The sequence below is a fragment of the Enterococcus sp. LJL98 genome (assembly GCF_054871745.1).
Window position 1 is genome coordinate 519,043 of the sequence record NZ_JBTXLU010000001.1, and the last position, 57,671, is coordinate 576,713.

53 protein-coding genes and 1 tRNA gene (2 of these 54 only partly in view) are annotated in these 57,671 nt (G+C 37.1%); 4 read left to right on the forward strand and 50 right to left on the reverse strand.

Annotation, left to right across the window (positions count from 1 at the left end):
- The 6 genes from ACYSNO_RS02385 to ACYSNO_RS02410 all read right to left on the reverse strand — a co-directional run.
- Positions 1 to 1,250, reverse strand: the 5' portion of a protein-coding gene (locus ACYSNO_RS02385; RefSeq protein WP_461729457.1) for a S41 family peptidase. 178 nt of this gene lie to the left of the window's left edge; only the first 1,250 of its 1,428 coding nucleotides appear in the window; the start codon lies at positions 1,248 to 1,250; the stop codon falls past the left edge of the window.
- A 16-nt stretch (positions 1,251 to 1,266) separates the two neighbouring features.
- Positions 1,267 to 1,488 carry a YozE family protein gene (locus tag ACYSNO_RS02390; RefSeq protein WP_461729458.1) on the reverse strand — a complete coding sequence of 74 codons (222 nt, stop codon included), beginning with the start codon at positions 1,486 to 1,488 and terminating at the stop codon, positions 1,267 to 1,269.
- Positions 1,489 to 1,490: 2 nt separating this feature from the next.
- Complete coding sequence (msrA, locus tag ACYSNO_RS02395; RefSeq protein ID WP_461729459.1) at positions 1,491 to 1,997, reverse strand: peptide-methionine (S)-S-oxide reductase MsrA; 507 nt, start codon at positions 1,995 to 1,997, stop codon at positions 1,491 to 1,493.
- A 6-nt stretch (positions 1,998 to 2,003) separates the two neighbouring features.
- Positions 2,004 to 2,642 (reverse strand): YpmS family protein, encoded by a 639-nt coding sequence (locus ACYSNO_RS02400; protein ID WP_461729460.1) that lies wholly within the window; start codon positions 2,640 to 2,642, stop codon positions 2,004 to 2,006.
- Between the two features lie 3 nt (positions 2,643 to 2,645).
- A complete protein-coding gene (locus ACYSNO_RS02405) occupies positions 2,646 to 3,515 on the reverse strand; it encodes an SGNH/GDSL hydrolase family protein (protein WP_461729712.1) in 870 nt (289 codons plus the stop codon).
- Between the two features lie 137 nt (positions 3,516 to 3,652).
- Complete coding sequence (locus ACYSNO_RS02410; protein ID WP_461729461.1) at positions 3,653 to 4,495, reverse strand: DegV family protein; 843 nt, start codon at positions 4,493 to 4,495, stop codon at positions 3,653 to 3,655.
- 125 nt (positions 4,496 to 4,620) lie between these two features.
- Here ACYSNO_RS02410 and trhA point away from each other — a divergent pair, with 125 nt between their 5' ends.
- Positions 4,621 to 5,274, forward strand: coding sequence for a PAQR family membrane homeostasis protein TrhA (gene trhA / locus ACYSNO_RS02415; protein ID WP_461729462.1), 654 nt, complete (start codon positions 4,621 to 4,623; stop codon positions 5,272 to 5,274).
- 25 nt (positions 5,275 to 5,299) lie between these two features.
- Here the strand turns inward: trhA and ACYSNO_RS02420 are convergent, their stop codons facing one another.
- The 10 genes from ACYSNO_RS02420 to ACYSNO_RS02465 all read right to left on the reverse strand — a co-directional run bounded on the left by ACYSNO_RS02420 (position 5,300) and on the right by ACYSNO_RS02465 (position 16,040).
- The gene (locus ACYSNO_RS02420; RefSeq protein WP_461729463.1) at positions 5,300 to 5,815 is read right to left on the reverse strand and encodes a GtrA family protein; all 516 of its coding nucleotides are present in this window, start codon (positions 5,813 to 5,815) and stop codon (positions 5,300 to 5,302) included.
- 3 nt (positions 5,816 to 5,818) lie between these two features.
- Complete coding sequence (locus ACYSNO_RS02425; RefSeq protein WP_461729464.1) at positions 5,819 to 6,313, reverse strand: dihydrofolate reductase; 495 nt, start codon at positions 6,311 to 6,313, stop codon at positions 5,819 to 5,821.
- Between the two features lie 16 nt (positions 6,314 to 6,329).
- Positions 6,330 to 7,277 (reverse strand): thymidylate synthase, encoded by a 948-nt coding sequence (locus ACYSNO_RS02430; protein ID WP_461729465.1) that lies wholly within the window; start codon positions 7,275 to 7,277, stop codon positions 6,330 to 6,332.
- A gap of 18 nt (positions 7,278 to 7,295) precedes the next feature.
- Positions 7,296 to 9,185, reverse strand: coding sequence for an ABC-F family ATP-binding cassette domain-containing protein (locus ACYSNO_RS02435; protein WP_461729466.1), 1,890 nt, complete (start codon positions 9,183 to 9,185; stop codon positions 7,296 to 7,298).
- A 42-nt stretch (positions 9,186 to 9,227) separates the two neighbouring features.
- Positions 9,228 to 11,345: a peptidoglycan D,D-transpeptidase FtsI family protein gene (locus ACYSNO_RS02440; protein WP_461729467.1), complete on the reverse strand. Its 2,118-nt coding sequence runs from the start codon at positions 11,343 to 11,345 to the stop codon at positions 9,228 to 9,230.
- Between the two features lie 280 nt (positions 11,346 to 11,625).
- Positions 11,626 to 12,678: an LCP family glycopolymer transferase gene (locus ACYSNO_RS02445; protein WP_461729468.1), complete on the reverse strand. Its 1,053-nt coding sequence runs from the start codon at positions 12,676 to 12,678 to the stop codon at positions 11,626 to 11,628.
- 162 nt (positions 12,679 to 12,840) lie between these two features.
- A complete protein-coding gene (locus tag ACYSNO_RS02450; protein WP_461729469.1) occupies positions 12,841 to 13,650 on the reverse strand; it encodes an ABC transporter permease in 810 nt (269 codons plus the stop codon).
- A gap of 36 nt (positions 13,651 to 13,686) precedes the next feature.
- The gene (locus ACYSNO_RS02455; protein WP_461729470.1) at positions 13,687 to 14,739 is read right to left on the reverse strand and encodes an ABC transporter ATP-binding protein; all 1,053 of its coding nucleotides are present in this window, start codon (positions 14,737 to 14,739) and stop codon (positions 13,687 to 13,689) included.
- Between the two features lie 119 nt (positions 14,740 to 14,858).
- Positions 14,859 to 15,269, reverse strand: a complete 411-nt coding sequence (gene tagD / locus ACYSNO_RS02460; RefSeq protein WP_461729471.1) for a glycerol-3-phosphate cytidylyltransferase — start codon at positions 15,267 to 15,269, stop codon at positions 14,859 to 14,861.
- 162 nt (positions 15,270 to 15,431) lie between these two features.
- Entirely contained in the window at positions 15,432 to 16,040 is a 609-nt protein-coding gene (locus ACYSNO_RS02465) for a superoxide dismutase (RefSeq protein ID WP_461729472.1), read from the reverse strand.
- A 255-nt stretch (positions 16,041 to 16,295) separates the two neighbouring features.
- On the opposite strand from ACYSNO_RS02465, the gene ACYSNO_RS02470 reads away from it, so the two are divergent.
- Positions 16,296 to 16,943: a DUF1189 family protein gene (locus ACYSNO_RS02470; RefSeq protein ID WP_461729473.1), complete on the forward strand. Its 648-nt coding sequence runs from the start codon at positions 16,296 to 16,298 to the stop codon at positions 16,941 to 16,943.
- 211 nt (positions 16,944 to 17,154) lie between these two features.
- Here ACYSNO_RS02470 and ACYSNO_RS02475 read toward each other — a convergent pair whose 3' ends face one another.
- From ACYSNO_RS02475 to ACYSNO_RS02640, 34 genes are all read right to left on the reverse strand, one after another.
- Positions 17,155 to 17,448 (reverse strand): HesB/YadR/YfhF family protein, encoded by a 294-nt coding sequence (locus ACYSNO_RS02475; protein ID WP_461729474.1) that lies wholly within the window; start codon positions 17,446 to 17,448, stop codon positions 17,155 to 17,157.
- 12 nt (positions 17,449 to 17,460) lie between these two features.
- Entirely contained in the window at positions 17,461 to 18,126 is a 666-nt protein-coding gene (locus ACYSNO_RS02480; protein WP_461729475.1) for a potassium channel family protein, read from the reverse strand.
- A 14-nt stretch (positions 18,127 to 18,140) separates the two neighbouring features.
- Positions 18,141 to 18,770: a response regulator gene (locus tag ACYSNO_RS02485; RefSeq protein ID WP_461729476.1), complete on the reverse strand. Its 630-nt coding sequence runs from the start codon at positions 18,768 to 18,770 to the stop codon at positions 18,141 to 18,143.
- Positions 18,767 to 19,846 (reverse strand): sensor histidine kinase, encoded by a 1,080-nt coding sequence (locus ACYSNO_RS02490; protein WP_461729477.1) that lies wholly within the window; start codon positions 19,844 to 19,846, stop codon positions 18,767 to 18,769. The genes ACYSNO_RS02485 and ACYSNO_RS02490 overlap by 4 nt, the downstream gene beginning before the upstream one ends.
- Positions 19,843 to 20,574 (reverse strand): cell wall-active antibiotics response protein LiaF, encoded by a 732-nt coding sequence (liaF, locus tag ACYSNO_RS02495; protein ID WP_461729478.1) that lies wholly within the window; start codon positions 20,572 to 20,574, stop codon positions 19,843 to 19,845. Before liaF ends, ACYSNO_RS02490 begins: the two co-directional genes overlap by 4 nt.
- A 128-nt stretch (positions 20,575 to 20,702) precedes the next feature.
- Positions 20,703 to 21,176, reverse strand: a complete 474-nt coding sequence (gene greA / locus ACYSNO_RS02500; RefSeq protein WP_461729479.1) for a transcription elongation factor GreA — start codon at positions 21,174 to 21,176, stop codon at positions 20,703 to 20,705.
- A gap of 163 nt (positions 21,177 to 21,339) precedes the next feature.
- On the reverse strand, positions 21,340 to 22,617 hold the full coding sequence (gene mltG / locus ACYSNO_RS02505; protein WP_461729480.1) for an endolytic transglycosylase MltG: 1,278 nt from the start codon (positions 22,615 to 22,617) through the stop codon (positions 21,340 to 21,342).
- A gap of 83 nt (positions 22,618 to 22,700) precedes the next feature.
- Positions 22,701 to 25,007 (reverse strand): CDP-glycerol glycerophosphotransferase family protein, encoded by a 2,307-nt coding sequence (locus ACYSNO_RS02510; protein WP_461729481.1) that lies wholly within the window; start codon positions 25,005 to 25,007, stop codon positions 22,701 to 22,703.
- A gap of 15 nt (positions 25,008 to 25,022) precedes the next feature.
- Positions 25,023 to 27,572, reverse strand: a complete 2,550-nt coding sequence (locus ACYSNO_RS02515) for a CDP-glycerol glycerophosphotransferase family protein (RefSeq protein WP_461729482.1) — start codon at positions 27,570 to 27,572, stop codon at positions 25,023 to 25,025.
- A gap of 4 nt (positions 27,573 to 27,576) precedes the next feature.
- Complete coding sequence (locus ACYSNO_RS02520; protein ID WP_461729483.1) at positions 27,577 to 28,314, reverse strand: WecB/TagA/CpsF family glycosyltransferase; 738 nt, start codon at positions 28,312 to 28,314, stop codon at positions 27,577 to 27,579.
- Positions 28,307 to 29,395, reverse strand: a complete 1,089-nt coding sequence (locus ACYSNO_RS02525) for a CDP-glycerol glycerophosphotransferase family protein (RefSeq protein ID WP_461729484.1) — start codon at positions 29,393 to 29,395, stop codon at positions 28,307 to 28,309. The genes ACYSNO_RS02520 and ACYSNO_RS02525 overlap by 8 nt, the downstream gene beginning before the upstream one ends.
- A gap of 456 nt (positions 29,396 to 29,851) precedes the next feature.
- On the reverse strand, positions 29,852 to 30,349 hold the full coding sequence (locus ACYSNO_RS02530; RefSeq protein ID WP_461729485.1) for a hypothetical protein: 498 nt from the start codon (positions 30,347 to 30,349) through the stop codon (positions 29,852 to 29,854).
- Positions 30,350 to 30,364: 15 nt separating this feature from the next.
- A complete protein-coding gene (locus tag ACYSNO_RS02535) occupies positions 30,365 to 31,156 on the reverse strand; it encodes a DUF6270 domain-containing protein (RefSeq protein WP_461729486.1) in 792 nt (263 codons plus the stop codon).
- A 34-nt stretch (positions 31,157 to 31,190) separates the two neighbouring features.
- Positions 31,191 to 33,050: a GW domain-containing glycosaminoglycan-binding protein gene (locus tag ACYSNO_RS02540; protein WP_461729487.1), complete on the reverse strand. Its 1,860-nt coding sequence runs from the start codon at positions 33,048 to 33,050 to the stop codon at positions 31,191 to 31,193.
- Complete coding sequence (locus ACYSNO_RS02545) at positions 33,037 to 36,549, reverse strand: bifunctional glycosyltransferase/CDP-glycerol:glycerophosphate glycerophosphotransferase (protein ID WP_461729488.1); 3,513 nt, start codon at positions 36,547 to 36,549, stop codon at positions 33,037 to 33,039. Before ACYSNO_RS02545 ends, ACYSNO_RS02540 begins: the two co-directional genes overlap by 14 nt.
- 528 nt (positions 36,550 to 37,077) lie before the next feature.
- Positions 37,078 to 38,376, reverse strand: a complete 1,299-nt coding sequence (gene asnS, locus ACYSNO_RS02550; RefSeq protein WP_461729489.1) for an asparagine--tRNA ligase — start codon at positions 38,374 to 38,376, stop codon at positions 37,078 to 37,080.
- Between the two features lie 44 nt (positions 38,377 to 38,420).
- A complete protein-coding gene (locus ACYSNO_RS02555; RefSeq protein WP_461729490.1) occupies positions 38,421 to 39,611 on the reverse strand; it encodes a pyridoxal phosphate-dependent aminotransferase in 1,191 nt (396 codons plus the stop codon).
- Between the two features lie 29 nt (positions 39,612 to 39,640).
- A complete protein-coding gene (locus ACYSNO_RS02560; protein WP_461729491.1) occupies positions 39,641 to 40,144 on the reverse strand; it encodes a cell wall elongation regulator TseB-like domain-containing protein in 504 nt (167 codons plus the stop codon).
- The gene (locus tag ACYSNO_RS02565; protein WP_461729492.1) at positions 40,137 to 42,965 is read right to left on the reverse strand and encodes a helicase C-terminal domain-containing protein; all 2,829 of its coding nucleotides are present in this window, start codon (positions 42,963 to 42,965) and stop codon (positions 40,137 to 40,139) included. Before ACYSNO_RS02565 ends, ACYSNO_RS02560 begins: the two co-directional genes overlap by 8 nt.
- Positions 42,966 to 43,099: 134 nt before the next feature.
- Positions 43,100 to 43,300 carry a cold-shock protein gene (locus ACYSNO_RS02570; protein WP_461729493.1) on the reverse strand — a complete coding sequence of 67 codons (201 nt, stop codon included), beginning with the start codon at positions 43,298 to 43,300 and terminating at the stop codon, positions 43,100 to 43,102.
- Between the two features lie 178 nt (positions 43,301 to 43,478).
- The gene (locus tag ACYSNO_RS02575; protein WP_461729494.1) at positions 43,479 to 44,588 is read right to left on the reverse strand and encodes a baeRF6 domain-containing protein; all 1,110 of its coding nucleotides are present in this window, start codon (positions 44,586 to 44,588) and stop codon (positions 43,479 to 43,481) included.
- 81 nt (positions 44,589 to 44,669) lie between these two features.
- The gene (locus ACYSNO_RS02580) at positions 44,670 to 45,218 is read right to left on the reverse strand and encodes a ClbS/DfsB family four-helix bundle protein (protein ID WP_461729495.1); all 549 of its coding nucleotides are present in this window, start codon (positions 45,216 to 45,218) and stop codon (positions 44,670 to 44,672) included.
- Between the two features lie 73 nt (positions 45,219 to 45,291).
- Positions 45,292 to 45,363 (reverse strand) — tRNA-Arg (locus ACYSNO_RS02585).
- Positions 45,364 to 45,416: 53 nt separating this feature from the next.
- On the reverse strand, positions 45,417 to 46,595 hold the full coding sequence (locus tag ACYSNO_RS02590; RefSeq protein ID WP_461729496.1) for a GNAT family N-acetyltransferase: 1,179 nt from the start codon (positions 46,593 to 46,595) through the stop codon (positions 45,417 to 45,419).
- Positions 46,596 to 46,664: 69 nt separating this feature from the next.
- Entirely contained in the window at positions 46,665 to 47,915 is a 1,251-nt protein-coding gene (locus ACYSNO_RS02595; protein WP_461729497.1) for a PTS sugar transporter subunit IIC, read from the reverse strand.
- A gap of 67 nt (positions 47,916 to 47,982) precedes the next feature.
- Entirely contained in the window at positions 47,983 to 48,300 is a 318-nt protein-coding gene (locus ACYSNO_RS02600; RefSeq protein WP_461729498.1) for a PTS lactose/cellobiose transporter subunit IIA, read from the reverse strand.
- Positions 48,301 to 48,321: 21 nt separating this feature from the next.
- On the reverse strand, positions 48,322 to 48,639 hold the full coding sequence (locus tag ACYSNO_RS02605) for a PTS sugar transporter subunit IIB (protein WP_461729499.1): 318 nt from the start codon (positions 48,637 to 48,639) through the stop codon (positions 48,322 to 48,324).
- Between the two features lie 167 nt (positions 48,640 to 48,806).
- The gene (locus ACYSNO_RS02610) at positions 48,807 to 49,223 is read right to left on the reverse strand and encodes a DUF3284 domain-containing protein (RefSeq protein WP_461729500.1); all 417 of its coding nucleotides are present in this window, start codon (positions 49,221 to 49,223) and stop codon (positions 48,807 to 48,809) included.
- Positions 49,210 to 49,404, reverse strand: a complete 195-nt coding sequence (locus ACYSNO_RS02615) for a hypothetical protein (RefSeq protein WP_461729501.1) — start codon at positions 49,402 to 49,404, stop codon at positions 49,210 to 49,212. Before ACYSNO_RS02615 ends, ACYSNO_RS02610 begins: the two co-directional genes overlap by 14 nt.
- A gap of 17 nt (positions 49,405 to 49,421) precedes the next feature.
- Positions 49,422 to 49,634 carry a hypothetical protein gene (locus ACYSNO_RS02620; RefSeq protein WP_461729502.1) on the reverse strand — a complete coding sequence of 71 codons (213 nt, stop codon included), beginning with the start codon at positions 49,632 to 49,634 and terminating at the stop codon, positions 49,422 to 49,424.
- Between the two features lie 63 nt (positions 49,635 to 49,697).
- Positions 49,698 to 51,077, reverse strand: coding sequence for a PTS sugar transporter subunit IIC (locus ACYSNO_RS02625; RefSeq protein WP_461729503.1), 1,380 nt, complete (start codon positions 51,075 to 51,077; stop codon positions 49,698 to 49,700).
- Between the two features lie 479 nt (positions 51,078 to 51,556).
- Complete coding sequence (locus ACYSNO_RS02630) at positions 51,557 to 54,277, reverse strand: sigma 54-interacting transcriptional regulator (protein WP_461729504.1); 2,721 nt, start codon at positions 54,275 to 54,277, stop codon at positions 51,557 to 51,559.
- Between the two features lie 27 nt (positions 54,278 to 54,304).
- Positions 54,305 to 55,618, reverse strand: a complete 1,314-nt coding sequence (locus ACYSNO_RS02635) for a DEAD/DEAH box helicase (RefSeq protein ID WP_461729505.1) — start codon at positions 55,616 to 55,618, stop codon at positions 54,305 to 54,307.
- A 9-nt stretch (positions 55,619 to 55,627) separates the two neighbouring features.
- Positions 55,628 to 56,626, reverse strand: a complete 999-nt coding sequence (locus ACYSNO_RS02640; protein ID WP_461729506.1) for a Gfo/Idh/MocA family protein — start codon at positions 56,624 to 56,626, stop codon at positions 55,628 to 55,630.
- Positions 56,627 to 56,887: 261 nt separating this feature from the next.
- On the opposite strand from ACYSNO_RS02640, the gene ACYSNO_RS02645 reads away from it, so the two are divergent.
- Positions 56,888 to 57,256 carry a DUF4828 domain-containing protein gene (locus tag ACYSNO_RS02645; protein ID WP_461729507.1) on the forward strand — a complete coding sequence of 123 codons (369 nt, stop codon included), beginning with the start codon at positions 56,888 to 56,890 and terminating at the stop codon, positions 57,254 to 57,256.
- Positions 57,257 to 57,308: 52 nt separating this feature from the next.
- Positions 57,309 to 57,671, forward strand: the start of a protein-coding gene (locus ACYSNO_RS02650) for a serine hydrolase (RefSeq protein WP_461729508.1). It continues 942 nt past the right edge of the window; the window shows 363 of its 1,305 coding nt (coding positions 1–363); it begins with the start codon at positions 57,309 to 57,311; its stop codon lies off the right edge, out of view.

A 57,671-nucleotide genomic window follows, 5' to 3' on the forward strand; every position in this document is an offset into this window, starting at 1 on the left:
AAGGTATCTCCCACTTTTTCTAGATAGCCGAGTGCGACTAAAAATTGGTTTAACTGTTCCGCTTGCTCGTTTGTATCTCCCAATTGAAGCGTATTATTTTGAACAAGTGTTGGCAAATACGCATAGTCCGGAAAATCAACGCGTACATCTGGACTCAAGCCTACTTCATTTAACCAATTTCCATTAGGCGTTAACCATTTTTGCATCGTCATTTTCAATTCACTTTGATCTTCAAAAGAACGAACGCCTTGTACCGTTCCTTTTCCAAAGGTGTTTGTCCCGACAACAGGTATGCCGGCGGACTCTTGTAAAGCCGCTGCTAAAATTTCGGATGCCGACGCACTCGCGCCATCAACCAATACCACAACCGGTTCCTGAACTTTAAACCCTCGATCAAGCGCCGCTGAAGCTTTGATTTCACCAATAATTTCATCTTTTGTACCAAGTTGTAAAATGATCGCATCGTCTGCTAAAAACATGCTCGCCATCACTTCAACTTGATCCAAATAGCCACCTGGATTTCCCCGAACATCTAAAATAAAAGCAATCGCTCCCTCATTTCTTAAACTTTCAATGGCTTTTTGCAATTTCATCGCTGTATTTTCAGCAAAAGTAATAATTTCAATTTTACCAATCGTTGAATCCTTATCGTCTAGTGCATAAAAAACTGACTCAATCGGAATGATATCACGGATGACTTCTACTTCAAACGTTTCTCCATCTCTTAAAATCGTTAGGACAACCGAGGTCCCTTTTTCCCCTCGGATCCAAGAAACCGTTTCAGATAAGGGCGCACCCTTTGTTGATTTGCCATCGACTTTCACGATAACATCCCCCATTTGTAAGGCACTTTTTGCTGCAGGACTGCTTTTCACTGGTTCTTCGACAAGATAAGGTTGCTCGTCTTTCAGACTTAAAGTCGCACCGATTCCTTCAAATTCTCCCGATAACATGTCAGCAAATGCCCCTGAATCTTCTGAATTGAAATAAGAAGTATAAGGATCTTCTAACGCCTCAGTCATCCCCTTTAAAGCCCCATCCACTAAAATCTTTGGATCGACCACTTCATAATAATCACGCTGGATACTGTCAAATAAGGTATGCACTTTTTCCAATTCATCGGCTTGCGTTTGTCCGCTTTCTTGCAATCGAGAAGTCCCACTAAAAGTATGAACGAGCCCACCACTAATAATTGCTACACAAACCATTGAAATGAGGTAACGATGAAACGGAACCGTGTTTTTTTCCAATATTACACCTCTTTATTTACATATTTTCTTCTACATAAATTTCCCACAATCGATCAAACAAAGACAAGTCGGGGAAATAATCCGTATGCAACTCAAGATACTCCGAAACTTCATGATAATCTTGACTTTGCTTAGGAAATTGTGGATCCAAACTGACATCTTCTGCTAACTGACTAATAATCGTCGCCACCTTCACTTCTTTAAGCGTCATTAAATAGGCATAAAACGATTTTCGCATATTTACCAAGTCTCCTTTAAAAATGCTGCTCGTCTCGCATGATTACGTGCATAATTTTCTGGATTTTTTTTGTAGTAAGCTTGATGATACATCTCTGCTGGATAAAAAGGGTGTGCTGCTTCAATTTTTGTCACAATCGGTTTAGTAAAGCGGCCACTTTTGGCCAAAGCTTCACGACTAGCTTCTGCTTTTTTTCTTTGTTCTTCATTTAAATAAAAAATCACTGGTCGATAACTTTCACCACGGTCTTCAAATTGCCCAAACGCGTCTGTTGGGTCCGTTTGTTGCCAATAAATTTCAAGTAAAGTTTCATACGAAATCACCGTTGGATCAAAAATAATTTCAACTGCTTCAGTGTGACCTGTTTTCCCACTGCAAACTTCTTCATAAGTAGGGTTTTCAACAGTCCCACCTGTATAACCAGACGTCACACTCATAATTCCCGGTTGTTGATCAAAAGGTTGAACCATGCACCAAAAACAACCTCCTGCAAAAATTCCTCTTTCCATCTCACTCTACTCCTTTTCTTTCACTTTATTCTCAGGTAGATACACACTTAATTGAATCTCATCTTCAACCAAATTCAGCTTGTCCGCTCGAAAGGAAAGGCCGTTTTTTAGTTGAAATTGATCCAATCGTAAGACGATTCTTTCTTCCTTCGGTTGCACTTCAATCCACTCTGGAATTTGACTATTGTTTTTAATCATCCGCAAGACTTGATTGATTGGTAAACCTAACGCCCCAATGGATAAACTTTTGGCTTTTAACTGCACATTTCCATCTTCCATCACATAAGGATCAAAATACAGATAGAAAGTTACAGGGAAGCCCAATAAATCGAACTCTCCCGTTAATAAAGCTTCATTTTTTAGTACAAATTGATAGTTTTGTTCTGTTTCCTTTTGTAAATCCTCTAAATAAAAGGCCACGAGCGCATTAATCTGCTCTTTATTGCTTCGGACGTTCAGTACAGGTATGCCCGCTTTCGCAGATGTTTCGATTTTCATAGGTGGGATTGCCTCTCGCTCTTGATAAAGGCGTGTAACAAGCAACAAACTTAAGCCTAACACAAGTGCGAGCAACACAAAAAATGCCGCCTTCCATTTGTTCATTGATTTTAAGGTTTTGACCTGTTGGTTTATTTTAGACGCCATGGCCTACTCCTTTCCCAACCACTCATTTTTGGTTGCTTTGATTTTTTCGCTAAAAGCTTGGGCAATCAATTGATAGCCGTTGTAATTCGGATGAAAATTATCCCCTTCATAAATTGCATTGTTTCGTAGATCATTTAAAGTGTCAACTGCTTCAATATCCGTCATCCCCGTTGTATCTTCCGCATCAAAAATCCCTTGATAAATTAAGTCATTGACTGGAATAAAATACATGTTCGCTTGATCCTCTACGATTTCTTGGGTATGGTCATTCCAATCATCGACAATTGTTTGCATTTCGGTGATTTCAGGAAAATAAATATAATATGGGTTATAAATACCCAAAACGTACACTGGAGCCGTTGGATTATATTTTCGTATTTCAGCTAGCAATTCAACTAAATGTTCTTGATATTTTTTTGCCGGCTTTTCAAATTTTTTAGGTGAAAGCCCTAAAATATTGTTTTGAATCACCTTCATTAAATCATTTCCTCCAACTGTCAATGTAATGATTTTCGCCGAGGCAAGATTGGTTTGAATTTCTTCTTGTTCTTTTACTCTTTTTAAAATTTGTGTGCTCCGATCACCAGCAACACCATAATTTTCGATTTCACTATTTCCTAAATCAAAGGATTCTTCTAAGTTTTCTGCAATTAGCGGCACGTATCCCCCACGCTTGGTTTCATCGCCAATCCCTTCTGTTAAGGAATCACCAATGGCAACTAAATGAATTTTCTCTTTGACTTTCATTGCTTTTGCTGATGGTTCTTCAACGGTCAGACGTTGGGGCGCCTTAGGTATGAGCCATGAAAAAAATAAAAAACTGATTAATAGCATTCCCATAAAAACAATCGTTGTTTTCAAAGTTTTTTCAATATTCATCGTTCATCACTTCCATCTATTGGTTTACTCGCTATTTTAACAGATTTTCCTGTTTTTTAGTACTAAACATTGTCCGATTCTTTCAGAAAATAAAAAATCTCCATCATTTCTGATTCGGAGATTTTTCTTAATTATTCTGAATAATACATCATCGCAAACGCCCCGCTACCCGTATGCGTCGCAATAATCGGTGTCGTATGTAGAAATGTAATTGGAGTATGAGGGAAAAGTGTTTTTAGTTCTTCTAGATATTCTTTCCATGGCTCTGGACTTCCCGCATAAGAAATCGCAATTTTCTTTAAGTTTGAGCTTGCTAAGAGCTCTGCTTTAAAGCCTTCAAACCACTTTGAAAATGTTTTGTTTCCACGTCCTTTAATCACAGGAATCAATTCGCCATTTTTAAATTCCATTACGACTCGCATGTTTAAGAAACTTGATACCATGCCTGTTGCACGGCTAATGCGTCCTCCCTTGACCAAATTATCTAGTGACGAAACCCCAATATAAAGTCTGGTCTGTGCGAATACTTTTTCAACGATAGGAAGCGTTTCAGCGAGTGTTTTTCCTTCTAAAGCCAACTCGGCCCCACGGATAACACCAAAAGACAACCCTTGATCTGTCGTATTGGAATCAATGACTTGGACGGTTGTTTTTGATAATTGCGCCGCTTGTCTCGCAGCTTCAACCGTACCACTTAACGCTTTCGTCATATGAATGGAAAGGACTTCGCTTCCATCTTCTCCTAACTGGTCATAGAGCTCGACGAATTTCCCAATCGGCGGTTGACTGGTCTTCGGTAAGTTGGTTGCTGTTGCCATCATTTCCATGAATTGGTCTCTACCAAGTGTTTCATCATCGGTGTAAATCGTGTGATCTATCATCACTGATAGTGGCACAACGTGAATATCTAATTGATCCACAACTGCTCTTGCAATCGTACAGGAGGAGTCGGTAACGATCTTAAGTTTTCTCATGCTTTTTCCACTCTTTCTTTTAAAACTGTTCCAATTCATGTTAAACTAAACAAGAATCTTCTTTAAATATAGTATAGCAAACTATAAGCGATTTTTCATCAATTAATCTAACTTGAGGTGGTTTTATGGAAATGTCAAAATTTGATCGTCATTACTTAATTCTAAATGAGGTCTTAAATGCGGTCACTCACGGAATTGCTTTTGGTCTAAGTATTGCAGGGCTTGTCCTCTTACTGGTGAAAGGCGCACAACTTGGATCTGCCGTCCATGTCGTCTCCTATGCAATCTACGGCTCAATGATGATTTTACTTTTTTTATTCTCCACTTTATTCCATAGCTTAATCTTTACGCGAGCAAAAACAGTCTTTCAAGTTTTTGATCATAGTTCCATTTTTTTACTAATTGCCGGAAGTTACACTCCCTTTTGCTTGATTAGTATTCAAGGTTGGTTAGGATGGACCTTGTTTTTATTCATTTGGCTCTTAGCGATTAGCGGCATTATTTATAAAGCGATGACACTCCATCAAAAAGCCGTCAACCCGAAAGTTTCCGCCTGGATCTATATTTTAATGGGCTGGTTGTGCTTACTCGCTTTTTACCCCTTGGTTCAATCCCTTGGTCTTTGGGGTACGCTACTTTTAGCCGGTGGCGGTGTTGCCTACACCTTTGGCACCTTGTTCTATCGTCTAACGCATATCCGCTTTATGCATGTCGTTTGGCACTTATTCGTCATGTTAGGTGCTAGTTTAATTTATTTTTCCATTTTACTTTATACTTAAAAAAAGAAAGAGTCGCGGACAACCCTCACGCGATTCTTTCTTTTTTCGTTTTCTTTTTAAATACAACGTACTTGCTAAGGATATAGTTAATCACGATGGCACACACTTGCGTAAGGAATGCAAAAATAAAGGCATTCAAATTGACGGGGTTACCAATAAAACTTTTAAGAATTCCCCAAGAAAAGGGGAACAGATGATAGTTTATTTGATCTAAGCGAAGAAATTCGATCAAGTTCGTTGCGTAAAGTTCCACCGTCAGCAAAGTGATTCCTATATCTAAGAGGAAAACAAAGCCACGTGCCAAACTAAAAAGGAAAAATTGTTGCAATAAATCTTGCCAGCCCTTTGCATGATTTTGAAACACCAGCCACTTATTTGTGAAAAAAGCAAATAAAATCGATAGGATTTGTGCGGTGACAACAGAAAACAGGCCTGAATTCGTTAAAGAAAAAACAGAAAACCGTACAACAAAGTATACAAGGGTCGTTAAAACGCCAATGATCAAATATGAAATCATTTCACGATTTTTTTTCCAACTCATTTTTTACAACTTCTTTCGTTCATACATCTCAAACCGATGCTCGTATTGATTTTTTTCATCCGTGATTCCTGGTGTCGATTGCACAAGTTGCCAATCTTGCCAAGCAATCGTTGGAAAATAAGTGTCGCCTTCAAAATTCGCTTCAATCACCGTGCGATATAAAACATCATAATAAGGCATAAAATCTTCAAAAATGACTGCGCCACCCGTAATCATTGTTGGTTCTTCATTCTTTTTGGCATAGTCCAAAACTTCTTCAACACTATGCATTAGCAGAACCCCTTCTGCCTGATAATCACGATTTCGTGTTAAGACAATCGTTTGACGATTGGGTAGCGGGCGGGAACCCATCCCTTCAAATGTCGTACGCCCCATCACGATCGTTTTTCCCACCGTCATTTTTTTAAAATACTGTAAATCATTTGGTAAGTGCCAAGGCAACCGTTGATTTTTCCCAATGAGTCCAGTCAAATCTTCTGCCCATAACGCTGCTAACATTCTTTTTCCCCCTTAATTAAACGGCAATCGGTGCTTTAATCGTTGGATGTGGATGATACCCTTCGATTTGAATATCCTCCATCTCAAAATCAAAAACCGATTGCTTGGCTGGATTTAAGATTAGTTTTGGTGCTTGACGCTTTTCTCTTGTAAGTTGTTCTTTCATTTGTTCAAAATGATTTGTATACAAATGGGCGTCCCCAAGCGTATGCACAAATTCACCGACTTCTAGATTCGTCTCATGCGCTATCAGATGGGTCAATAAGGCATAGCTGGCAATATTAAATGGCACACCTAAAAAAACATCCGCACTTCGTTGATATAATTGGCAACTTAATTTTCCATCATGCACATAAAATTGAAACATCGTATGGCAAGGAGGCAAGGCCATACTTGGGACATCTTCAGGATTCCAAGCCGACACGATTAAACGGCGTGAATTCGGATTGGTCTTGATCATTTCGATTACTTCTTTTAATTGATCCAGTGTTTCACCTTTCGATGTTTGCCAATGACGCCATTGATAACCATAGACTTTTCCTAAGTCGCCATGTATCTTTGCAAACGGTTCATCGGCTACAATTTTTTCACAAAAATTCGTTAATTCCTTTTGATAGCATTGATTAAAGATCGGATCAATCAGTGAGCGTCGTCCGAAATCCGTCATATCTGGACCTTGATAATCGGCACTTTGTACGTAACGTTCAAAAGCCCACTCATCCCAAATATGATTTTTATTTTCTAACAAATAACGAATATTGGTATCCCCTTTAATAAACCACAACAACTCACTTTTGATTAACCCAAACGGGACACGTTTGGTTGTCAACAGCGGAAAACCTGCTTGTAGGTCAAAACGCATTTGATAACCAAATAAACTCTTGGTTCCTGTACCGGTGCGATCGCCTTTAAGGTTTCCTTCAGCTAGAATCTTTTTTCCTAAGTCTAAATATACTTGCTCCAATTGGTTCATTCTCCTTTTTTAGTCAGCCCACTCACTTAAATATTCCCAACGCGCCATTTTCTCATCTAAAATCGCTTCAGTCTCGGTCAATTTCGCTTGAATTTTTTGCAACTCGGTAAAGTTTGAACCCTGATGATTCATTTCTTCGGTTAATTGCTCAACTTGTTCCTCTAAGGAGGCAATTTCATCTTCAATCGTTGCCCATTCTTTTTGCTCCATGTAACTTAATTTTTTCTTTTCTGTCTCTAGTGGTTCTTTCGGCAAGCCGGATTTCTTTTCAGCATTTTCTTTCGTTTGTTCCTGCGCCGGTTGCATTTTTAAATAGTCATTAATTGAACCAAAGTAGGAACGAATTTTCGCTGGTCCTTCAAAAATCAGTAGCTTTTCTGCCACTTTATCTAAGAAGTAACGGTCATGAGAAACCGTAATTACTGCGCCAGGAAAAGACTGTAAATAGTCTTCCAGAATGGTTAAGGTATCGATATCTAAATCATTGGTTGGCTCATCTAAAAGCAACACGTTCGGCTGGCCAACTAAAAGTTTTAATAAGAATAAACGCCGCTTCTCCCCACCAGATAATTTTCCAATCTTCGTTCCATGCGAATGCCTTGGAAATAAGAAGCGTTCTAAAATTTCAGCCACACTAATCTGCGAACCATCTTGCCGTGAAACTGCTTCTGCCGCTTCTTGCAAGTAGGCAATCATGCGTTGTTCCGGATTCATTGCTTCGTTTTCTTGCGTGTAGTAAGCCAAACGAACCGTTTCTCCGACCGTCAAGGTTCCTGAATCAAGTGGTAACCGATTGGCTAAAAGATTGAGTAGGGTCGACTTCCCTGCACCATTTTCTCCCGTAATTCCCAACCGTTCTCGCGATTGAATCAACAAGTTAAAGTCTTTTAAAAGTTCTTTCCCTGCAATTCGATACGACCCTTCTTTAATCTCTAAGACTTGTCGACCTAATCGTTGACTTGCAATATCAATTTCAACTTCTCCAGAACGTTGCACTTGGTGTAGATTTTCTTTTAGATCTTCAAACCGACCAATTCGTGCTTGTTGTTTCGTCGTGCGTGCTTTTACTCCTGCTCGCATCCAAGCAAGCTCTTGCTTGTACAATTGTTTGCGTTTTTCCTCTTGCTCTTCTTCTACCCGCTCGCGTTCTGATTTTTCTAATAAATAAGCTTCATAATTTCCTTTGTATTCATAAAGGTTACCAAAAGATAGCTCAAAAATGCGATTGGTCACACGATCTAAGAAATAGCGATCATGCGTCACCATTACTAGCGACCCGCGGTATTGCTTTAAATACCCTTCTAGCCATTCAATCGTTTGATAATCTAGATGGTTCGTTGGCTCATCAAGTAGCAATAGATCCGGCTCATCAATGAGTACTTGGGCTAAACCTACCCGCTTTTTTTGCCCACCAGATAATTCTTTTATTTTTTTATTTAATTCACGAATACCTAATTTTTGTAAAATAATTTTTGCATTGGTATCGGTTAACCACGCATCTTTTTCGGTCATCGCCTCTTGAGCTAATTGAAATTCTTTTTGCGTTTCTGCATTTTCTCCGTCGACTTCTAACTGGAGCAATGCTTCTTCATACCGCTTAACAGTCTTTAACTGTTCACTCTCACCTTGGAAAACTGCTTCTAATACCGTTCGTTCTTCATCTAGATTTGTCGCTTGTTCCAAATAGGCCACACGGTAGTCTTTAGGAAAAAAAACAGCTTGGCGATCGCCATCCCCATTTTCTTTTCCTGATAGAATGGACAGCAAACTTGTTTTTCCGGTCCCATTCACTCCAATCAGCCCGACGCGATCATGCGTGCGAATCAAAAAAGAAATTTGATTAAAAATATCTTTTGTTCCATAGGTCTTTGATAAATCAACGACTTTTAATTCTTTCAAAAAAATAGCCTCCTCAAGTTTCTCAATTGCTTCTTTGATGCCTTAATTTTTCTTCATAAAGATTTCATAGTAGGCGTCCATGATTTCTTTTGTAATGGTTAAGTTCGGGTAACCACGTTTTTCGCCTCGTAAATGTGGAATCACAACGGCTAGCGCAATTTGAGGATCTTCGGTCGGTCCATAGGCAACTGCGTTTAAGTTTTCAACATCCAGCAGACGCCCATTTTCAGTCACAGTCATTTCAGCTGTTCCAGTTTTTGCCGAAAGATTCATCTTACTTTCACGCAACATCGTTCCTGTCGTGTACGGATCATTTCCAGTCACGACGTCTCGAAAACCATCCTGAATAATCGCCAACTCTTCCGACGTAAGATCAACTTCATTTAGAATGGTCGGTTGAATGGCCGTTTTTAGTTTCCCTAAATTCCCTGACTCATCATTGCCATAAATTCCTTCGACCAAATGCGGCTGAATGCGCACACCATTATTTGCTACCGTGGCTACATATTGGGCTAATTGAATTGGCGTGTAGGTATCAAACTGTCCAAAAGCCAAGTCGAGAATTTTCCCTCCATCATGATTGGCATCCGATAGGTATTTGACTGGCGTTTGGATGCCTGTTTCTTCATCTGGCAAATCAATCCCAGTTAGGGTTCCCATCCCGTATGCTGCCATTGCTTGTCTCAATTGATTAAAAGCTGCTTCTTGTTGAGGCAAGGATGGCACATAAATTTCACTACCATCATATTGAATGCCAAGTAAACGTAAAGCAATTTGAATCATATAGGAGTTCGAAGAAATTTCCAATGATTTTCGAGCATCCAACCAGCGATTGCCACGGCCATCCGGGTTAAAGATTGAAGATTTTGAATTGGAATCTTTTAAACGAACGGGTTGATCATAGAGTTTTTCATTTCCTTGCAAGACACCATTATTCCATCCTGCCGTTAACGTTCCAGCTTTCACAACAGAACCTGGCACAAAGGCCTTTTTATAGACACCAATCGTATCTTCTTGAATTTCCTTCGAATGGGTTTCATGATAATAACCAGAGAGGGCTAGAACGCCACCGGTTTTAGCATCTAATGCGACAACATAAGCCCCTGGTGAATAATCAGCAAAACCATTATTAATCAACTGCTGAAAATTCCTTTGCAAAATTTCGTCGACTTTCTCTTGAAAGGCGGCGTCAATCGTCAAAACGAGGTTGTCCCCTTTTTCCCCAGAGTAAATTTCTTTTCGGCCTTCAATGCTGCCAGAATAATTAATATCGATTTCATGTTGTGCCTTGGTGCCTTGTAGCACTTCTTCGTATTGCTTTTCTAAGAAACTTGTTCCGACGCGATCATTTCGGGCATAGCCTTTCGCTAGATATTCTTCAACCAGTTCGGCAGGTAGACCTTGTTGTTCCGTCGAGACCTTTCCAATCAAACTTTGCAAAGAGCCATTTTTTTCAACGACTTCTCTCGTCCAATCGACACCTGTTGAAATCCCCGGTAATTCTTGACTGCGTTCGGCCACAATGGCTAATTCTTCATCTGTGACCTGACTATTTTTCACAAAAATAGTTGTTAGTTCTTGCGCGCCATTTAAACGTTTAAAAACAGTTGCAACTTTCAGCTGATGCTCATCAAAAGCAATTTCCGCTTCTGTGACTTGATCAACGATTGCTTGGTATTCATTTTCTTTTAGGGCCTTTTTAGAAGGTCGTTTCCGAGCCTCTTCCAAATTATCTACCTGTGCCAACCAAGTATCTTTCAAATCCCGTTCAGTGAGTGTCTCATCGATGTCAATTTGAATCAAATCAACGAGCGATTCAGCCAAAGCAAGTAAGTCTTCCGCTTTCATATTTAAGCCACGTGTAAAAGTGATGGCCGAATTGGGTTTATTCGTGACGAGAACTTTCCCTGATGCATCGTAAATCATCCCTCTTGGTGTGCTTGATTCAATTTTCCGCATAGAAGACGCAGTGATTTTCGTTTGTAAGCTTTCGCCATTAATAATTTGCAAATAACCAAGCTGTACAATCAGTGCAACAAATAAACCAAAAATGACAAAAAACAAGAGGTTTAAACGAAATGGAATGTGGGATTTCATCCGATTCTTTTTATCATAGTCCCTTTCTTTTGATGGGATTTTTATTTTTTTAAATTTAGACATGTTTTATTTTCCTTCCTAAACAACTGCTACCTTGTATTTTACCAAAAAAACTGAAAGAATAGGGAATCTTTTACACTTTACTAACTAAAATTTAAAAGCTTTGATTGTTTCACAACTGCTTTTCTCTTTTATTTCACTTCTGGAAAAACGTTGACAAATCAACGATGTTTCCGAATCTCCAATCGAACACTGTGAAACTTTTTTTCTAGCAAAGAAATGTGGATAATAAAAAAAAGAAAGAGCAAAAGCGAGTGGCCTTTGCTCTTGTTGCTCTCAATTCTCACCAAGTTGCTTCTTCTTCAATGAATTCAGAATTGAGTTCACTTTCTACGATACGGTCGTCATAAAATTGATTCCCTATATAACCGTTAAAAGAATACTCAAATTGTGGATCAAGTGTTAGGGAAGGGCTCTCTGGTATCCCAAGTTGTCCTTTTAAAAGGTTTTGCGTATCGAGTAGTTCTTGCATTCCTAAGATCTGGTAGTAAATGCCGTTCATCGTTTCCGATTTCCCTTCAAGCTGTGCTTGTTCAATCGTTTCAAAAGCAGGATAGTAATTGGTTGCTACGTCAAGCATTTCTTCCCAAGTTAAATCTGTTTTCGAGTTTTTTTCAACCGCCTTTAAAAGACTTTGGTAGTTGCTAACGCCATCCAAACTTAATATTTTATTAATCAATTTTTCCAAGACTTCCCTTTGCCTTCTTTGACGACCAACGTCACCATCTGGATCATCTTTTCTCATCCGTGCATAAGCTAAACCGGTTTTGCCATCTAAGGTAATTTTCCCAAAAGGCACATGAACCTTTTCTAAGGTAAACTCAATTTTATTATCCACTTGAATCCCACCGACTGCATCGATTAAATCTCGCAAGCCTTGCATATTAATGCTGACATAATGGTCGATTGGAATATCTAATAATTTCTCAACCGCATCCATTGCCAGTTCCACTCCACCGTAGGCATAGGCATGATTGAGTTTATCAAAAGTAGCGCCGTCAAGCATATCCGCATAAATATCGCGATTCATGCTCACAACCGTTGATTGTTTTTTTTCGGGATTAATCGTCACAACCATCATACTGTCTGAGCGCCCATGTTCGGTCCGACCTAAGGCCCCAGTATCAATCCCTAATAGAAGAATCGAAAACGGATCGCGCGCTTCAATACTTAAGGCAACGTCTCTTTTCTTTGTCTTTCGATTTGCTTGTTCGCTAATGGTATTCATCATTTGATTGGCATCGCCTAGCACTTGCATACCGTAGCCTGTTAAACCTGCGACGACGAAAACAAGTATGCCTAAAATGGCAACGATAATTTTTTGATACAGTCGCATAGGACACCTCTTTCAATTCATCCAGTTTCTTAGAAGAATTTTGCCATACTTTTGGCTTTTCGACAATCTTTTTTTGAAAAATTATCCTTTTTTTTAAAAAGATTTTCAGGAAAAAGCCTCCTTCATCGTGTGTCAATAAGAGAGACTTTTCATCCTGCGTGCTTAAATATAATCAACAAATTTCGCTCGGAACTTCATATGTAGATGCGTTCCTAAAATCATTAATATCAAGACCATTCCCCAAAAAATCAAGCCATATGTCGTTTTTTCCCAAAACCAAGCCCGTCCTAAAAAGGCATCGCGGAAACCTTCAATAATGTAATAGATGGGATTTAGTTTTAAAATCTTGACCATCCAGACTGGCAGACTCCGATTTTGAATGTCCCAAATTGGACCAGAAACATAGAATAGAAGTCTTAAGACAGACTGTAAAAAGATATGATAGTCTCGAATTAAAACCGTTATCGTTGCATTCAACACACCAAATGCAAACAAGAAAAGAAACATACAGAAAAAATAATAAAAATATTGGAGCCAATAAATTGATGGGGAACCACCTAAAGCCAACAAGGTAAAAACGACAATCCCCACCATCGGAAAATAAGAAGACAAATTACTTACGATGTTAATTGTCGGCAACACACTGACGGGGAATTTCATTTTCGCGACCATTCCAACTTGACGATGGATACTGTTGGATGCGCCTAAAATGGAAGAACTAATATAAAACCAGGCAGTAATTCCGATTAACATCCAAACGATATAAGGAACACCTTCAATTTCTTTTCCTTGGTTCATTCCTAAACCAAAAACCAGATAATAAATCCCAACTTGAATCGCTGGATTGAGAATTTGCCAAGCCAAGCCCAAGTAATGACTCTGGTAAGTCGCCTTGTCTTCATAACGAGACATTCGGAAAATCATTCCGATACTTTGAAACTGTTCCTTAAAAATCATGACAATTTCTTTCACAACATAACTTCCTTTACAAATAAAATTAGACGCCTGCTATTTAAATACTTGAAGAATCGTCTCTAGCGGGTGCGTCAGTGCAGCACTTAAGGAGTGCCCACTAAAAGAGACCAACATGAGAAAAAGCGTCGCAAGCATTGTTCCTGCTAATAGGACACGTGTTGAAACTGTCATCTTTTCTCCTAATGGTGTTCGAGTAAGATTTTTTTGTAATTTCTTTTCAGTTAAATTTTGTTCTAAAACAAAAGAATCTTCTCTAGCATTAGCGGATAACTGTTCCAAAGTAAACGCTTTTTGCGCTTCTTTTTGCTTGTCTTGGTATTCTTTTTGTTCTTTTTTTGAAAGTTTCTTAAACCAAGCAATAAATTTCTTGTATTCAGCCATGACTTCCGCTGTTGGTCCATACATTCGCATTTCACCATAATGCATCCAAATCGTTTGATCGCACAGGGCCTCAACCTGTCCTAAAGAATGGCTGACAAAGAAAATAGTCTTGCCCTGCTCCTTGAATTCCATAATTTTATCGACACATTTTTGATAGAAGGTCTCATCTCCAACCGATAGCGCCTCATCAATGATAAGAATATCAGGGTTGTTGTGTACCGCAATAGCAAATCCTAAACGTGAACGCATCCCGCTTGAATAACTTTTTACGGGTTGGTTAATAAAATCTCCTAAATCTGCAAAAGCAATGATTTCATCCATCTTTTGGTCAATTTCTTTATTAGTCATCCCAGACATCAAGGCTTTTAGACGAATGTTTTCTTTCCCTGTCAATTGCCACTTCAAACCAGCGCCAATCGCAATAATTGAAGTATCTCCTTGAACATCCATCGTCCCTGAAGTACTCGGTATAATCCCACTGATGACATTTGACAAGGTTGATTTTCCAGAACCGTTGATCCCAATGACACCGACAGATTCACCTGCTCTTACTTCAAAACTGACACCTTTTAAAGCCCAAAATTTCGGGATGTTTTTTTGTGTGAACTTAAATAAGGCTTTAATTTTATCTGATTTTTTCTTATACAAGTCGTACTCTTTTGTGACAAGGGTACTTCTTACTTTTATTTCTGAGTTGTTTTCCAACAGTCATCACCCATTCTAAAAATTCAATCTCATCCAAAATGAAGATACATTTCTTATCATAGCACAATTTTTTTGAATAGAAAATCATTCAAAAGAAAATCAAGGAGCAGCAACATCCCCTACCCCTTGATTTTCCCTGATTCTAAATCTTTTTTAATTTGCGTCGTTGAAATTTCTGGTGTACGAGCCAAGTAAACGACTTCGGCAGTGGTTTCTTCTTGAATAAAGTCAAATTTCCCTGCCCAATCGTCCCCCATAACAAAGGTATCAATATGGTATTCCTTCACATCTGTCACTTTTTGATCCCAAGATTTTTCAGGTATCACTAAATCAACATAGCGAATGGCTTCTAATAGTTGCTTTCTTTTTTCGTAAGAGAAATAACATTTTTTTTGTTTTTCTTCCCAGTTAAATTCATCGGTTGATAAAACCACCACTAAATAATCGCCTTGTTCTTTTGCTCGACGTAATAAATTAATATGTCCGTAATGGAGTAAATCAAAAGTACCATAAGTAATTACACGTTTCATCTTCTAACCTCATTTTTATTGATTCATTTACTTTCATCACGATAGCAAATATTTTCTCGAATAGCAACCATAATTCACTATTTTATCACAAGTTTCACTTGATTTGCCTAATAAAAAGCCCTTTTCGTTGTCGAAACGAAAAGGGCTTTTCAGTACTCGTTCTTATTTTGCTGCTAAATATAACTCGTTTACTTTTTCCCAGTTTACTAAGTTCCAAAAAGCATCAACATAATCTGGACGTACATTTTTGTAGTTTAGGTAGTAAGCATGTTCCCAAACATCTAAACCTAAGATTGGTGTCGCTCCATCCATTAGTGGTGAATCTTGGTTTGGTGTTGAGGTAATTTCTAATTTACCGTCTTTTAATGCTAACCATGCCCAACCTGAACCAAAGCGCGTTGCAGCAGCTGCTTTGAATTGTGCTTTAAAATCAGTAAAGCTACCAAAAGCTTCATCAATCGCTGTTTTTAATTCTCCTACAGGCTCGCCGCCTGCGTTAGGAGCCATAATGTTCCAAAAGAACGTATGATTTGCATGGCCACCACCGTTGTTACGAACCGCTGTACGGATATCTTCAGGAATTGCATCCATATCAGAAATTAACGCTTCAATTGATTTTGAGCCTAATTCTGGGTATTTTTCAATTGCTACGTTTAAATTTGTAACATAAGCATTGTGATGTTTCTCGTGGTGTAAGTGCATTGTCTCCACATCGATATAAGGTTCTAAAGCATCGTAAGCATAAGGTAATTTTGGTAATTGATAAGTCATAAAAAATTCCTCCTAAATGTTATATTTACAACTATAAGATTATCAAAGAATGCTCTTTTCATCAAAACATATGCCTCACTTTTTCTGCTTTTTCTAAATAGGTACCTTTTTTCATTCAAAGCAAAAACGAGTGACATTCGAAAATACAAGCGTGAATTTCATGAGAGATTCCCTTCTTTTTTTCAATTTCCTTGTTAAACTGCTTAGAGTCCGTTAAAATAAAAGCTATCTTACTATGATTAAGGAGCTTATTTTATGTCATACATGCAAGCATTTAAAAGTGCAATCTTGAAAATCGATCAACTTCAAGCGGTTCAAAAAATAAAATTCGGTCAGGCAATTGCCCACCTACTTCTATTAAGTGCCATCTTAGCCATTCCACTTACGAGCCAAATGGTACAAATCTTCGCTTCCATGCGACAAGATGGGCAAAAAATTGCTGAAAATATTCCTGACTTCACAATCGAAGCAGGCACTTTAAACGTCAACAAAGGACAAGAAGGTTTCATTTATCAAACAGACTCCATTATCTTTACATTCGATCCGGAAGGAAAACGAACAGCAAAAGAAATTGGCCAAGATTTGCTAGGGAATTTTTTAAGTGTGGGGCTCTTAAAAAACCAAGCAGTCATTACCTTTCCTGCAACAGAAAGCGTCACTTCACTTCTTGGGTCAAATCAGATGAGTATTCCTTATGATACTCCTCAAATGACGGAGCTTACTGGACAGAAACTGCGCCAAATTATTTTGGAAAAACAGCTCCCTTGGTGGATTTTCCCATTGACCTTTTTCGTTGCCATTTATCCGGCCTTTCTTTCTCTAATTTTCACTGTTATTTTAGCCACACTTTTTTGCAAATCTCGCGGCACGTTTTCGTGGCTTGAAAGCAAACTTCTTAAATAACTTAAAAATCATTATTTTTTGTAGCACGCTTCCTGTTAGCGTCACCACACTGATTGCTTTGTTCAATCCAACCTTCATCGGGGACACCTTTATTTTAATTGGAAGTGTCCTGCTCTTTCTTTTATCGATGCGGACACTCCCTCAAGTCCCTCCGCTTGAATAAAAACGAACGACTGACCGGGCAATGTGCGCGATTAGTCGTTCGTTTTTCTTATTCTTCCGTAAAGAAGTAAGCCGGTTCGTTTAATTTTTCATCTAAATCAACGGTCATTTCATACCCACGGAAGAACCAATCATCATTTTCATCTACAAAAAACAACAGTCCTTCAATTTCTTCTTCAAATAGGACACGTTCTGGACGATCAACTGACATCCCAACTGAAAACCCTTCATGAACTTGTGTACTCCCATACACTTTCCCAAAAAAACGAATGCCCTGGCCTTCTTCTAACACAATTTCTTTCTTAAACCAATCAAGCACTTTCGGTGTCACGGTTACTTTCATCGTACTACTCCTCTATTTATTTATTTTTTCATCGAGCATGTCAACATCTTCTGCTGTACCGATTACCAATAAATTATCATGTTCCTTCACAACTTCTGTCGCATCGGGTGAAACAACGACTTTCCCATTGCCCCGGCGTATAGCCACAACCGTTAACCCATACTTTTGCCGGAAGTTTAGCTCAATCAATGTTTTATTAAAAAAGCGCGCATTGGTCACACGAATTTCAGCTAAAGAAAATTCATCCGAAAGTTCAATAAACTCTAAAATATTTTTTGAAACCAAGTTATGAGCAATACGAACCCCCATGTCTCGTTCAGGATGCACGACTTTATCTGCACCAATTTTCTCTAAAACACGCGCGTGATATTCATTTTGAGCTTTAGCTAAAACGTTGGGAACACCCATTTCTTTTAACATGAGCGTCACTAAAATGCTGGCTTGAATATCCTCACCAATCGCTACAATCACATGATCAAAATTTCGAATACCTAAAGAACGTAAAGTCATTTCATCTTGTGCATTTCCCACAACGGCATGCGTTGCAATATTCATGTATTCATTGACACGGTCTTCATTGCTATCGATGACTAAGACTTCTTGTCCTGATTCTACTAAAGAACGGCAGATACTTCCACCAAAACGTCCTAGACCAATAATTGCATAGTTTTGCTTCATTTTTCTTCCCCCAGTTATTTAATTAGGTGATGTTTAAAGGCGTAAATTGCTGCTTGCGTTCGATCTTCCACTTCTAACTTCGCCAAGATATTTGAAACATGTGTTTTGACGGTTTTTAGCGTGATGAAGAGTTGGTCGGCGATTTCTTGATTGCTTTTTCCTTCTGAAATTAATAAAAGAACTTCTTCTTCACGTCTTGTTAAGTCTTCGTGTAAGGCTCGCGGCGGATGAGCAACGCGGTTCACCATTTTATTTGTTACTTCTGGTTCAAGTACTCGTTCTCCACGGTAAGTTGCTCGAATGGCATCAGCGATTTCACGTGCAGTAGAGGTCTTCAGCAAGTAACCACTTGCTCCTGCTTGGATTGCCGGATATACTTTTTCATCATCAATAAAACTGGTCACAATTAGAATTTTCGCAGCTGGCCATTTTTCTAAAATTTTTTGGGTAGATTCAATACCATCCATCACTTCCATCACTAAATCCATCAAAATCACATCTGGTCGCAAGGCGAGGGCTTTTTCAAAACCAATGAGTCCATTTTCTGCTTCCCCAACCACGTCGATGTCCTCTTGCACAGATAAATAAGAGGAAACGCCCAAACGCACCATCTCATGATCATCGATTAATAACACTTTAATCATTCTAGGTTGCCTCCCAATAACGGTATTTTCACTTCAATACTAGTTCCTTGTTTCGGGAAACTAATAATTTTTAATGTTCCCCCTGTACTCGCCACTCGTTCTCTAATATTCATTAATCCATAACTCCCCGCCTTGTTTTGTTTTTCTTCCACATCAAAGCCAATCCCATCGTCAATCACCCGCAACAAAACGGATTGATTGACTTGATGAAGGTAAACTTCTAACTCTGTCGCTTTGGCATGCCGAAGTGTGTTTGAAAGTAGTTCTTGAATTACCCGAAACAATTGATCTTCTGTTGCTAACGGAATCCGAACATTCTCAACTTCCCACTTCAATTCAATATTTACTTTTGTCTTTAACTCAATAAGTAGTTGTTCAATGCCTTTTTTCAGCGTCTTCCCTTCTAAAGTAACCGGACGTAGATGAAGGAGCAAGGCGCGCATTTCCGATTGTGCGGCGTTGATAATGCCTGTCACAACTTCTAACTGCTTTTGATAACCGACCGGAATATTCATTTCATCCCCTTGCTCATCCAGTGCAGAAAGCAGCATCATCGCAGCAAAGAGTTGTTGTGACACCGAATCATGTAATTCACGGGCCAAGCGGTGGCGTTCATTTTCAAGAATCTCTTCTTTTGACACGCCATCAATTAATTGTGGTCGGCTATTTAAGACTTGCAATTCGGACAAAATTTCTTTTAGCTTCATTCGAATCATATAAAAATCATTATCCATCTCGAATAAGGTTTGATTTGAAGTGGAATAAGGCATGCCTTCATCTAAAATTGGATTATCAAAATTGCCTCCAGCTAACAAACGTAGCTTTTCTTCAATCGGCATCAACAATCGTTTTTGATAAAATGAAACAAATAAATAAATGATTGCACCCACAATTACCGATAATGCAAATAAATAAAAGGCAAAAGGGATTAATAAAAATTTAATCTGAAAGAGTTCCAGTAGCCATTTCTTATTCCCTAAAGCAAACCCATAGGAAAATAGAACTAAGACAAGCAGTAAGAAAGTTGAAAACCCACTATACAAGGCAATAAATAACTTAGGATTATTTTTTATCATATTTGAATAACCTCGACATCCCCAATCAAGGTATTTGATATAATTTTAACACGTCGAGACGATTCATCATAGTCCGTACTATAAAGTGTCAGTTGCTCGTTTCGCAGTTCCATTCGATCCTCATCAAAAATCACCGTGCCTGCAAAGACGCTACAATCTAAGTGGATCCCCACGCCTGATGGAACTAAGATCCGTGTTCGTCCGAAGCCTTTGCGAATCACAATAAAATTTTCTTTTTTCGGTAAGATTGTATTGCCTAAATCAATAATCGTATCCCCACTAGCAATCATGAGGTTTAAGTCATCCCATTCATAAATTTGACTTCCTAATCGTTCATTCCCAAACAACTGTTGTTTTCTCACCCGACCACTCTTAGGATTTGCTTCTTTCGTTTCAACAATCAGCATCTTTTTTTTCAACTGAAAAGGACTCTTCGATAACGATAGGCCCGATAATTCTAAGCCTTTTAATCCAATAAATAAAACACCAAAGACGAGCATAAACCAAATCGCCGGAATGTTTAGTAAGCTAAAAAAAACAATCGTCAAACCTAACATCAATTTCACATTTTTGGGGTGGTTTTCTCTTTGATTGTTTTGTGATACAAAGATTAAAAGTGCACCAATCCCAAGCATAATAATAATTAAAAAATGATTGACCAGTTGCCAAAGTGCAAGCAACAAAAATAAGCTTTCCACAATAATAAAAAAGCGCCAAGATTTATTCAATCAAATCCCCCCCCTATTCTCTCCACTTTATCCTATCATCTTTTCGTCTTTTTACATCCATCTTTAGACTGAAAAAAACAAAAAAATAGGAAGGTCAAACGACTCCTTCCTATTTCTCAAGTAATTGATTATTTCACACGAACAATTTTAACCAACATTTCGCCACCGGGAGTCGAAATAGCGACTTCATCGTTTAATTTTTTTCCGATTAATGCCCGTGCAATCGGTGAATCATTCGAAATTTTTCCTGCTAATGGATCAGCTTCTGCGCTTCCCACAATTACATACTCTTCTTCTTCGCCATCTGGTAATTCAATAAAAGAAACCGTCTTACCAATGGAAACTTCGTCTTCATTCACATTATTATTATCAATAATTTCCGCAAAGCGAATCATATTTTCTAGTGTCGTGATTCGACCTTCAACAAAAGCTTGTTCATCTTTTGCAGATTCGTACTCTGAGTTTTCTGAAAGATCTCCAAAGCTACGAGCGATTTTAATCCGTTCGATAATTTCACCACGTTTAACGGTTTTTAACTCTTCTAACTCTAACTCTAGTTTTGCTTTGCCTTCTTCTGTCATTGGATATACTTTTTCTACCATAGTTACAATCTCCTTTTGTTTCTGTTCCTATTCTTTTATTTTTCTATTCATTTTTACTGGTTAGCCATCCGTTTATTGGAATAAACAAAGGTAACCTTTTGCTTGAATCCACAAAAGATTACCATTCTTTTATTTAAATGTAAACCGTTTTAAGAACTTTTAGCTATTTATTTACATATTGCTCAACAAGAACATTATGCTCTTCTAACGTTTCCGCAAAATAAACTTTCCCGGTCTCTAAATCCGCTACGAAATAATAATAAGGATTTTCTTTTGGATTCAAAACAGCTTCAATTGCTGCCTCTCCAGGATTATTAAAGGGTCCTGGACCAAAACCAGTATGTTTGTACAGGTTATAAGGGGAATCCACCTCTAAGTCTTTAAAGGTCACCAGTTCTTTATGAACACCAAGAGCATAGAGAATCGCAATATCTGATTGCAGTGGCATATCGATGGCTAAACGATTGAAAAAGACTTGAGCGATGTTCCGACGGTCTTCTTCCTCAACCCCTTCTTTTTCAACAAGGGAAGCCAGCGTTAAAACCTCATGAAGATTCCATTGACTTTCTTCAATCGCTTCAAGATAATTCGTCATGACTTCATTTGTTTTACCAACCATTTGTGATACGAGATCATCTAATTGCATCCCCTTAAAGTAATCATATGTTGCCGGGAATAAATAACCTTCTAAAGGATAACGAACCCCTTTTGCCTTAGCTGCATCCGCTAGTAAGACTGGATAACGATTTTTCATTTGGTTAAACATTTTCTTGTCAGCCATCGCATCTAGGAATTCGGCTTTACTAAAGTCCGTTTCTTTCTCAATGACATCACCAATTTGATCAATATCATACCCTTCTGGAATCGCAAGACGCGCATCCGCTTGGTCGGCAGCTAAACCACCTTCTTTTAAGATGTTGCTAATTTCATCGAGTGTCATACTTTGAGAAAACTGAAAACGTCCGGCTTGAAAACCGCTCAGATTATTAAATTTTGTGAAAAAGTTAAAAATCGTTCCATTCTTAATAATTTGATGTTCTTCTAAGATTTCACCAATCATTTTATTCGAAGATCCGATTGGTACTTCGACAAAGACGACTTCTTTATTATTTGGATCGAGCGGCTCTAAACTGGAAGTAATGTAACGATAAATCGAAAAACCTGAGATTCCTAAAACAAAAACCAGTGTAACAACGACTATCAAGACAATTCGATTCACCAACTTGTCTTCCTTTTGGCGACGAAACTTTTCAGGATTTTGATTCTTCAAATCCACTTTTTTGGTTGCAAGCTTTGATTTATTTGTTCGAGAAGCGCGCGTATTTGTGACTTCGCTTTCTTTCATCGAATCTTGTGCTCTTTTTTTATGATTTTCTGATTGTTGCAAGGAATTCATCACCTGTTCTTTAATGGATGATTCCTCTGGATGTTGTTTTGACAAAACAACTCCTCCTTACTTTCAAAATACTAACTTGTCTCATTATACACGAAAGTCTGAGCGAGGGAAACTCTCTTAGACAAAAACTAATCTTTCATAAACAACTGTTCCCAAATGGCCAAGTTCTTCTCTTCATATTTTTGAAAATCAAAATGTAAGCCGGGTCGCTCTCCAGCAAGAAAGCGAGTCATTCCTTCCAATAATCCCGCCTCTGAATTCTCAACAACAATGGCCGCTTTCTCAGAGCCTAAGACTTCTAAGGTCTCTGGAATTCGAGTCATAATTACAGGTGTTGAGAGTGCTAAGGCCTCAAAAACAACCATTCCCAGACCTTCATAACGGCTCGAAAAGACAAAGGCATTCGAGCGTTTCACCAAATAATAAGGATTTGGACATTGGACGAATAAATAAATTGACTCTTTACGTGAGCTTTGTGCAATTTGTTGTTCAAGATTATTTTTCTCAGGACCGTAAGAACAGATTAAGACTAAACGTGTATTTAAATCACCTAGCTGTTCAAAAGCATGAATAAGACGATCATAACCTTTTTGTTTTGAGAAGCGTCCAACACTGACAAAAACAGTAATCTCTTGTGAAGTCAAGGCTACTTCCAAGTCTACTGGAAGTTCCAAACCATTCTCTTGTTTCGCCTTAGTTTTGATTTCTTGCTCATTCAATAGAACATTCATTACCTTGAGGTTGGCAGAAGGAGCAAGCGGTTGGATTTTTCCAACTAATTGATTCGTTACGCAAACAACTGTTGACGCCTGTTGGTAGGCTTCGTAGATAACCTTAGCTTTGAGGGTAGGATTCACTTGAAACTCTTTTTCCATATCAGTATGTACAAATATCATGGTCGCTATTCCTAGTTCCTGTAGCGCGGAAATCCAAACACAATAAGAGCGATCATAGCCTGGGTAATGGATAAACGTCTGAACAGGCATTTGGGGAAAGCATCGTTGAAAATCGCGTTGATACATCGCGTGCATCTGATCTTTTAAAAGCGTGAAGCCATTCATATATAGGCCTGTTGCCAAGGTTTCGAGTAAGGTTGCTTGCACCTTCTCCATTTGAATAAACGTATATACACCTTGAGGTAATTGTTTAATTTTGTATTCAAGTGCTTTAGAGATCATCCCTTCTTGCCAAATTAGAACATAATTACGTTTATTTAAATCAATCTTTTTAAATAAATTTAATAAGGAGGCCGTTATACCGTTATCTGCTAACTGATAGGCATATATTAAAACATTTTCCTTTTGATTCCAATTTGAATAGACTTGAATTTGCTGATGGTCTTGTTTTTCTAATAAATAATCCAAGACGATTTGGGTCCCCGCTTTTGAATCATATTGGTAAAAACTTTCTATCAATTGATTTTGATTCGGTTCTCTTTCTGTTCGGAGTCCTGCTAGTAATTCTTGTGTGTTATTAAATTGAGGAAAAGGCAAGCAATCCATCTCTAAATACATGCCGCGATCTTTTAAGTAAGCTGCTTTATCATACGTAAAAAGTAAGATGTCACGTCTGGTCAAAGCGAAATCAAACATAATCGAAGAATAATCTGTAATCAACTTCTCAACTGTTTGTAAAAATTCATATACTTCAATCTCAGCCGGATACAATTTCAGGTGTTGATAGTCTGCTTCATTAAATTCAAGTAATTGCGCCTCATAAGGATGCAATTTAATATATAGTTCTTCTGAATCTGTTAATCCTTTATCCAAGTCTTGCAAGTACGTATAAAACGCCTGCTGAACACTCACCTGTGTAAGATCTGTTCCACGCCAAGTCGGCATATAAAGATATCTTCCTGGTATCACACGATGGACAAAAAGTTGGCTGTTTCTAGGTGACGGCCCAACCACAAATTCATTATCCACGATATTTTCGACACCGAAGTCTCTTGCCAATTTCTCACGAGTAAATTCATTACTAACAAAAATCTGATCTGCTGCAGCGAAATTTCGCTGCACGTTCCCGTATCCTTGAACTTGTGTGGCCTTTCCTAGACATTTTAATGGTGTCCCGTGCCAAAAAATATAATACTTTTGTTCGTTTCTTTTATGAAAAAAACTCCAAAAAGATGTGTCATTAATCAGGATTTCAGCGGTTGCCAGTAAAGATAAATATTGTCGACTGCCATGCTCCACCCGATTTTCGGCAAATTCACGCGGAAGAACAACATTTTTTCGAACGGCCACTTTAAACTGATATTCAGGATAGTCTACCTTCAACGCTTTTGCGAGCGCGTAAATATGACCTGAGAACTCTCGGCCATGAGAACCTTCAAGTAAAATGGTGTTTGGTTGTACGGGCTGCTTACGGTATTTTAGGTAGGCTAGTTCTTTAGGAGCCGGCAAGATTTTCTTTACTTTATCACGTAAGGTCATTGTAAATCACTCCTGTTAATCTTGGTATTTAGTATGGCACTCCCCTAGAACCATTTGACAAAAATCCGTCATAGATTCTAAATTATACAAGTTAGAATCAAACTGGTGAACTGGAATTTGACCTGAAAGAAAACGTTCCATTCCATCAACCAGCCCCTCTATTGTATTCTCTACTAATGACTGTGGGTAATCTTTTAAAACACTTTTATTTCCTACAACATTTGTACCTATGACACATTTCCCAATAATCATTGCTTCAAGTAGAACCAACCCTTGCCCTTCATAATTAGATGATGAGATTAAACAGTCACATAAATTCATAATCACAGCTGGGTTAGGTAGGTAGCCATATAACATCACAACATCTTCTAATCCTAGATTTTGAATTTCTAATTGTAATTCTGACAAAAGAGGACCATTACCTACCATAAATAAACGAATATTAGCATTTTTTTGATAAACAATAGAAAAAGCCTTTAATAAGCTTATATAATTTTTTTCTGGTGATAATCTCCCTACAGATACAAAATTAACAGTTTCAATTGCTGGTGCAATAATACTAGTAACTGTCTGAACACCAAACTGATCAATTGATTCTGAGTACGGCAAACGATATTTATTATCGATTTTTGAGAAGATATTTTTCCCTTCATTAATATGTCTAGTTTCTTCGATACTCTTTATAATCTGGTTAGAGTCAATTACATTATTTATATATATCATTTTAGATTTGTTCAAAATGAATTGTGATAAATCGTTCCTATTTCTCTCATTGCTACTTTCTGACACGGAAACAATTCGATCAAAAAGATTATATATACTGAAAATAACATTTAGATCTTTCTTATGAATGAAGTGCCCCCTTATTTTTTTTTCATATTCTTCCATCATAACACTATGCAAGTAAATTGATTTTCTATTAAATTCTCCAAGCCCAATTAAAGTGCTAAAGACTTTATTATATCCTCCAAAATCAATTGCTATACTTGGTTTTAAATTTCCTAAAACTCGCTTAAGTTCCCACTGCGTATCCTCAATTAAGGTCTTCTTAGAAAGAAGACGATGATTCCATCCTTTTTGAAAATACAAGTTTTGATTGTACGAACTTATAAAGGTTCGAACAGTATTGGAGAATAAAAAGATCAACCTCGCTCTAGAATCTAACTTCTCTATGTTCTCTTTTTTTCCATCAGGCATATTCGTTGACTCTATGATTACTAGCTCATATTTTTCGTAATCAATTTCTTTCGATAAATTGATTATTGAACTAGTAATCCCATTATTATATAAACCACCTGAATAAAGAAGAATCACTTCTTTTTTCGAATCAAATTTGATACATTCATGTTTTAAAGAAATCTTGTTTAAGATAGCAGCGGTACTTCTCTTGGACGCCTGGCCATCATCCATATAACAAAATGATTGTAGAAAAAAATCAATCTTTTCAGAATATCTTTCTTGATAGTCATTCACTTCCACTGTTAAATCCAATAACATTGAATCAAGGTTAAGATAAACACCGCCTGGTAATTGATCAATATCTAAATAAAATCCTCTTGTACTCTCATATTTTTTTTTGTCTGGTATATAAAAATAGATTGGTCTTTTTAGGGATAAATAATCAAAGAAGATACTTGAGTAATCCGTAATTAAACGATCTACGCACGAGAGTAATTCATTCGTATCTACCCAATTCGGAACAACTTTATCTTTTAGTCCCATCTCTACAAAATAATCATAAATAAAATAATGTGTCTTCAAAAGGACTTGGTATTCTGAAGAAACATTTTCTTGAATTCTACGAACTTCATCAATTAACGCTATCAAGTCTGCCTCTGTTGTTTCTTCATTTGTCTTTTTCCAAGTTGGCGCGTATAAAATAATTTTTTTATCCAAAGGCATTTGATATTTTTCTTTAACTTCTAATGGTTCTAAAAAATTTAAATCTACCCTAGCATTCCCGGTAACAAAAACTTGTCCCTTAAAAACTCCAGAAAGATCATGGCTCTCTAGTAACTTTTCTGCAGTAAACTGATTTGGCATTAACAATATGTCTGTTTGCAACAAATTTCTTTGAATATTTTTATGTGCATGTATAACAGCATTTTTAATATCTTTCCCCAAAGTTTTTAATGGTGTTCCATGCCAAGTGTTAATATATTTTTGATCTTGTTTTTTTACAAAATAAGGCATGAAAGAAGTATCATTTACTAAATACTCACATGTAGCCAACATTTTATAATATTTCCAACTTTCATATTCGATAATTTCGACATTCTTAAACTCTAGGTACTTCGTCATTTGGTTATTACTTTTTTCTATACTTACCCAATAATAATGACCATCAGGATTATCTTTGAGTAATTGTTTAAAAATTGCATAAACATTTCCTGTAGTACTCACGGCATGATAAGACTCTAATAAAAAGGTATTCTTCTTTATTTTTTTATATTTTAAATATCGATAATACCTAAAATTTTGTCTAATCCTTTTATTTCTAATTATCTCTATCAGTGGCTTTAGCAGTAGTATTAAAAAATTTTTTATTTTTTCTTTTCTATTCATATTGTCACCTCTTTTGTTTTTTCCATTTCCACTGTAAACTTTTTATAATAAAAACTGGCAATTGAAAAATACGACTAATTCGTTTTGGATTGCTAATTGAGCGATATAACCATTCCAAGTGATAATTAATATAAAACTGAGGTGCTCTCTTTACATGCCCGCTAAGAACATCAAAGCTGCCACCGACATCCTGAAAAACTTTAACATCCAATTTTTCATAATTTTGACTTAACCAAATTTCCTGTTTAGGTACTCCCATGGCAACAAAAAGGAAATCTGGTCTTTCTTTATTAATTATCTTTACAATTTCTTCATCTCTCAAGGTAGTGTACCCATCAATTCCTCCGGATATTTTCAAATTAGGATATTGTTGTTTTAAGTTATAGAGCATATCCTCCAATACTACGGGACTAGCACCATAAAAAAAAGCACTTTTATAGTGTTTATTTCCATATTCTAATAGTTTAACCATCATATCAAAACCTGCTACACGTTCTGTTATTGAACCTCCAGTCAGTTTAGAAACTAGTACAATTCCAATTCCATCTGGAATTCGATGTGTACTAGTTTTTATAAATTCAACTACTTCTGGATACTTTTTGGATTCCAATACCACTTGTGGGTTTACACTTACAATCGTCATTTTTTTATTTGACTCATTCAGATTTTTTTCTAAGTCTTCAAGTATTATCTCATATGTAATCTTATCTACGGGCACCCCCATGATTAATTCGCTAGTCATTATATTCATTCATCCATTCAATTAATTGTTTATGTGAGTTTCCTTTGGCATATTCATTCCATCTTTCATTAAATATCTCCATCGAAAACTCTTTCATTGAGTATATTTCCCTAATTAACTCTACTTCTGTTGTTACAAGCACTCCTGGAATCCACTCTAAAAAATCATCTTCAATACCTACTTTATTCTTATAATCTATAAAATCAGGACAATAAAAAATCATTCTTCCCTTAGGATTAGCTAAAGAGTATTCAAAAGGAATTGAGGAATAATCCGTAATCAGACAGTCGACGGATGGCAATATTTGTTTTAATTCAAAATCTTCTAGTTTGGTTATCACACCTGGTATATTAATGAACGATTTATTTTTTTCTACATCATGTGGGTGTAACTTCACAAGTATACACCAGTCCTTACTTAATTGTTCCAAAGTTTCTTTTGTCAATACAGCAAAATTCCCCATATCTTCTCGATAAGTTGGCGCATATAATAATACCTTTTTATTTGTATCTATTTTTTGTATAAATCTTTTCTTGTCTTCATTCAACAATTTTTCATCAAAATAATAATCTGTCTGAGGATAACCAAAACTCAAAATCCGAATAGATTCTTGAAAATTCTTTTCGAATATCCTTCTCATTTTCTCAGAGCTTAGGACATAATCTGTAAATGTACCATATACTTTTTTATATCTCTTTTTATCACATCTTGATTTGTTAGAAACATATTTTGCTTCTAAACCAAATTTTTTTATTGCTCCATTTGCATGCCACAATTGGATAACTCTTGTTCTGGCTGTCAGAGACATTCCTGCAAAAAAAGCAAAATAATTATCTGCTAAAACAATTTTGGTTCCTTGAATACTGGGAATAACCTTTTTTAATAAGACAAAGTAGCTTTCGATTGGATAAACTTTAAGTCCCCTAGACTCAAAGTGTTTAGCTAATGTTTCACTATTTCTTGTATAACAAATAATTAATTTTTCGGCATATTCTTCGTACAAATACTCTAAAATAGTATTACTTGTTTCAGGAAAGCTTAATAAAAAAATTATGTTGTTATTTTTCTTTTTACTAACCATCGATGAAACTTTTATCCCACATAAATATAACTCTTTAAAAAATAAAACTATACTATTTCTAATAATTGCAATCGCACCTTTCTTGTTTTATGTACCCTTTTTGTCATTTTTAAGATGAACCTTCTCAATTTGTACCCCATTTTTACAAAATGGCCTACTGTGTTTACCAGAAACAACTGATAAAAATTACTGACCATAGTATAGCATTAAAAAAAACAAAAAAACAACCAACACTATGGAGTACTTTTCAGAAGCAATCACAAGATGTTAGCTATTTTTTTGTTTCTACCAATTAATTCGTATCGTTCAGTATTAACAACGGAACTAGTATTAAAAACCTACACAGCATTCCCTATTAAGGAGTCTATCCCGCTATTTTTTTAAACTTCTTTCCAATAAAAAATTCTTTTGATTTTAATTTCTTCTAACCATTCCAATAATTAATCAGAAGTTGACTTAATGCACACGAATAATATAATTATGATTCACTGAATTAATTACCTCAGATTCCTCATTATTATCCTTGTATTGGACAAATGATATATGGTGTAATCCTTCAGTCGTTGAGGTAACAAGTGTATTCAAGGGAATCTCTATGTTTTTATTTGTTGGCATTTTTTGCATAATCAAAGCAGAATCAATATAAAAGAATACTTCTAAATTTGTTTCGAATCCTGACAATTCTGCTTGAATGCTTGTATCTAATAAAGAATCTGTATCTCCTACAAAGATAGGAGTCCCTTTTTCAAAATCATTGGCGATCAGCTGGACATGTGCTTCTCCTATATTTTTTTCCTCAAAGTCTGAATTACTTTCGGGTAAGAAATAGTCCTCTATCTTTCCATCCGTCTGAGATTCAAAGTTACTCTGATTTTCTGCCTCATCATTCACTTTACAAGAAACTAGTACAGACATGATTAAAAGACTTCCTATAAATAGTTTAGTTTTTCTCATCAACTCATATACCTCCTACCAAAGACCTAGCATCTCTTTTAATTTTCTAAATATATCCGTGTAATATGTATTATTATAATGTACGTAAAACAGTCCCCAAGGATGAGATGAACTACAATAATATTCTTTCATATCAAAATCAATAGCTTCTAATTGATACTTTTCAATTGCATATGTATCAAATAACTCCCATATTAAGTTAAATCGGTGAATATGAAATTCGCTCCATTTATCTGGTAATTCATCTGATAAAACTTTGAATTTTTTCTCTTTTTCATCAAAATATTGATTAGAAAATCGAGCCTTATTAATAATTACTCGACTATTTGGTAAATGAAGCGAAACGTATTTCATAAATAAATCGAAACTCTCTTTCCATTTTGAAATAAACTCCAGACTATTATTATAAACAGAGTATTCATTAAAAATATCTAACTGTCTAAACACGTTCAGTTTCCTATATTGCCATATTTTATTAGTAATATGCGTTTTCTTCTGTACCTCTTTAACCCCATAAAAAGCATCTGTATAAAAATCCAATAAAATAACATCTGGATTTGATTCCTTTAGTGCTTTCAAATAGCTCTTATCCATATCTTGAATAAAAACTTTTTTATAAAATGGGCTAACAGGACCTTCTAGTTGTTCCACATCAATATCAATAACTTCTGACATTAGTGAAATAACACTTACATGTTGCTGGTCACTAACAACATTAAAAAACATTTTATGATCCGCTACAAATTGCTGATTGAAAATATCTCTTGAGACACAACTTCCCCAAACCGATATATTTATTTTATCCAATTTTTAATTAATTCTCCTATACTTAGCGTGTAAATTACTTAACCAAAACCATTTTTCGTCCTTTAATATTTAAATAGTTTTCAACTCGATTCTCACTAAACCATCGTCTTCCCATTGATAAGTTACCGTATGCAGGATCTTGCACTAAAAATGCTCCATCTTTATATCCCATGAATATCATAACGTGCGTAGTATTGCTGTTACTCACATCACTTAAACCTACTCTCCCCCAAAACATAACTGGATTTCCTTTTTTTAGTTCTGTCTTTACAAATTCTAAGGATTGACCTGTTATATTTTCTGTATTTCCACCAATCGAGTTCATAAATTTCGATAAGCCTACCGGTGAAATCACCGCTTTAAAATCATTGTAATTCCAAGGACTGCCGATTTGGCCGATATCAGGATTGGAATGATGAAGAGGTAAGTTATTATAGAACCACGTCAAATTTTTATCCATCGCAATATTCTTCGAGTGCAAAACAGTATAGGCTGCACATGCCGCACAACCTGACGGGGCGTATCCTGCAGTATTAATTTGGTTCGCCCAAACTAATGGAACGACATGTTCATTGTGTAGATCTGAAAAACCTCCATTATTAATCCATCCAAGTGTTTTTCCATACGATTTCACTTGATAATAAACACCATAATTTGTTTTAGCTTCTGAAATAATTTGAAGATTTTGATTATAATAGTTACTAGTATTTCCCACTGATTTCGCACCATATAAATAAGGACGATCCCAAATTGTCCAGTTTTTCTTACTTAAACGCTTCATTGGAATAGACACTGATTTGTTATATTCTACGTTATCTCCCAACGTTGTTCCTTCTTGTTTTACCCACCCTACAAATTGATAGCGACCATTTTTTCTAGCCCACATTTTATAGTACAAACCATAATTTGTTTTAGATTTTCTAGTAAATAATAACGTTTCATTTTGATATTTTGTCGTATTAGAAACACTATTGGTGCCTGGTTTATAAGGTTTTTCCCAAATTGTCCAGTTTTTCTTGACTATTCTCCCATAAGTATTTGGTATTAATTCTCCAGACATCTCATTAATTGGCAATATCTTGTCTGAGAGACCTGACTCGTTAAACCATCCCAAATAATTGTATCGGTTATTCTTATAAATCCAAATTTTTGCGTAAGTGCCACTATTTGTTCTCGCTCTCCTAGTGATTAAGACTTTCTCATTTAAATATGACTTTGTATTCGCTACAGATTTTACTCCTGTCTGGAAAGGTCCACTCCAAACATCCCAATTATTCTTTGTAATATAACGATAGGTATTCGGAATTAGTTCGCCTTCTCTACTATAAAATGGATCGATTGAATCTAAACCATTCTTATTTATCCAGCCTAATTCAGTTCCATTTTTTGAAAGTGAAATTAAGGCATAAATATTATCTCCTTTTTTTCCTTCTCTAGAGATGGTAACAGTTTGATTGTAAAACTCTGTTGTTTTTCCAAGTGATTTAGCTCCTACAACATAGGGCTGATTCCATAAATCCCAATTATTTTTCACAATTCTCAATTGATAAGTTGTTACACTCTCGCCATAATCTTCGTATAAAGTCATTGGAGCTATTTTTTCAATTTCGTCACTCGAACTGGAGGTTAATTCCTCTTCTGAACTATGGATAAACTCTTCAGTCGATTGACTAGATATTTCTTCAAAATAACCAGAATCAACTTTTGAGTTACTGTCTTTGATTAGACTACTATCAAAGAATTCACTTGATTCTTCAGAAACACTTGTTGTTGTCATGGTATCAGATTCGTAGTCACTTGTTTTTGTTTCTTCGCTAGAAAAAACAACTGTTGCAGATGAGTAAAAAAAACACAAACTTATAAGGGGGATAAAAAATATTTTACATTTTCTCATGTTTTACTTCTCCTTCTAATAAGACTCTTTTTAAAATTAATGATGACGATTGTCCTGTTTCATATTGATTGAATTTTTCACGAAATTTCTGTCTAGATAAGTAATACTTTTGTTCATATGCAAACATATCTTGTAAACTTTGTACTAATTCATCTGTGGTAGAACACAAGCGACCAGGGGCTTCTTCTTCAAAGTCTAAATACATCCCTCGTAGAACATCGCGATAATATTCTAAATCATAAGTAAAAAATAGTATCGGTTTGTTTAAATTTGCATAATCAAACATTATTGATGAGTAATCTGTTATCAACACATCTGTGATTAGTAACAGTTCTTGAACATCTGGATAATTACAAACATTGATAACAAAATCTTCAACATTCGATAAATCTAAATTTTTAGCCACAAAATAGTGCAGTCTCACGAGCAGTACATAATCATCAGCTAACTCATCACGCATTTTTTCTATATCTAATTCTAAATTAAAACCATTTTTAGTTCGATACGTAGGTGCATACAAGATTACTTTTTTATTTTTAGGTATTGAAAGTTTTTCGTTCAAAGTCTCTTTCAAACGCTCTGTTTCTTGCGACTCGACAATCAATAAATCATTTCTAGGAAAGCCAAACTCCAACATTTCTCCTTCAAATTCAAACACTCGTTTTGAAATATCAGTCATAAACGAACTTGGAGATACTAGGTAATCCCAACGTTTGTGCCTTGTTCTAAATCCTTCTAGTTTTTGGGGAGTATTAACTTCGTTTGCTACATCTAACCCCATTGTCTTTAAAAATGTGCCATGTAACGTTTGAACTTCAATACTTTTTTCTCGTTTTAGATATTCTGTTGGCCAATTAACATTATTAAAAAAATATCTAGACCTCGCTAAATAGTAATAATACTTCCAACTATTTCTCTTTACTCTTTTCCCAACACCTTGAATCTCAGTATAAGGATTATTAAAGCTCCAAATACCAACCATGTTAGGATAATCGATAATCATTTGTTCATAAATCGCTTTAGGATTACAACTATAAGATCTTCCCCAATAGGATTCAAACATTACATAATTATTTTTTTGAGGCAATCGCATCATTAATGGATAAAGATAATCTTTTAGTATCTTCATTCGACGAGGTCCCTTATCAAAATAAGATTTTTTTAACCATGTTTTCAGTTGTAATTGATGAGAACCCGTTTTTGTTAAGTCAAAATAGTTGTCTTTAATCCGAAATTGCTTCTTGCCTAAGGTATTCAAGTAAATAACTTCTTGCTTAATTTTTTTTCCTGAAATTTCTAATTTTTGGAAAAATTTCCATGAAGAATTACCAAATTTCGATAATCTATTTTCGTTGATATCTATCTGATAATGTATTCTATACTCTTCTCTCTCTTTTTTTACTTCTGACGGTAAAACATTCCACATACTGCCATCATTCTCTCGAATAATTTCTAATTTCACATTTGATAAATTCTCTTCTACTGGGTAATCCAATATTAAATCTATGTATTTTTCCTTCTTATTGATTGTCTCCAAATTTAACGAGTTTACCTTAGGATGAATCCCCTCACTCCTAAATATCTTCAGTAATTTATTCCTTGTTTTTTCGAAAAATATATCAAAATTATCATAAATCTCTGATGCTGATTCGATGCTATCAGATACTTTTAGTTTCACTTCTTTCTCATCGGCTAGCAAATATATATAAAAACTTTCCTTTTCAGGAATTTCAAATAGCAAAGACACATCAAACAAGGCGAAAAAACAACTGTTTTTATAGGTTATTGTTATTTTTTTTGAAAGGTTTAACTTAAAATTTTTCAATAATAGTTCTTGATATCTCTTTGACACCGTCTGCCCTTCAATTAATACTTGATCACCTTGTAATTGAATACGTGTTATTTCTCCACCTAATTCTGATGACGATAGTTTTAGTCGCCAGAACCCATCGTATGATACATTATATACAACATTATTAATTACTTGATCCTTTGGTCTCACCTTAACTCCCTTAACAGGAGAACCTAAATAGATTGTCTGTTTAGTCCCAGCAGTCTCTACTGTCAGCACAATATTACATTCTTCTTCCAGTATTGATTTTATTTCTTTATCATTGAAATCAATTTTTATTACAAAAGAAGAATAGTCATAATTTACATAGCGTTTCAACAAATATTCTTGTTTGCCGCCGCCATAAATCTGAGTAATATTTCGATCTTTTTTTAAGTTAGTAGGTAATTTTTTTTCTCTACCTGTTGAAGAACAAACTATTTTTGCTTCTATTTGAGTATTTTTATTTGTATTCAAGTATTTTAAAAATGCAAAGCCCTTTATTTTTAAAGTATTATTCTCCCAGGAAACATGTTGAGTTTTAGATATTGGTAAAATATCAGAATTCATTTTAACGTCTTCTTTGGTTAAGTATTCTTCAAAATCAGTTTTAGATATCTCTTTATATACATTGTTACCTAATTGTATTGTTTTTAAGGAATTAAATTGATTTGAATGATTTATTAAATGGAATAAACTTTTTTTATTTTTATCTATTAATAATTGATATTTTAATCTCAATATTACAGGTAATCTAGTTTCAAAGACATCAGTTTTCATATTAGATACATAATTTTTTACTGCCTCTGAAAAGTAATCAAAATACAGGTCATCTGCGTCTCCTAGTTGATCTAAAAATAACTTCAAATCCAGGGTTAATTCTTTCAGTTCTTTTTCTTCTAAAAATTCCTTTTGACTTATATCTGTTTCCTCTAGTATCTGATTAAATAAAGTCATTGCTGTAATTCTATCCAACATATTTTTATTATCTACCCTAGATTGAGTAATTGATTTATTTGTATCATCTCTTAATTGCCATTTATAAACGTAATCAAGAATAATATTCGTATTTTTCGATTTCACGTGAGCCTTCATATTAAAAGGGATATCCTCATATAGAATTCCTTCTGGAAATAAAATGTTTTCTTTATGTAAAAAGGTAGTTTTAAACAGTTTATTCCACGATGTTGTATCAAATAACAAAGGATGGTATTTAGAAATATGAGTACCTTCCATTTCGTTAGAAAAAATCTTCTTATGTAAACCACTTAAGAAGAAAGGTTTTGTAGTATTGAATCTTGATACATTACCAACGACAATATCAGCATCATTTTTTTGAGCAGAATCAATTAAAAGCTGATAGGCATTTGGATATAGTAAATCATCACCATCAAGGAAAGTAATATAATCAGATTGAGACTTCTTAATAGCAATATTTCTTGCTGCACCTGGGCCAATCTGGAATTCCTCTATCAATTCAATGTTATCGTATTTTTCTTGATATTTTTTTATAATTTTTTTTGTTAAATCTATCGAACCATCATCTACTATTATTATTTTCAAAATAATATTTTTATTTTCTTGAACCATTAAACTGTCCAGTGTCTCTGATATATAACGTTCAACATTATACACTGGCATTATTACGGTAATACTAATTTTCTTCAAGTAAATCCTCCTAGAACTTTCTCTCTTTAAATCAATGTTAGTTACATAATTAAACACAGAATAATTCAATTGTACCATGATGCTCCAGCTTTGCATTAGTTTTTTTACTTTTTTAACGGGTTATTCATTTCAATGGTATATTTTATTAAAATATTCTTTTCAAAAAAAGTTCAATTATTTTTGTAGTTATCTCTAAAAGCCAAATTTTTAAAATTCGGTCTCTTACATATGTCTTTAAACTGAGTGTTATATGACAAATTGAGCTATTTTTTGGGAGTCAACAAGGTTTCCAGTTCCATTCCTTTTTTATACATTTATTAATAGTAAATACATTTATCAATTATCTATTTAATTTTGCCAAACTATTAATGAGAATTTTCTTATTTCAAAGGCCCGAAAAATCCTCATAGATATATTATCTAGATAATTGTTCATTTTGAAATATTTTCACTTCCAATTTAAAAATAGCGACCTCAAAAAGTTACATTTTTGAGGTCGCTTCGTCTTTCAAAAATTGACTGGGCTTTTTTATGGATAAATTCGATTCAATAAGCGTGGGAATGGACTTGCTTCTCGAACGTGTTCAATACCTGAAATCCAAGTCACTGCGCGTTCTAAGCCCAAACCAAAACCAGAATGTGGAACCGTTCCATATTTACGTAAGTCGAGGTACCAAGAGTATTCTTTTTCGTCTAAACCGAATTCGCGAATTTTTTCTAAAACATATTCGTAGTCCGTCGCTCGCTCAGAACCACCAATGATTTCACCATAACCTTCTGGCGCAATCATATCTGCACAAATCACGACGTCTTCTCTTGTTGGATGAGGTTTCATGTAAAAAGGTTTAATTGCTTTTGGATAATTCAAAATAAAGACCGGTTGTTCAAACGAATTGGCAATGAATGTCTCATGTGGCGAGCCAAAATCATCGCCCCACGTCACGTCATCAAAGCCATTTTCATTTAATAAAGTCACAGCGTCATCATACGAAATGCGTGGATAAGGTAGTTGTGTGTACTTCTCTAACACTGCGCGATCGCGTTCTAAAACATCTAAAGCGTAGTCACAATTATCCAGTACACTTTGAACTAAAAAGGCGACATATTCTTCTTGAACGACTAAACTTTCTTCTTGTGTTGTAAATGCCATCTCAGGCTCCATCATCCAAAACTCAATTAAATGACGGCGTGTTTTTGATTTTTCTGCTCGGAAGGTTGGACCGAAAGAAAAAACTTTTCCAAAAGCCATCGCTGCTGCTTCTAAATACAGTTGCCCAGATTGAGATAAGTAAGCATTTTCGCCAAAATAATCTGTTTCAAATAAATCCGTTGTCCCTTCAGGAGCAGAACCGGTTAAAATCGGCGGATCAATTTTCACAAAATGACGCTCGTTAAAAAATTGATAAGTCGCACGAATGATTTCATTACGAATTTGCATGATTGCATGTTGTTTTGAAGAACGTAACCATAAATGGCGATGGTCCATTAAAAACTCGGTCCCATGTTCTTTCGGTGTAATTGGGTAGTCATGACTCTCACCAACGACTTCAATGCCTTGAATACCAATCTCATAACCAAACTTTGAACGGCTATCTTCGCGGATTTCTCCAGTAATCATCACTGAAGTTTCTTGGTGAAGATTTTTTGCTAATTGAAAAACAGCCTCATCTACTTCACTTTTAACCACAATTCCTTGGAAATAAGCCGTTCCATCTCGTAATTGTAAAAAAGCAATTTTGCCGCTTGAGCGTTTGTTCGCTACCCAGGCACCAATTTGTACGATCTCACCTAGGTGTTTTTTTGCATCGATAATTTGAATTTGTTCCACTTGTGTCTCTCCATTCTATAATTTAAACCTTCGTCAAAATTGTATTACTTTTGACGCTTTTTTTCAACAAAAGCTTTTATTCGACCCACTGCTTCTTCGAGTGTATCCCAATCGCTCGCATAGCTGATTCGAATATTTTCTGGTGCACCAAATCCAGCACCGGTGACTAAGGCTACGTGAGCTTCATTCAGTAAGTCTTCCGTAAAATGAGTCACGTCGGTATAACCACATAGGGCCATCGTTTCTTTAACATTTGGAAAGAGATAAAAAGCGCCTTGCGGTTTCGCACATGTAACGCCAGGAATCTCTAATACTAAAGGATACAAACGATTCAAACGATCCTCAAAAGCTAAACGCATCGTCTCAACCGAGTCTTGTGGCCCCTTCAAAGCTTCAACCGCTGCATACTGGCTCACAGCAGTCGGATTACTGGTTGCTTGCGAAGCAATGTTCGTCATTGCCTCAATTAATTTTTGGTCGCCGACTGCAAAACCAATCCGCCAACCGGTCATCGAATAGGTCTTTGAAACACCATTGATAATCATCGTTTGACGGCGAATGGTATCAGAAATTGTCGCAATTGGAGTAAAAGTGGCTTCTCCGTAAACGAGACGTCCATAAATATCATCTGCAATAATTAAAATATCATGTGCAACTGCCCATTCTCCAATCTCTTGCAACTCGTCTTTGGTATAAACCATTCCCGTCGGATTGGAAGGGGTATTTAAAACCAACGCTTTGGTTCGCACCGTTCGTTGATTTTCCAATTGTTCAACGGTCACTTTCAATTGATTTTCTTCCTGTCCTTGGACAAAAACCGGCAGCCCACCTGCTAACTGAACTTGGTCCGCATAACTGACCCAATAAGGGACGGGAATTAAGACTTCATCCGCTTCTTCTAGAATCACTTGAAACAAAGCATACAAGGCAAACTTGGCCCCATCTGTCACTAGTGTTTCTTTTGTCGAATAAGTCAGCCCATAATAAGTTTGAACATAATCCACCACCGCTTGACGGAGTTCTGGAATTCCCGCGGTTGGCGTATAAAAACTCGCTTTGCCCGATTGAATCGCGTCAATTGCTGCTTGTTGAATGTTTTTTGGTGTCGGAAAATCGGGTTCTCCTAAAGTCACGCTTAAGATATCTAGCCCTTGTGCTTTTAACTCCTTGGCCTTAGCAGAAGCAGCCAAGGTCACGGATGGTTTTAATTGCTTTGCTCGCTTTGATAGTTCCATCTCATTCATCCCTTCTTTGTCAATTGTTTCTACTCTTTTGGAGGAATGCTCTTGATCAGCTCTCCTTCTTTAAAACTAAGTAAATAATAATGTGATTCCTCGTTCATTTTCGTCATTACTTCCCAGACAACTTGGTCTGAAAATACACCTAATGTCGTTTTACGAACTTTTTCTTCTGGAAAACGTTCTTGAATGATGCCTCGGGCTTGTGCTTCCGTCAATCCGTCTTTCTCATCAAAAATCAAAAGTTGATCTCCTTTTTTGGGAATGACAACAACCACTCTTTCACCATTTTCTTGCTCACCTACGAGACTAAAATAAGTCGCTTCACGAGTAAACCAATAAAATTGATCGACTCTTTTGAAATCAACGTACTCTTGAGCAATAGCTACCGCTTCGGCTTTTGCTTGACGCATCGGACGAGAAGCACGGATATAAAAGATGGCTGAAAAGAGAATCATGACTAGTAGGATGACGATGCTACTAAAGAGCAAGAGGACTTTTTTTCGTTCGTTTTCTTCTACTTTATTCACGTAATCCCACTCCCTTACTAGGGTCTATTATAGCAGAATTTTTCCTGTTTTCTGCTTCTTTTTCATTTTCTCTTGCCTCATTTTGTAAAAACTGTTTTATTTTTGGCAACATTTTCTTCAGTGGCACTTTTTCCACAACCAAATCTTTAGGTAACGAACTTTGCAACAATTGACTGTATGTTGCATCGGTGAAACGATTGTCTAAAATAACCATCACCCCACGATCAGAATCTGAACGAATTAGGCGTCCCAATCCTTGGCGAAGTTTCAAAGCGGCCTTAGGTAAGGCCTCTTGTTTAAAATAATTGAACCCTTGTTCTTCAAAGTAACGTGTTTTCGCTTCAATCATTGGGCGTTGGGGGTGTGCAAAGGGTAGGCGTGTGACAAGGAGTAATTGTAAGGTGTCACCCGGCAAGTCAACACCCTCCCAAAAACTGTCTGCGCCAAATAAAATCCCACCCTTGGTGTGCCGGAAACGTTTTAGGAGTTTTTCACGACTTCCACCGATGCCTTGTGCCATGATTTCACGACCATTTTCTAAAAAGGTCATTTGCATTTGATAATAAACTTTCTTCAAGACTTCATGTGAGGTAAACAAAACTAAAGTCGACTGCGGGTTGCTTTCCAATATCGGGCTGAGCATCTGGACAAGGAAGTTCACGTATTCTTGAACAGACAACTCATGAATCGCCACTGATTCGTCCAAAACAAATAAACGTGCTTGCTGTTGGTAATCATAAGGAGCCGGAATCACTTTTAGCTTCGCCTCTGGTACCCCTAGTTGTCGTGCAAAATAATCCCTTGACTTCGCAACTTTCAAAGTTCCACCGACCAGAAGAATTTTATTGTACCGTGCATACCACTTTGTATTCGGTAAAATTGCAGCGCTTAGATCAATGAGCTGTAACCGAACCTTTTTTTGATTGCCATAAATGTATACCTTATGAATTAGATTCGACGACCAATTCGTCAACCATTTTTTGACCAAGTCGGCTTGGGCTTGCAGCTCATCAAAGAACGAAAGCAATTCACCGTAAAGGAGTTTTTCGCGTTTTAACCATTTTTCACGATACTGATAACAAGCTTTTGCAATGCTCTTTTGTAGATAGAGGCTCTCATCATAATACAAACATAATCGCTCAAGATTTTTTTCGCCACTTTTTGAAAGTTCTATGGGGGCTTTTTGGAAATAGATGTCTTCTTTCACAGGATATCCTCGGAACCACTCGGCGAAAATTTCTTCTTGTAGTCCAATAATTTCCGTGAGCTCTTGTTGATACAAACTCAACAATTGAATGGTCGTTTCTTCTTCCCCAAGCATCATTGTTAAACGATCAAATAATTGACCTTCTTCTTGATATTGGCGATATTTCCGATGAAAATTTTCGGTATCAAAAAATTGATTGGCCACTTGCTCCATCAAATCAGGCAAGTGATGTGCCTCATCAATTAATAAGGTCTCACTTGCAGGCAGATAAGGTTGTTCGCGTTGAGTTTCTTGTGCTAAAAATGCATGATTCACGATTAAAAAATTGCTTTGCGCCTTCTTTTTTTCTAAGTGTCGTAAAAAATCTACCTGATATAGCGCGTGACTTTTTGATAGATAGTGAATGCCTCGATGTTTGATTTCATCAAAGAGCAGATGTTTCAAGCTCGTCAAATTTAACTCGCCGAAATCTCCTGTTTGCGTCTGTGTCAGCCAGACTAACAGCCGCATTTGATAGATGCCGTATTGTTTTTGCCGTATAGGGGCTTCCAGTGTCACCTTAAAACGTTGGAGGTCAATATAATGTGACTTGCTCTTCACAAGGGTCGCTTGAATTTTATGTTCAAGAAATTGGTTTAATTTGGGGATATCTTCATCCATTAATTGATGTTGCAATAAAATCGAGGCTGTACTAATAATTACTGGTTTTTCTGGCGTCGCTTGGTAGCTTAGCGGCAAGAGATAACCAATTGTTTTTCCCATCCCAGTGGCAGCTTCAATTAATAAGACTTTTTCTTCCACCGTGGTGAGCTGTTTATGAATTAAATTCATTAGCTTTCCTTGAGGCGGTCGATAAGTCAACTGTTGTTGAAATAACCGTTCTTTATCTTTTTTTGTCTTTGGATAATTGGTTTCAAATAAAGGTTGGTTGTAAAGCGGGACCTCTTTCTTTTTTAGTGCAATGCCGGCAACCACGATTAAATCCTCTGCCAATTCTTTTGGTTGCCGCGACAAATCTTCAGCCAAGTATTTTAGATATTGACTTGTTTGATAACTGGTCACTTCACTCAAAGTGGCAATTTTTTCTAAAGTTACCAAAGGCAAGTTGCGTGCTTGCTTTTCAATGGCAATTAGTAAGTTTGCCGTGACTTCTGCATCACTCGCTGCTTGATGTGGGTTCTCATGAGTAATCCCTAAGCTTTCGGCCAAATCATTTAAACGATAGCTTGGTTCTGTCGGCAAAAAGATCTGTGATAATTCCACCGTATCGATGCCTGAAATTGTTAAAGGAGGCATGCCACATCTTCTCAATTCTTGATTCAGAAATTGGTAATCAAAATGAATGTTGTGAGCCACAAAAACAGTCCCACTTAACAGATGATAAATGGTTGGTGCAATATCTTCAAAATAAGGCGCTTTTTTCACTTGCCAGTTAGAAATTTGAGTTAAGTTTTGGATTTGTCGAGAAATTTTTTGTGCAGGATTGATATCCGTTGCATAACGCCCAACAATTTTATTCTTTTCAACCAGAACACAACCAAATTGAATCATTCGATCGACTTTCGGATCGGTACCAGTCGTTTCAATGTCTACGATAGCATAAGTTGTTTTCATCGAAAGTTCGTCTCCTCTCATGTTCTGTTGCTAGTATACTATACTTTCCTTTAAGATGAGGGGTTCTTTTGGTTATTCTAACCAAAAAAAAGACGAAGCAGTTAACTGCTTCGTCTGATACTTATTCATTTGAATTAAGCTTTGTTTACGTTTGTTGCTTGAGGGCCACGTTGACCTTCTTCAACATCGAAAGTCACTGCTTGACCTTCTTCTAAAGTTTTGAAACCTTCGCCTTGGATAGCTGAGAAATGTACGAATACGTCATTTCCGTCTTCCGCTGTGATGAAGCCAAAACCTTTGTCTGAGTTAAACCATTTTACTGTACCTGTTTCCATGTTAGAAAATCCTCCTTGTGTTTCACACACATATTTTGCAATTCGTTGTTAAGGTGAAAATTTGGAAGATGTTCGATAAGATGAAACAAGCTACCAGAATTTACCATTACAAAAACTACATAACTCATTATAACACAGAATAAAAAAGAAAACAGGGATTTTCTGGATTTTTTTGAACTTAGTAACGCAGGCTGGCAATTAAACTTCGTTCGCCTGGTGCATCCGACTGCTCAAGAATAAAGACATCGCCACCATGAACAATGGTATCAATTGATAACTGATTCAATTCTTGGCGCCAGTCATACTCCGCATCTGGATCTTCCCCAAAGCCAGAAATTAAATTTGAAGTAGCGATAAAGAGCTGACCGATTCGGCCTAAGTTTGCACTTTGCTTAATGTCAGCCAATTGATCGCTGTATTTTCCTTCAATCAGTTTTTGATAAATTGCCATCTCTTTTTCTTTTAACGCTTCTGAGATGATGGCAATGTTTTTTTCAAGGTCGCTTACCGCCAATTGTGTCGGTGAGGTCACTACAGAAATACTTGGATCAAGTGACAGGGATTTACCAATCTTTCGAAAGAGTGTTTGATTTTCTGGCAATCCGTAAAGATAGATGGGTAAGCGTTCGCTCGTTTCAAGGAAGGTTTTCAAAAAATTACTAATCGCTAAATAATAATTGCTCCAGTCAATCGCAACCTCTTCTTCTTTCGCATTCGTTCCGTGGCTCGCATCACCTGTTGCGTTACTTGACGAGCGAAAATTGGCACTGCCGCCCGTTAATTCTTCTCCCAAGGCAATTTCAATCGTAGTGGGGGCATCCTCTGGCAAGACTACTGGACGGAGTTTTTTATTTTCCATCAAGTAAAGGGCCATCGAATCCCGATTTAAAGTCAACACATAAAAAGGATAGTTATATTGAGCATTTTTGATAATCGCTAATAAGTAAGGGGTATCTCCTACATAATACTGGTCATCCACTTCAATACTTAGGCGATGGATAAAGGTCTCTTCGGGTGTTAAAATCACCGCAACACTCGTTGAGCCACTACGCCAAAAGTCTGCACTTGCAGCCAATTCATCTGCTCTTTTTTGGATTCCTGTCCATTCATTATTAGGGTAACGTTTTTCATAACGTTTTTTTGCTTCTTTCATAAAGTTCTTAAACTTTAATTGGTCTTTCTCCACTTCTTGGTGGGCGACATGAGTGTTCAACATGATTGTGACGAAGGGGCCTTTAACTTGTTCCGATGTGAGTTGTTGCAATAATTCTCTACCGATTTTTGCCATAAACAAATTCCTCCTACAATGTATTTACTTACGTCTACAGTGTAACAGAATCCCTTTGTCTCGAAAAGTAAAACGATTACATTAGCCACTTACTTGATTCTTTATCATTTTTTGATGCTTACGAATTTTCTTAATCGCCCATTCGTAGTGGCTTGTTGTTGCTGAAATAAAGTAACTTCCCAGGGAACTGCCACCAACCCAGGGATAATTTTTTTTGGTAAATAATTCCTCATCTGTAAATGTTTCAACTAAAATCATGACCTGTTTATGACTTGTTTCTAACAAAGTAACAGCTTGATCATACGTAGTTTGTTGGTGTTTTTCCCAAAACACAAGATTCATCTCTCCGTATGTTCGCCAGTTGTATCCTTCTAGCAGAAAAGGACGCTGCATTCCTGCTTGATTGGCTACGACCCAATCGACCAGCAGCTGGTGCCATTCATATAAGTGCGTCAAAACATCTCGGATATTTCTATCTCTTTTCCAGTGCGCACCCTTTTCTTTTTCAACATCAAAACAAAAAAATTCCACGCGTTTTTCTTCGGGAATTTCAGAAAGTAATTGAATGAGAATGTGAAAGTTTTGTTGACTAGTTTCCATCAAAGCTGTTTTCGTCTTCGGCCTTACCATCCCTTATCTCTCCTTTTTTGTTTTGAAAAATCGCGGTGAAAAACAGCTGCTTGTGCGATGCTTCATTGTATAATGTCCCCTGCAGGAATCGAACCTGCAACTAAACCTTAGGAGGGTTTTGTAATATCCGTTTTACTAAGAGGACAAAAAGACTCTCTGTTTATTCTAATTCGGATAAATAGAGAGTGCAAGTTTTTTTTAGAAATAATCTTCCAAAATAGGTGTTTTTTTAGGTAAAACAGCTTGAAGGACTTCAATAATCGATTCGTCAATTTCGATAAAATCATTGCACCGGAGATTTTCTAACGTTTGATAGCCTAAAAAAAGTTGTGTAAAATGCTGAATGCTTGTTTTGATTTTAGGTAATCTCGTCGTTTCAACCTTTTGAACGATAACAGCGCCTGTCGTTGCAAGCTGGACTTCAAAGGTTCCTGTGTTCCAAGGTCCATAGGTATCTTCTTCGATTTCCAGTGCAAATGAATCCGCTAAAGAATCAAAGGGATAGATTTCTAAAAAGGCCTCCACATCCACAATCTTGACCATCATTTCTGGACGAATCGTTAGTTGTCCCAGTGGTGTTTCCGTCAAGTAAAAAGGCGTCTCTTTTTTAAAGCCGTATTCATGTACAAATTCTCTCACTGAATCTGCATGAGAAGCAATGTAACGATGGATACCTCGTCTAGCATCGGCAGTTAAAGATTGCCACTCTTCAATGGTAAAGACCCCGTTTTGAATTTTATAAACGAGATATCCTTGCGCATTTTTTAACGCATCATAATAAACAGCAAAATAAAAGCCCGCTTTTAATTGAAATTTGTTTTCATACCACCAGTCTTCCCTTACGACGCAACCTTCTTCTTGTTGCATCGCTAAGTCATAAATATTCGCGATTTCCTCTTTTGCATGTGCCCAATTTTTTCTTAAGACCGTGCCTTTAGCTGACTGCACACGTGGCCAATCTTTACTTGCCAGACGATAGGACGCGCGTTCAAAAATCAATTCGTATCCATAACGCCGATAAAAAGGATAGGAAAAAGGAGCTAAATAAGAAAATAACAGGCCTTCCTCGCGGCAATCTTCTAACACCTTACGCATGATGGCATCGATTCGGCCACCTCCGCGATATGAAGGATCAGAAGAGACAAAACCAACTCCGCCCATACGATGTTTTTGATTAAAAAATTGAATGGTCAGCGGCGTCACCATGACTTGACTGGCTAATGCTTCGCCAGCAAAGGAACCGTAATTGATCGAGTGCTGCGCCAAAAATTCAAAACGTTTTTGGTATGCGCCCGTCTGATCCAGTTGAAAAGCATATTGAGCTAAATCGAACATTTTTTGATAATCTGTTTGTTGCATTTTTCTGACTTGATCCAAAAGTACCACTCCATTTCTATTAAAAAAAGAACAAAACTTTAGACTTCCCCAAAGTTTTGTTCTCCTTAATTAAGCGTTTTGTTCCCGTTTTAATTCTTGTAAGACACCAATTCGAACAAATGGCACATAAACGACAACTGAAATTAACAAGTTCACCGCTGCTAGAAGTGCCCCAGCGATGCTTTGCGTTGCTAAAAATCCGCCTAAAATTGGTGGCGTTACCCACGGTGGCATCACGGTTGCCACTGGTACAATTCCTAGACTCGTTGCCCAAAAGGCCGTTGTCACTAATAGCATTGGTACGATAATAAATGGGATAAACATGATTGGGTTTAACACGATTGGTAACCCGAATAACATTGGCTCATTAATATTGAACAAACCTGGTGCAGCACTTAAGTTGTTTACAACATTATAAGCTTTATTTTTACGTCCAACAAGATAAATGGCAATAATTAAACCAAAGGTAGCTCCTGTTCCTCCAAGGTTTACAAAACTGTCAATAAATGGTTTATTGACAATGTAAGGTGCGGCTTTCCCGGCTGAAATTGCTGCCAAGTTTGCTTCGATTGCAGGTGCATTAATCGTTTGTAAAAACGGATCAATCATGTTGGCACCATGTAGACCAAAGAACCATAAGAATGGTGTAATGAAAGCAATTAAAAGCGCCGATGGATAACTATTTGCTAGTCCCATAAACGGCTCTTGCACTGCTGCATAGAATGAACCAATAATATCTGAAACGCCGAATGCTGCAAAAACTGCCGCAATAAAGCCAAACAAACTGATGACGATCATTGCTGGCAATAAAGCTGCAAAAGAGCGTGCAACTGCTGGTGGTACACCATCAGGCATCTTAATGACTAGTTTTGAATTACCAATCAAACGAACAAAAATTTCTGTTGAAATAAGACCGACAATAATTGCAATAAATAATCCGTTACTTGACATTCCTAATGCGCCGCCTAACGCAAAGAATGCTCCTAATGATACCGTTCCAGCTGCTAAACCATCTTTTCCGTAACCGTGAGCTAAGTTATAAGCAATTAAAAAAGCAATTAAGACAGACAAGATTGCAAAGGTGCCATTCCAAACGGAACCTCCAAATCCCTTCCAAGCTTCCCCACCAAAAATTGTGTTCATTGCATTTTGAAAGGCATCAATCGGTAAATTATTGAACATTACCGCTAAGGCTCCTAAAATCATTAAAGGCATGGTGACCATAAAAGCATCACGAATGGCAATTAAATGTCTTTGAGCACCGATTTTTGATGCGATTGGAACAAATTTCTCTTCCATAAATTGTACAAACCCGTCCATTGTTAACTCCTCCTTATTTTTATGTGACAGACAACTTCCTTACCCCTATAGGAAATAAGGACTCTCCTTACTTCCCTTCAATGCGACGATAAACATCGACAAATTCTGCTGCAATATCAGTAAACGCGATTGACGTCATTAAATGATCTTGCGCATGGACTGTTAACAAAGTCACCGTCATATGATCGCCTTGTGCCTCTTGTGTTAGAAGTCCTGTTTGTGCTCGATGGGCTTCAACGAGTGATGCTTTGGCATCTTCCAGCTTTTGATCTGCTAAGGTTAAATCGCCTGCTTTTGCTGCAGCGATTGCTTCCATCGCGTCACTCTTGGCATTCCCACCAAACATAATTAATCCCATAATTGCTTCTAAGTTTTTTTCTTCCACTTACTGTATCCCCCTCAATTTCTACTTCATTAAACTTTCTGCTTGATCTAGCACTTTTGGTCCATTCATCATGCCATAATCACGCATATCGATGACATCTAATGGAATGCCTTTTGCTTCTAATTTTTTTTCAAATTGCGCTTTCATAAAGCGAACTTGCGGCCCTAAAAGTAGCACATCAATATTTTTTGTTTCCAATTGTTGGTCAGCTTCTGAAGCTGAAACGGCAAAAATGTCTGCCTCCAACCCTCTTTCTTCCGCTGCTTTTTCCATTTTTGTTACTAATAAACTTGTACTCATTCCAGCTGAACAAACTAACATAATTGTTTTCTTTGCCATGGTACTCACCTCACACTTTTTTTGTCTTACACTTACTTTATAAGCAAGTAACGTGCCAACTTTTAAACCTCTTAAAACCCTGTTATATCAACCTTTTCCTAATCCCTCTTCTTTACACACTAATTAATAACGAAGCCTACACGCTAATTTTAGTGGATGTTTTTTTCTTACTCGTACGCTTTTTCAATTGCTTGAAGCATGGCTTTAAAACGTTTCTTTTTGAAACGACCAAGTAATAAACTCACTGTAAAATCATTGAGCTGCTGAATCAGACCATGTGAGTGCATCTTTTCATGGTATCGAATTTCACATTTTTCATGAGCAATCGCACGGATTTCATAGGTTGCAAAAAAGTCATTTCGATTCGTAGACGTTTGATACCCGTAGGAGCGGTCTTGTTCAATTGAGCCGATTTGAATTTTCGCACTACTTTTATTCGAAAACTCCTTAACGTAGGTAAAATTTTCCATTTGTTCAACTAGTAACTGTTTGCCCGTCGCCTGTTCAATATCATAACGTACAGAATCCATCATCTTTTGAAAGAAAAAGGCTGCTGGGACATTTAATTCTTTAACGATTTCCATGTTCTTTTCCCTCCTTTTCTTGATTCTTTCGATGTCCTTTGATTGCCACTCCTGTACCAAGTGCAATTAAAAAGAAAGCCAACAAAAGATTTGCCCACTGATAGACTCCGGTGATTGGATTCGCACTATAAATAAAAGCAATCAACCCCATTGATATGATAAACAAGCCATTTTTAAACATTGTTTCCCTCTTTTCTTTTAAACCACGTTAAAGTATAAAACATGTCCCCAAGGAGTGCTTTTAATCGTATCTTTCGCTAAACGAATCGCTTGCTCCTTGTCTCCTGTAATTTCAAAAATTAGTTGGATCCCCTTTTTCTCTTTAAATTGATATGTGATTTCTTCGTTTTCTAATCCTTCAAGTAATTCTTTAATATTTTCTTGCTGCATTGCAGAGTTAATTGTGATCATTTTCCCCATCCTTTTTTATGATTTGTCTTGCAAAGAGAAGCCTCTTTGCAAGACACTTTTCTTTTATTCCTCAGGTAACCCGATTTTATTTGCGGCAATAATAAATGGTGCCCAAATAAACATCGCAACTGCTAAGTTAATCAACGTAAGAACAATCGCACGCCAGTCCCCGCCAGTTGCTAAGAAACCACTGATGACTGCTGGCATCACCCAGATAACGTTTACAACGACTGGCGACACAAGTCCTGCAATTGTCGCAAAGTAAGCAATCGTTGCAGTTGCAATTGGCGCCAAGATAAATGGAATCATAAAGAGCGGGTTCAAAACAATTGGTAACCCAAACATAATTGGCTCATTGATGTTAAATAAACCTGGTCCCATGGATAAACCACCAATTGTTTTATAGTCTGCCCGTTTTGAAAAGACTAAAATCGCTACGAGTAACATTAGCGTAACACCGGCACCACCTGGCCAAACGAATGCTTCAAAAGAACCTGCCACCCATTTGTATGGAATTGGTTCTTGTAATTGGAAAGCGTTTGTATTTTCAACCATTGCTGTTCCGTATAGGGTTTGTAACACAGGTGCCATAATATTGGTGCCGTGTAAACCAAAGAACCACAACACGTGAACGAGTAAGACAATAATGAAGACGGCGCCATAGCCTTGGGAAAGACCCATTAATGGTCTTTGAATGTTGATTGAAATCCAGTCAATCAATGGCATTTCAACATATTTTTCAAATAGGAAGTAAATTAAACCAGACACATATAATGCTGTTACTCCTGGAATGATTGCCGCAAATGCTTTGGATACTGCTGGTGGAACAGAGTCAGGCATGCGAATAATAATCTTCTTTTGCATCATTTTCGCAAAAATAATGGTGGAAATGAACCCAAAAATCATCGCTGTAAAGAGGCCTTTACCATCCATGTATTGGCTAAACGGGAAATATCCCCAACCTGCAGCGTTAATTTGAGCGCCATCAACAACCCAACCTGCATCTGAAATCAAGTTCGCAGCTTCACCAGATAGTGCTTCTGCAAGTGTAATACTAACTTTCGCTGATTGTGGAATCCCCATAATAAAAGCAGATAAAGAAACAATTGCTCCTGATAATGGATCCACGTCATACGCTTTTGCTACGTTATAACCGAGTGAAGCAGCAAAAACAACTGCCATCACGGCCAAGGTCGCCGTCCAAACTAACCCGTTAATTCCAATCAAGGGTTGGAAAAATTTCGTAACGGCATTGTCAGCTCCCATATAAGTATTTGGGAAATCACGGACAAAGGCATTCAGCAATGTCGCCATGGCCCCCGCCATCGTCACTGGCATCAAACCAATAAAGGCATCACGTAATGCAACTAAATGTTTTTCCGACCCCACTTTTGCCGCAAAGGGCAAAATATACTTTTCTAACCATCTTGTTAAGGCTTCCATTTTTTTCCTCCTAGAAATCGTTGTTTTTTATCGACTCAACAAGCATTTGCCACGGATAGGTCCCCACCTATGCGTCTTCGGTCAAATCCTTTTTTTACTTGAGGCAAAAAAAGTAAAACGATTTTTTTATTTGTTCATACCCTAAAACACCATTCTTTCAACACAACCTTCTAACGTGCAACATTTTTCTTAACCGCCAGCAAACACGATTAAGGTCCGTTAGACAAGACTTAAGACCGGATGCTCATTCCCTTCATTCAAAAAATGAAGGCTCTTTCTCTCTTTTATCTAATTTCATAAAATGAATGAAATACGAGCGATCCATCATTCTTTGCTAACCAACTTTTCACCTCCATTTAATGTATGCGTTTACTTATAAGCAATAAGCGTGCCAAAAAAAAATAATCCAACAAAGAGCGCAAAATCACCCTTTTGTTGGATTATTTTCATTACACGGTCAAAAAATAAGAAGCTGCACACTAAAATAAAGTGTGTAATTCCACTTGTTGGAGTTCTAATTTATTTTCTAAAAACATTTGCGTCAGATGTGCAATTTCATCTTCTGAAATACGAATTTGGTATTTCTTCTCAATGCTCATCAAACCTGTCCGAACGAGGTCACTTTCTAAGCGATAATTTTTTTGAAACGCACTTAACCCTTGAAAACGTCGACGTTCCTCGCCGCGTAAAATACTTTCAACTAAAAAGACAAGATGAATCACCAAGCCCGATTCTACTGCCGGATCAACAATCAGGTGCAATTGGTTTTGAATTTGATGGACTAATCGTTGTAAGTCTTCAATCAGTTGTTGGAGCGAATGAACGTGTGTAATCGCTCCTTGCAGTGATTTCACAATCGTACTAACTGGTAGGCTTTCGCTGACCATTCTTTTCAACATGTTTAATTTTTCATCATCAAAGACATCGTAGGCCGAAAAGAATGGAATATTTTGATATTCAATTTCAACCGTACCGGCGATTGCTTTGATTTCATACTGATTCAAGAGTTCATCGATATGTTTTTTAAAGGTTTCTCTTTCAATAAATTGCATTTGAATCACTTCAACTTTCGATTGGTCAACAATCGGCAAAATCCGTTGGTACAATCGTGCAGCGGCTCCCTCACCGGTAAAGCAAGTAACAATAATCGCCTTTTTCAATTCTTTTTGTTCTTGCGACGTTCGAAATTGTTCTCGGACAGCTGTTTCAAAGGAAACTTGCACGTTTTGAAAAATATCTTCTAAACTTCGGCCCACGTCTGCCATTCGCAAAGCTTCTAAAACGACCATCGTGCTCGTCATTGAAATGGCTTTTGTTCGGATACCGGTCTCTTCATAAATTAAATGAGCAAAAGAGTTGAGTGAACCCATATCAGTCAATAGTAAAATACCATTTTCATAGATTTTTTCATTTTCTTGAATATGAGTGAGTAATTGGCTATACATCGCCTTCACTTCAATATCCAAGCCCATATTCATCGCATGCCCGATTGAGGTACCTAATAACTCCTGTGCTGTTTCGAGCATGCCACTGGCGGTTCTTTTGCCGTGCATTAAAACAATCACACCGACTTTTTCAATGTTCGAGATTTCTTCTTGCCCAGCTTCAAGGGACAAGAACATACTAATAAAGCCAATCTCATCAAAAGGAATTTCGACTTCTTGCTCTTCTTCAATAATTGAAGACAAATCCATTGCCACTTGGAATTCTGCTTTTAAATTTTTACGCACATTATTTAAATTCGGATGCACAATCATGTGATCTTCCGCGACGCGTTCTAAGGTAGAATGTAAGTGAAGGGCGAAGGCAAAACGAATTTTTTCATTGTACTTTCGATCGAGTTCTTGTTCTGCATGATCATACAATCGATTGGTTAACTCCCAAATATCAAGGGGAATTAATTCCTTATGTACAGGGATTTGAACGAGTTCTTCAACATAGGTTTCAAAATAAGCATCCACGTCTCGTGAAATCAATTTCTCTAGGTCAATCCGCGCGACTCCCGTTTCACTTAAAGAAGAAACTTTTTCCTCAATATCGTTGTACACCTTCATATCTCTTTCAGGGTCTTTTGACCAAACGACTTCGTCTTCTCCCGGATCAAAAGTTAAATAATCGCCTTTCCCATCTAAGAAATAGTCTAAGCGATCGGACAATTCTTTGACTTTTAACAGTCCTTTTTGGACGACTAACGAACAATCTTCTTTTCGTACGATTAAGTGGGGGTGGTCATGTGTCCGATAATGTAAAAAGGCTTTGGCACAGACCAACTTCAAGTCGCGTTTAATTTGGCCAATATTAGCTTCTGCATCATACAGCATAAAAGCAATCAAAGCTGATTTCTCTACTTGAATGCGTTGATTCAAACGATTGGCTTCTTGCTTAATAAATAGCGAAATAATTTGATACCGCTCGTCTAAGGAACGAGAAACGAGGTTCGGTAGGGTAATTGACATCGGAATTCGTCGATTAAAAGTGGTTAAAAAATTATCTGACGATTCGGTTGTCGCACCTATAATTTGGACAGAAGCTTCTGAAACTTGAGCGCTTTCTCCTAAGGGGCGAAAAGTTCCTTTATCAATAAAGGTAAAAAGCATCTCTTGGCCTTCGGGAGGCAAGCGATGAATCTCATCTAAGAATAAAATTCCCCCATCTGCTTTGGCAATTAATCCTGGACTGTCTTCTAAAGCCCCCGTATACGCACCCTTGCGAATGCCAAAAATATGACCAAACAAAAGCTGCGGATTCTGAGCATAATCGGCACAGTTGAATGAAATAAAAGGGGCGTCATCTTTCAGTGTTTGTGATGAAATCGCAAAATGATACATACATTCTGCAAACATCGATTTCCCTGTTCCGGTCTCACCAAAAACAATGGTATGCAATCCTTTGGGTGGATATAAAATAGCCGCTTTGGCTTGTTGGATACTCACCTTCAAAGAATCATTGGCGCCCACTAAGTTATCAAAAGTCACAACGGAAGAAGTATCGACATGAACCTTTTCTTCTTCTAGTTGCAATGCTGAATAGATAACAGGGCGGCCTTCTCCTTTTAAAATTTTTCCTTCTTTATAGAGTTCATTTAGATAACGACTGACATTACTCCGATCAATCTTTAATAAATCTGCCATCGTATTGGCTGTCAGCCCGCTTGGATGCCGTTCGATGATTTGCAAAATTTCTGTTTTTCTAGAATTCATGTAATCTCCTTCAATAAGCCTTTTCTCTTACTTCGGTGATACTTTTTTTCTGGCACCTTTATTTTTCTGTTTCGCAGTTCTCACTTTTTTCTTCTTTTTCTTTTTGGGTTCCACTGAATCAAAAGGAACTGGCGCTGATTCTTTTAAAGGACCATTTTGAGCGGGTGGCCTTTTTTGTTCTTTTCTCACGGGTGTTTTTTTGTTTTCTAACATTGGTTTTTCAGGTAATTGGGTAACCAATTCGCCCCCATGCAAATAGACTTCCTCTAGTGTCAGATCAAGTCCCCGCACCATTCGTTTTAGGTCGCGTAACGTATGGTCTTGGACAATGGTTAAGACCGTTCCCGGTGCACCCATTCGACCAATTCGTCCCGCGCGATGCAGATAACTTTCTTTCGTTAGTGGAACCTCCGTATTAATGACATAAGGAATTTTTTCAATGTCTAAGCCGCGCGATGCTAAGTCAGTTGTTAGCAATTGGCGGATTTTTTGCTCCTTAAAAGCATCCAGTGCCATTTTTCGAATGTCCTTTGCTTGATCGGAAGCCAACGATGCCACTGGAACCTGGTGATATTGTAATTTTTTTTCCGCGCTGCCTAAATCGCTAAGTTGATTAAAAAAAACGAAACCTTGAAAATTCTTCAAGTGAGACAAGCGACGAAGGGCGTCGACCACTTGACGTTTGGAATAATTCAAATAGTAGTGGTGTACTTGTTCATTTCTAGGATTCAAGGCTGTCGCATCTAAAATTCCGAGTTCGTCTTTGATAATTTCACGGATAGCTGGTAAAGCCACATCAGCTGTTGCTGAAAAGAAGGAATGCTGCGTCTTTTCTGGCAATCGATCTAAAATCTGTTGAACAAAAGTCCTTGTACCTTTTTGTAACAACTGGTCCGCTTCATCCAAAACGATGCTTTGAATCTGTTGACTCTTCACTTTTCTTTGTTTGATTAGTTCTAAAACGCGTCCCGGAGTCCCAACAAGAACTTCTGGTTTGTCTTTTAACCGTTCCATTTGTCGCTTCACATTTGCGCCACCGATTAAAGATTGAACCTTTAAATCTAAGTCCTGTGCCCATTCGCGAGCCACTTCTGCGACTTGCATGCCTAATTCTTGTGAAGAAGTCAAAATCACCAGTTGATTGCCTTCACCAGGTTGGACCTTCAAGAGTGTGGGTAATAAATATGCCAACGTTTTACCAGAACCTGTGGGAGAAATACCGACCACGTCTTTTTCTTCTTTTAAGGCTTCAAAAACCATTTCTTGAATCAGTGAGGGGGCAGAAAATCCTTTTTCTGCCCACCGAATTTGCCATTTTTCTGGCAATGTTTCTTGCATCATTATTTTCCTCTATTCTTCATCTGCCGCATAAACGACACCGACTTGTTTGCGCATCTCATACAAGAGCTCATTGACACCTTTTGCTAAATCTAATAATTGTTGATATGCCGCTTCATTGGCAGCTGGATGATTGATTATTTTTGCGAAAACACGTGCTTCTTCAACCATTGGATTTTCTTCCACATGCAAAAGTGTTTCCTGAACTTTCGGCTCTACTCGTTGATGACGCGTTACTTGACTAATGGAGTTGACACTACTTAAAACCAACGTTTCTTTCGTTGTATAAATTTCAGACGGTAAGAAGGAGTCTCCAATTTTCCCGTGCTGAATCGTTACATCGAAGTGATCATAACGTAAAATCGCTGTTCCAATGCCATCCACGCCTGTAACAATTTTGCGTGCAAAATGATGCACGGAAGTTGGCATCCCGAACCAGGCAACGGCTGCATACACAGGGTAAACACCCAAGTCAGCCAACGATCCTCCTGAAAACTTCGGTGAGAAAATATTTGGTTCCTCTCCGGCTAAAACCGCATCGTAACGTGAGGAGTATTTCATATAACTAAAGTTTGCTCCAATAATTTCTTGTGGTTCAGGTAACATTTCTGCAATCTTTTTAAAATTATCTTCATGAATGTTGCGAGCGGCTTCAAAGAAACAAACTTGATGTTCTTTTGCTAATTGAATAATTTCTGCCATTTCTTTAGGCGTTGAAAAAGCTGGTTTTTCAACAATCACATGTTTGTTCGCTAAAATCGCTGCTTTCGCTTGTGAAAAATGCAAACTATTTGGCGATGCAATATAAATGGCTTCCAGTTGTGGCATCTGAACAAATTCATCTAGATCGGTCGCACATTGTATCTCTCCTTCGTAACGAGCTGCAAATGTTTCTGCTGTTGCTCGCTTACGTGAATAAACCGCCGTCAATTGGTACTCCTTTGTTGCAATCGCCGCTTCAACAAATTGGTGGGTAATCCAATTTGTTCCAATAATTCCTAAATGAATCATCACGCATTCCTTCTTTCTTTTTTTATTTGGCTTCGCTAGGAAACGCCTCTTACTTGATTGATTCGTGCTTAAATACAGATGTATCCTTTTCAACGAGTGTCCTAGAAAAAACATAAGAGTCAAATTTCTGCTTGCTGCACCTACCTGCTTGAATTGTATCACAAATTCCCTCTTTCAGCTGAATTTTCCTTCCAAAGTTTGAGGTATTTTGGTCATTTCATGCTATACTTTTAGTTATTAGATAAATAAAAGGGTGACATCATGAAGAAAAAAATATTTTTATTAACCGCCTCTCTTGCGACTGGCCTCATAGGATCAATGATCCTCAAAAAAAACAAACAACATCAAAAACAGATACAAGAAAAACAAAGAGCTTTTATTGGCGATTGGTCTTATTCAAGAAGAAAGAATGATGAAGTCCTCTTAACAATCACACCGGACTATCAATTACTTGTTCGTGGGAAAAACCAACAGGTGACGATTTTACAGCAAAGCAGTCAACGCCTCGTCTTCCTTGATCCAATGGGTTACGAAATAAGCTTTGAGGAAAGGCCCAATGGTTACTACTTTTACGACGAAGCAGAGGGCTCTTCCTACCTGCTAACCCACTTAAATGGCGAAACTTGTTAACAATCGATTCCGTTAACGATTTTCGTTCAATCTTTCATAAAGGAGCATTTCAATGATTTCACATCTCTTCACAAAAATAAAAAAAACAACGATGATTCTTCTGCTACTCTTACTTAGCTTCACTTTGCCTGTCCAAGCAGATACGACAGAAGAAACTTTTTCCATACAAGCAAAAGCAGCACTGGCCGTAGACGTCGCTACCGGGACGATTCTTTACGAACAAAATAGTAACGCCCGATTACCAATGGCCTCTATTACGAAATTGTTAAGTTTTTACGTAATCCAAGACCACATTGCAACTGGCGAATTCAGTTGGTCCGATTCGATTACAATTTCAAAAGAAATTTCTGATTTAAGCTACAATTTGGCCTTGTCAAACGTCCTTCTTGAAACGGGCGATACCTATACCATCGAA

Coding starts and splice junctions, on each gene's coding strand:
- ACYSNO_RS02605 (WP_461729499.1), bottom strand. CDS start 48,639: ATGGCAAAGAAAACAATTATGTTAGTTTGTTCAGCTGGAATGAGTACA.
- ACYSNO_RS02640 (WP_461729506.1), bottom strand. CDS start 56,626: ATGATTCATTTAGGAATTATTGGAACAAATTGGATTACCCACCAATTT.
- ACYSNO_RS02390 (WP_461729458.1), bottom strand. CDS start 1,488: ATGCGAAAATCGTTTTATGCCTATTTAATGACGCTTAAAGAAGTGAAG.
- ACYSNO_RS02510 (WP_461729481.1), bottom strand. CDS start 25,007: ATGACCTTACGTGATAAAGTAAAGAAAATCTTGCCGGCTCCTAAAGAA.
- ACYSNO_RS02515 (WP_461729482.1), bottom strand. CDS start 27,572: ATGAATAGAAAAGAAAAAATAAAAAATTTTTTAATACTACTGCTAAAG.
- ACYSNO_RS02470 (WP_461729473.1), top strand. CDS start 16,296: ATGTCATACATGCAAGCATTTAAAAGTGCAATCTTGAAAATCGATCAA.
- ACYSNO_RS02520 (WP_461729483.1), bottom strand. CDS start 28,314: ATGACTAGCGAATTAATCATGGGGGTGCCCGTAGATAAGATTACATAT.
- ACYSNO_RS02400 (WP_461729460.1), bottom strand. CDS start 2,642: ATGGCGTCTAAAATAAACCAACAGGTCAAAACCTTAAAATCAATGAAC.
- ACYSNO_RS02445 (WP_461729468.1), bottom strand. CDS start 12,678: ATGCGACTGTATCAAAAAATTATCGTTGCCATTTTAGGCATACTTGTT.
- ACYSNO_RS02485 (WP_461729476.1), bottom strand. CDS start 18,770: ATGATTAAAGTGTTATTAATCGATGATCATGAGATGGTGCGTTTGGGC.
- ACYSNO_RS02525 (WP_461729484.1), bottom strand. CDS start 29,395: ATGGTTAGTAAAAAGAAAAATAACAACATAATTTTTTTATTAAGCTTT.
- trhA (WP_461729462.1), top strand. CDS start 4,621: ATGGAAATGTCAAAATTTGATCGTCATTACTTAATTCTAAATGAGGTC.
- ACYSNO_RS02490 (WP_461729477.1), bottom strand. CDS start 19,846: ATGATAAAAAATAATCCTAAGTTATTTATTGCCTTGTATAGTGGGTTT.
- greA (WP_461729479.1), bottom strand. CDS start 21,176: ATGGTAGAAAAAGTATATCCAATGACAGAAGAAGGCAAAGCAAAACTA.
- ACYSNO_RS02420 (WP_461729463.1), bottom strand. CDS start 5,815: ATGAGTTGGAAAAAAAATCGTGAAATGATTTCATATTTGATCATTGGC.
- ACYSNO_RS02465 (WP_461729472.1), bottom strand. CDS start 16,040: ATGACTTATCAATTACCAAAATTACCTTATGCTTACGATGCTTTAGAA.
- ACYSNO_RS02570 (WP_461729493.1), bottom strand. CDS start 43,300: ATGGAAACAGGTACAGTAAAATGGTTTAACTCAGACAAAGGTTTTGGC.
- ACYSNO_RS02620 (WP_461729502.1), bottom strand. CDS start 49,634: ATGATCACAATTAACTCTGCAATGCAGCAAGAAAATATTAAAGAATTA.
- ACYSNO_RS02475 (WP_461729474.1), bottom strand. CDS start 17,448: ATGAAAGTAACCGTGACACCGAAAGTGCTTGATTGGTTTAAGAAAGAA.
- ACYSNO_RS02645 (WP_461729507.1), top strand. CDS start 56,888: ATGAAGAAAAAAATATTTTTATTAACCGCCTCTCTTGCGACTGGCCTC.
- tagD (WP_461729471.1), bottom strand. CDS start 15,269: ATGAAACGTGTAATTACTTATGGTACTTTTGATTTACTCCATTACGGA.
- ACYSNO_RS02575 (WP_461729494.1), bottom strand. CDS start 44,588: ATGGCAAAAATCGGTAGAGAATTATTGCAACAACTCACATCGGAACAA.
- ACYSNO_RS02615 (WP_461729501.1), bottom strand. CDS start 49,404: ATGTTTAAAAATGGCTTGTTTATCATATCAATGGGGTTGATTGCTTTT.
- ACYSNO_RS02625 (WP_461729503.1), bottom strand. CDS start 51,077: ATGGAAGCCTTAACAAGATGGTTAGAAAAGTATATTTTGCCCTTTGCG.
- ACYSNO_RS02565 (WP_461729492.1), bottom strand. CDS start 42,965: ATGAAAACAACTTATGCTATCGTAGACATTGAAACGACTGGTACCGAT.
- ACYSNO_RS02610 (WP_461729500.1), bottom strand. CDS start 49,223: ATGGAAATCGTTAAAGAATTAAATGTCCCAGCAGCCTTTTTCTTTCAA.
- ACYSNO_RS02595 (WP_461729497.1), bottom strand. CDS start 47,915: ATGGACGGGTTTGTACAATTTATGGAAGAGAAATTTGTTCCAATCGCA.
- msrA (WP_461729459.1), bottom strand. CDS start 1,997: ATGGAAAGAGGAATTTTTGCAGGAGGTTGTTTTTGGTGCATGGTTCAA.
- ACYSNO_RS02480 (WP_461729475.1), bottom strand. CDS start 18,126: ATGAAGCAAAACTATGCAATTATTGGTCTAGGACGTTTTGGTGGAAGT.
- ACYSNO_RS02580 (WP_461729495.1), bottom strand. CDS start 45,218: ATGGTAAGGCCGAAGACGAAAACAGCTTTGATGGAAACTAGTCAACAA.
- ACYSNO_RS02555 (WP_461729490.1), bottom strand. CDS start 39,611: ATGGAACTATCAAAGCGAGCAAAGCAATTAAAACCATCCGTGACCTTG.
- ACYSNO_RS02530 (WP_461729485.1), bottom strand. CDS start 30,349: ATGAGAAAAACTAAACTATTTATAGGAAGTCTTTTAATCATGTCTGTA.
- ACYSNO_RS02630 (WP_461729504.1), bottom strand. CDS start 54,277: ATGAATTCTAGAAAAACAGAAATTTTGCAAATCATCGAACGGCATCCA.
- ACYSNO_RS02440 (WP_461729467.1), bottom strand. CDS start 11,345: ATGTCTAAATTTAAAAAAATAAAAATCCCATCAAAAGAAAGGGACTAT.
- ACYSNO_RS02410 (WP_461729461.1), bottom strand. CDS start 4,495: ATGAGAAAACTTAAGATCGTTACCGACTCCTCCTGTACGATTGCAAGA.
- ACYSNO_RS02425 (WP_461729464.1), bottom strand. CDS start 6,313: ATGTTAGCAGCGTTATGGGCAGAAGATTTGACTGGACTCATTGGGAAA.
- ACYSNO_RS02540 (WP_461729487.1), bottom strand. CDS start 33,050: ATGAGAAAATGTAAAATATTTTTTATCCCCCTTATAAGTTTGTGTTTT.
- ACYSNO_RS02635 (WP_461729505.1), bottom strand. CDS start 55,618: ATGATGCAAGAAACATTGCCAGAAAAATGGCAAATTCGGTGGGCAGAA.